The following is a 55,102-nucleotide window of genomic DNA, read 5'->3' on the forward strand; positions in this document are numbered from 1 at the left end:
TTCACCGACGTGCGGACCACCGTCGAGACGCTGTCGGCCTGTTACGCCAAGGCGAAGGCGACCGGCACGGTCGTGGTGACCAACAGCGAGGCGACCTTCACCGGCGACGGAACCAGCTCCCGCCAGGTCTTCAACGTCAGCCAGAACCTTGCGAGTTCGAGCGGTGGCCAGATCGGGCTGGTCTTCCGGAACATCCCGGTCGGCGCGACCGTCCTGGTCAACATGCTGTCGGACGAAGCGCTGATCAACACCTACACCGGCACCGGCGCCCCCGCGGACCCGACCACCGTCCTGCGGCCCAAGCTGATGTGGAACTTCCCGACCGCCGGCAAGGCGAAGATCACCGGGGGTTCGCAGTTCCAGGGTTCGATCATGGGAGGCAATCCGGACGGCGTCACGACCCTCTCCACGGCGGGCCAGAACGGCCGGGTCTACCTGGCCGGCGCCCTGATCCAGTCGGGCACCGGCGGGTACGAGCTGCACGCGTACGACTTCACGGGCGACCTGCCCGACTGCGGGGCGCCAACGCCAACGCCCACGCCAACGCCGACGCCCACGCCGACCCCGAAGCCCACCCCCACACCTGACCCGACTCACACCCACACCCACCCGCCGCGTCCCACCACCGCCTGGCCCACCCCGACCCACCCGGTCCTGCCGGACACCGGCCAGTCGGACGCGACCGGCTTCGCCGAAGGCGCGGCGGTAGTCCTCCTGCTGGGCGGCACGGCCGCCGTGGTCATCAGCCGCCGCGGCGGACGGCACGACTGACCCGTGACCTGAGCGGGTCCGTCCGTGGACCCGCTCAGGTCACCGCGCCGCGCCGCCCGAAGCGCTCCTCGCGCCACTCCCCGCTCGCCAGCACCTCGCGCAGCGCCTGCGCGGTGTCCCAGACGTCCGTGTACGAGAGGTACAGCGGCGTGAACCCGAAGCGCATCAGGTCCGGGGCCCGGAAGTCGCTGATCACGCCGCGCTCGATCATCGCCTGCACCACCGCGAACCCGTCGGCGTGCCGGATCGCCACCTGGCTGCCCCGGCACTCGGCCTGACGAGGCGTCACCAGGTCGAGCCCGTCCGTCTGCTGGATGAAGAGCTCGGACATCAGCAGGCTCTTGGCCCGCACCGCTGCCAGGTCGACGTGCTCCCAGATCTCCAACGAGGCGCGCAGCCCGGCGAGGGCGAGCAGCGAGGGGAAGCTGGTGAGGAACCGCCCGATGCCCTCGGCCGGTTGGTAGCCGGGCTGGAAGGCGAACGGCGCGGCGTGCCCGAACCATCCGGTCAACGGCTGGTCGGCGACGGCGTGGTGGCGCGGCGCCGCGTAGAGGAAGGCCGGCGCGCACGGCCCGCCGTTGAGGTACTTGTAGGTGCAGCCGACCGCGAAGTCCGCGTCGCAGGCGGTGAGTTCGATCGGCAGCGCGCCCACCGAGTGGCAGACGTCCCAGATCATCAGGGCGCCGGCCCGGTGCACCCGCTCGGTGATCTCCGCCATGTCGAGCAGCACGCCGGTGCGGTAGTCGACGTGCGAGAGGACCACGGCGGCCACGCTGTCGTCCAGGTGGGCGTCCAGGTCGTCCAGCGAGGGCAGCAGCACGCTGCGGCCGCCCTCGAAGAGGCCGGTGACGCCCTCGGCGATGTAGAGGTCGGTGGGGAACGAGGTCTCCTCGCCGAGCACCGTCCGCCGTCCCGGGCGCAGCCGCAGCGCGGCGGTGAGCACCTTGAAGAGGTTGACGGAGGTGGTGTCGCAGACCACCACCTCGCCGGGCCCGGCGCCGACCAGCGGCGCGATCCGGTCGCCGAGGGTGTACGGCAGGTCGGTCCAGCCCGCGGCGTTCCAACTGCGGATCAGGCCCTGGCCCCACTCGTCCTCGACGGTCCGGCGCACCACCTCGGGCGTGCGCACCGGCAGCGCGCCGAGCGAGTTGCCGTTCAGGTAGATCTCGCCCTCGGGGAGGGTGAACTCCTTGCGGAAGGCGGCCAGCGGGTCCACGGCGTCCAGCGCTGCACACTCTTCACGACTGACGGGGATGTTCACAGGGCTCCTCGCACGGACCACAGCTCGGGAAAGACGTCCTGCTCGGCGGCGGCCTTCAGCCAGGTCAGGCCGCTGGACCCGCCGGTGCCGGGCTTGGCGCCCATCGAGCGCTTGACCGAAGCGTAGTGCCGCTGGCGCCAGCGGGTGACCCGTTCGGCGGTGTCGAGCAGGGCCTCCGCCAGGGCTGCCAGGTCGGCCGTCGCCGGGTCGGTGTAGACCGTCCGCCAGGCTTCCTCGACCGCCGGGTCGGGCTGGTAGCGCGCGGTGCTCGGCGTGCCGTCCACCGCCAGGCCGCGCCGCGCGAGCAGCGCGAGCACGTCGTCGTACAGGCTCGGGGCGCGCAGTGCGCCGGCCAGCTCCTGGTGGGTGGCGGTGCTGCCCTGGTACATGGCCAGCAGCTTCTCGGCCTTGTTGCCGATCAGGAACTCCAGGTGGAGGAAGGCCGAGGACTGGAAGCCGGAGGCCTCGCCGAGCACCGGCCGGAAGGCGGTGAACTCCACCGGGGTGAGGGTGGCCAGTAGGTCCCAGGAGCTGTTCAGCACGTCCTGGACGTGGGTCCCGCGGCGCAGCGCGGCAAGCGCCTCGGTCAGGTCGTCCTCGCGCAGCGCGTGCTGCGCGCGGGTCCACTCGTGCCGCAGCAGGTCGAAGAGCAGCTCCATCACCTGTGTGGTGATGATGAACGACAGCTCGGCGTCGATCTTGCTGCGCGGCTGCTGGAGGGTGTGCAGGACGTCCAGGCGGGCGTACCGCTCGTACGGCGTGGCCCCGCTGTCCTCGCCCTCGGGCCCGAGGCCCTCCGGGGCGAACGCCAGCTTGGGCGTGCTGACGGTGTGCTGAGCCATTGCCTGTTCCTCCTGGTGGCCGATGCGGACTATTGTGCGGCGGGTCGTCCTTCCTCCTGAAGGGGCGACGCCTACCTGATCCGGGGCCCCGCCTTCCATTCAAAAGGTCTTTCCCCGATCCGGCCTGCCATGCGTGAACAGCGCATCATCAGCACGAGCCACCCGGAGCAGCCCAGCCATGGACGCCGTCGACCGCCGCCTGCTGGCCGAGCTCCAGCAGGACGCCCGGCTCTCCTACAACGAGCTGTCGCGCCGGGTCAGCCTCTCCTCGCCCGCCGTCGCCGAGCGGGTCCGCCGACTGGAGGCGGACGGCGTGATCAGCGGCTACCACGCCCACGTCGACCTGGCCCGCAGCGGTTTGCCGGTCACCGCCCTGGTGCAGGTGCAGTGCTACGGCCCGCGCTGCGTCCTGCGCGACCCCGAGGTGGCGGCCTGGCCCGAGGTGCTCCAGCTACACCGGGTCACCGGCGGCGCCTGCTGCGCGCTGATGGTCGCGGTGCCGACGATGGCCGAGTTCGAGGCGCTGATCGACCGGCTCGCCGACTATGGCCGGCCGGCCAGCTCGATGATCCTCTCCAGCCCCGTCCCCTGGCGCCCGGTGACGCCGCCCGACCACTGACGCCAGGTCAGTGGGCGCCGCCCGGCAGCGGCACGCCGAGCCCGGCCAGGCCGTTCAGGAAGAGCTCCACGCCGACGGCCGCCAGCAGCAGGCCGAGCAGCCGCGAGAGCACCTCCAGCGAGGTCTGGTGGGTGCGCCGCAGCAGCGGGGCGAGCACCAGGACGCAGACGGCGTTGATCACCACCACCGCGAGGTAGGCGGACGCGATCGTGGTGCGCCAGGCCCAGGTGTCCTTGGTGAGCGACTCGACCAGGACGGCCGTCATCGCCAGCGGGCTCGCCACGTACGGCAGCAGCAGTTCGCGCACGCCCTCGGCCAGCGGGTTGGCCAGCCGGTCGGTGTCGTCCTCGCTCGCCGAGCCCAGGTGCAGGCCCAGCACCAGGGCGATGGCGTAGATGAAGAAGATCACGCCGCCGGCCAGCTGCAGCGATTCGTCGCTGACGTGGAAGAACGAGGTCACCGCGTCGGCGCTGAAGGCCATCACCGTGCCGACCACCGCTGCCAGCGCCGAGCTGACCAGCGTCAACCGGTGCATCCGCGCGACGGTGCGCTCCCGGCTGAGCTGGGCGTACGCGAGCAGGACCTTGGGCGGGCCGACCACGGCGAAGAAGGTGACGAAGGCGCTGCTCAGGTTGAAGACGGACATCCCCCCAGCATGGGTGCGGGTGTCCGCCGCAGGCCGCAGCCGCACGGCGGGTCCCTCGGATGGCCTGTCCCGGTCGAGGACCGGGGGGCGGTCGGCTGGGATGGAAGGCGCACGGGGGTTCGGAGAGAAGAGGACATCATGGGCTGCGTCAACCGCAAGGACCTCGGACTGCTCGCCCTGCGCGCCGCCGTCGGCGGGGTGCTCTTCGCGCACGGTACGCAGAAGCTCTTCGGCTGGTTCGGCGGCGGTGGCCTGGAGGGCACCGCGCAGGGCATGGAGAAGATGGGGTTCAAACCGGGCGGGCAGAGCGCGCTGGCGGCCGGGCTCGGTGAGGCGGGCGGCGGCGCGCTGCTGATCGCGGGCCTGGCGACGCCGACCGCCGGGTCGATCGTGGCCGGGACGATGGCGGGGGCGATCGCGGTGCACTTCCCGCACGGCTTCTTCGCCACCAAGGGCGGTTACGAGTACCCGGCGCTGCTCGGCGCCTGCGGTCTGGCCCTCGGGATCGCCGGCGCGGGCTGCTACTCGCTGGACGCGGCGACCGGGAGCCGGCTGGACCGGCCGTGGATGGGAGTTGCCGCCTTCGCAGCCAGCGCGGCGGGCGCGGTCTCGGTGGTCTCCAAGCGCCAGCGGGTGGTCAAGGAGGCGGCCGCGGCGGCCTCCGCGACCATGGCGTCGGAGCCTGAATGACCATGGGATGACCGCTGGATGAATTCCGGCCCCTGACCGCTGGGCGTCTACAGATCTGTAGTACGTTCTCGCTGGCAGGGGCCTGAGGCTTGCGTCGACACACCTCGGTACGCTGTCCCCTCCGTAGCGACCCGTACCGCAAATCAAAGGTGTGCGATGTCCCTGACCTACCCGGAATCCATCGGCGTGGGCCTGCTGCAAGGCGTCACCGAGCTCTTCCCGGTCTCCAGCCTGGGACACAGCATCCTGATACCCGCGCTGATCGGCGGCGGGGTGCACCACGACCTGGACATGACGGTCGCCAAGTCGCCCTACCTCGCGGTGCTGGTGGGTCTGCACCTGGCGACCGCGCTCGCGCTGGTGGTGTTCTTCCGCAAGGACTGGGTCCGCGTGGTCAACGGGCTCTTCAGCTCCATACGCGAGCGCCGGATCGAGACGGTCAACCAGAAGCTCGCCTGGCTGCTGATCGTCGGCACCATCCCGGTCGGCATCGCCGGCCTGGTCGCGGAGAAGGCCCTGCAGGCCGCGCTCGGCAAGCCGGTCCCGGCCGCGATCTTCCTGGCACTGAACGGCTTCGTCCTGCTGGGCGCCGAGCGCCTGCGGCGCGGCGGCGGCGGACGCCGGCGGGCCGGCCAGCAGGTCGAGCACACCCCGGGCGTGGACCCGGCCGTCGAGTCCGACCGCCGGCTCGCCCAGCTGAGCCTGCGTCAGGGCATGTGGATCGGCTCCGCGCAGATCCTGGCCCTGCTGCCCGGCATCTCCCGCTCCGGCGTCACCATGAGCACCGGCATCCTGCGCGGGGTCAACCACGAGGACGCCGCGCGCTTCTCGTTCCTGCTGGCCACGCCCGTCATCCTGGCCGCCTCGCTGCTCAAGGCGCCGGAGCTGTTCGCCCCCGAGAACGCCGGCATCCGCGGCCCGCTGGCGGCCGGTTGCGTGGCGGCGTTCGTCGCCGGGTACGTGTCGGTCAAGTTCCTCACCAAGTACTTCGAGACCAAGAGCATGACGCCGTTCGCGATCTACTGCATGGTCGCCGGCATCGGCAGTGCGATCTACCTGAGCCTCTGAGCGGGCCCCCTTCGGCGCACGGATGCGCCGCCTGGCTAGCGAGGTCCCCCCACCTGACGAAGGGTGAAGGGGACCTCCGTCGCATTCCCAGGGAAGAGGCCGCCATGGTCCGCCAGTCGCCCCGCTCCGCCCGCCGAACCCTTGCTCCCGTCACGCTCATGATCGGGGTGACGGTGCTGGGAGCGGCCGGCTGCTCCTCCAGCACCACTGTCAAGGTGAGTTCGGCGGCCTCCTCGGCGGCAGCGGCCGCCCAGTCGCTGGCCTCGCAGGCCCAGTCCGCCGCCCAGTCGCTGGCCTCCGAGGCCGCCTCCGCCGGGCAGTCCATCGCCTCGCAGGGGGCCTCGGCGGCGGGCGGTCTCGGCTCCGCCGCCGCATCCGCCGCCTCCTCGGCGGCGGCCGCCGCCTCGTCCGCGCTCGCCAGCATCCAGGGCGGTCTGGACGCCACCGGCGACGTCACCCTCGGCGAGGTGAGCGCCGGCGCCGACGGCCGCAGCGACGTCACGGTCTTCGTCACCAACCACCAGACCTCGGCCAACCACTACACGGTCCAGGTCGACTTCAAGGACGCCTCCGGCAGCCTGCTCGACGCCACCGTCGTCACCGTCCCCTCCCTAGCCGCCGGCCAGACCGCCGACGTCACCGCCCGCAGCAACCGCACCCTCAGCGGCACGGTCAAGGCCTCGGTGGGCGCGGCCCTGCGGTATTGATCGGGATGACTCACTCGGTGGGGTGGTCCTGGCGGGATTCCCTCCCGCTACGCTGGGACTGTCGGTGAGGATCGCCCCATGGGAGGAACCATGACCGCTGTACCTGACTGGCTGATCCCGCCCGTGGGCGGCTTCACCGCCGACGATCTCGATCACCTGCCCGACCTCCCGCCGCACACGGAGTTGCTCGACGGGAGCCTGATCTTTATGAGCCCGCAGAAGTTCTTCCACTCGCTGGTCATGTACCTGCTTGAGCAGGGACTTCGGTCGACGGTGCCGGAGGATCTTCAGGTGGTCCGCGAGATGACCGTCACCCTCGGCCCCCGTGACCGGCCCGAGCCCGACATCTGCGTGGTTCGGGCGTCGGCCGTCAGCGAGGATGCCGAGGAGACCGGCTTCCAGGCGGCCGACGTACTGCTCGCCGTCGAGGTGGTCTCGCCGGAGTCCATCGAGCGTGACCGCGACACCAAACCCCGCAAGTACGCCCAGGCAGGCATCCCGCACTTCTGGCGGGTGGAGAAGGCGGAGGGGCGCCGCCCGGTCGTCTATGTCTTCGAGCTGGAACCGGCCACCAGCACCTACGTGGTGACCGGCATTCATCACGACCGGTTGAAGACCGGCGTCCCGTTCACGATCGACATCGACCTCACGGCCATCGACCAGCTCTGAGCTATTCCGCGCGGCGGGCCAGGTACAGGAAGTGCTCGGCCGCGTCGGTGACTTCGGGGGCGGTCCAGTCCAGGGCGGCTCCGGCGACGGTGACTTCGGTCATCGACTGGTTGGGGGCGGCGGTGTTCTGCCAGCGGTCCACGAACCAGACCCGCTGCTCCTCGGCGAGGGTCAGGGCGGCGTGGTTGAGCGCCTCGGCCGGGTGCGGCAGCCAGAGTTGGAAGCGGTGGGTGTGCGGCGGCAGCGGGTTGACGCGGGCGCCGGGGAGGGCGGCGAGGGCGCCGGCGACGACCCGGGCGTGGCGCACATAGCCGGGGACGCGCGGGAGTTCGGTGTCCAGCCCGATGAGCGCGGACAGCGCGGCCGGCCACTGCTGGTAGAGGTTGCCGCCGTAGCGGTGGCGCCAGGTGCGGGCGTACGCGGCCAGCTCGTTGGTGCCGGCCAGGGCGGCGCCGCTGATCCCGCCGAGGGTCTTGTAGAACGAGACGTACGTGCTGTCGGCGAGGCCGGCGATCTCGTCGAGCGGGCGGTCGAAGTGGACGGTGGTGTCCCAGATCCGCGCGCCGTCGAAGTGCACCCGGGCGCCGGCGGCGCGGGCCGCCGCGCTCAGCTCGACCAGTTCGTCCCAGCTGGGCAGCACGAACCCGGCGTCGCGCAGCGGCAGTTCGACCGTGAGGGTGCCGAACGGTTCGCCCAGTTCGGCCAGTTCGGCGGCCGAGGGCTGGCGGGCGGCGCTGCCGGGCCAGATCGCGCGCAGCCCGGTGAGCTGGCTGTAGGCGTACCGCTCGTGCCGCTCCAGGTGGCTGAGCGGGTGGAGCGCGACTGCGTCGCGGCCGGTCAGCTGGGCGCCGTAGCGCAGGGCGACCTGCTGGGCCATCGTGCCGGTGGGGAAGAAGACGCAGTTCTCGGTTCCGAGCAGGCCGGCCACCCGCTCCTCCAGCTGCCGCACCGGGCCGTTGCCGCCGTAGAAGTCGGGCGGCGCGTCGAGGCCGTCGGCGGTGCTGAGCGCGGCGAGGCGCTCGCGCATGGTCACCGGCCGTCCCTCGGAGAGGATCCGTTCGCAGGCCCGCAGGGCGGCGATTCGACGCTGCTGGGCTGGGGGTAGGTCGCTCATCGTTCGATTCTTGCACCGGGGACGGTCCGGAGACGCGCGATTTCAGGCAGGGCGCACCAGGCGGTTCTCGTAGGCGAAGACCACGGCCTGCACCCGGTCGCGCAGCCCCAGTTTGAGCAGGATCCGGCTGACGTGCGTCTTCACGGTGGCCTCGGCGAGGTAGAGCTCGGCGGCGACCTCGGAGTTGGACAGCCCGCGCGCGACCTGGACCAGCACGCTGCGCTCCCGCGCGGTCAGCGCCTCGATGGCCTGCTCGCCGCGGGCGAGGCCGCCGCCGTCGGTGGGCAGGTGGGAGGCGAAGGTGTCCAGCAGCAGCCGGGTGATCCGGGGCGCGACCACGGCGTCCCCGGCGGCCACGCTGCGGATCGCGCTCAGCAGCTCGTCCGGCTGGGCGTTCTTCAGCAGGAAGCCGGAGGCCCCGGCGCGCAGCCCGGCGAAGGCGTACTCGTCCAGGTCGAAGGTGGTCAGGATGAGCACCTTGGTGTCCGGGCAGTGCTCGACGATCCGCCGGGTGGCCTCGATGCCGTCCATGCCGGGCATCCGGACGTCCATCAGCACCACGTCGGGCCGCTGCGCGGCGGCCAGCCGGACGGCCTCGGCGCCGTCGCCGGCCTCGCCCGTCACCGCCATGTCCGACTGCGAGTCCAGCACGAGGGTGAAGGCCACCCGCAGCAGCGGTTGGTCGTCCACCAGCAGCACGCGGATGGTCATGACGGCGGTACCTCCTGGGGGTCCGGTCCGAGATCGAGGGTGACGGCCACCCGCCAGCCGCCGCCGGGCAGCGGTCCGGCGCTCAGCTCGCCACCGTACGCGGCCGCACGGTCGCGCATGCCGGCCAGGCCGTGGCCCACGTGGGCCGGGCCACCCGCGCTCGAACCGCCCGGGACCGCCCGGCCGTCGTCGCGGACCTCCACCTGGACGGCGTCGGCTGAACACCGCACCATGACGACCGCCCGCGCGCCCGGGGCGGTGTGCTTGAGCGTGTTGGTCAGCGACTCCTGCACCAGCCGGTACACGGTCAGCTGGGCGCCGGGCGAGATCCCGCCGACCTCGCCGTCCAGCCGCAGTTCGGTGGGCAGCCCGGCGGCCCTGACCTGCGCGGTCAGCGCCTCCAGCTGGCCGAGGCCGGGCTGCGGGTGGCGCAGCGCGTCGGGTTCGTCGGCGCGCAGCACGCCGAGGAAGCGCCGCATGTCGGTGAGCGCCTGGCGTCCCGTCTCGGCGGACTGCCGCATCGCGGCGGTGGCCCGGTCGGGGGCGTGCGGGTTGGCGTAGGCCGCGCCGTCGGCGAGCGCGACCATCACCGAGAGGTTGTGCGTGACGATGTCGTGCATCTCCCGGGCGATCCGCGAGCGCTCCTCGGCGACCGCGAGGGCGGCCTGCTGGTCGCGCTGGAGCTCCAGCTCGCGGGCGCGTTCGCGCAGCGCGACGAGCTGGGCCCGCCGGGCCCGGACGTTCAGGCCCAGCACGGCGGCGGCGGTGGTGGCGCCGGAGAGCATGAAGGCCGCCTTGCACCAGCTCTCCAAGGGGCTGTCGTAGGCGTTGTGCGGCAGCCAGCGGGTCACCGCCAGCACCACGCCCAGCTCGGCGATCCCGTAGGCCACCAGGGTCCGGCGGCGCGGGCAGTGCGCGGCGACCGTGTAGAGGGCCAGCAGTACGGCGATGTCGGCCGGCATCCCCGCGCTGGTCAGCCACTGCACGAAGGCGACGCCGGCGGTCACCCCGAAGACGGCGTACGGCGCCCGGCGGCGGAAGGTCAGCGGCAGCACCAGGGCGACCTGGAGCAGCCAGACTCCCGGGTGGTGGTGCAGGTGGCGGCCGTGCGTCGCGGCGGTGAGCACCAGGACGACCAGCGCGAAGCCGAAGTCCACCGTGGTGGGGTAGCGCTGGGTGAGCAGCCGTACGCGCAGGCCGGCCAGCCCCCGGACGACGCGGGGGAAGCGTCGTCCGAGGGCTGCCGGGAGCAGGTCGGCCGTGGTCATCGGGCCATTGTCCTATGCCGTCCTATGCCCGCGGACCGTCCAGATGCGCTCGCTCACGCATCGCGCCGCTTGAGCACCACGGCCGCGCCCACGTAGGCGGCGACCAGGTAGCAGGCGAGCACGATCAGCCCGGTGCCGGGGGAGAGCAGCGTCGGGTCCTGCTTGAGCGTCATGACGGCCGAGCCGGCGGCGCTGGGCAGGTACGGCGCGATGTGGTCGTGCCAGGTGGTGGGCAGGCCCTCGACCAGCAGCGGGACGATGAAGAGCACGCCCAGCAGGGTGGCGATGCCGCCCGCCGCGTTGCGGATCATGGTGCCCAGGGCGACCGAGAGCAGGCCGATCACCGTCAGGTACAGGGCGGTGCCGAAGACCACCCGGGAGACGCCGGGGGCCGAGAGCGTGGTCTGCACGTGGACGGTCGACAGGATCGACTGGCCGACGAGGAACGAGGTCAGCACGCAGACGCAGGACAGTACGGCCGCGACGACCCCGAACACGGCCGCCTTGCCCCAGAGCATCGGCAGCCGGCGCGGGACGGCGGACAGGCTGGCGCGGATCATGCCGGTGGAGTACTCGCCGGTGACGATCAGCACGCCGAGCACGCCGAGCGCCAGCTGCGCCAGGTTGTAGCCCTGCAGGCTCCACTCGGCGGGGCTGAAGTCCTGCAGGAAGTGCTGCGGGCCCTCGTGGCGCGGGTGCTGGATGCGGTCGACGGCGCCGTAGCAGGACGCGATCGCGATGCCGATGTCGGCGACGACGGCGGCGAGCAGCGTGAAGTAGGTCGAGCGCAGCGTGCGGAACTTGATCCACTCGGCGTTGACCACGTGGGCCATCGTGACCTTGCCGGTGCCGGCCCGGGTGGAGATGAGGACGGGAGCGGGGGTGGGGGAGGGGGCGATGCTGGTACTCATGCGGCGGGCTCCTTGACCAGCTTGGACGGGGTGACGACGGCTTCGTACTCGACGGCGTCCCTGGTGAGTTCCATGAACGCCTCCTCCAGCGAGGCCTGTTGCGGCGTCAGCTCGAAGAGCACCAGGCCGTGCTCGGCGGCCAGTCGGCCGATCCGCTCGCTCTGCGCGCCCTCGACCGTCAGCAGCTGAACGTCGGAGTCGTCGGTGCGCACCGTCACCTCGGGCAGGGCGCCGAGCAGTTCGGCGAGCCGGACCGAGTCGGGCGTGCGGACCAGCACGCCGCCCTGCGAGGCGCTGCGGGTGAAGTCGGCGACCGAGGTGTCCGCGATCAGCTTGCCGCGGCCGATCACGATCAGGTGCTCGGCGGTGAGGGCCATCTCGCTCATCAGGTGAGAGGAGACCAGGACCGTACGGCCTTCACTGGCCAGCGACTTGAGCAGGTTGCGGATCCACAGGATGCCCTCGGGGTCGAGGCCGTTGACCGGCTCGTCGAGGATCACGGTGGCCGGGTCGCCGAGCAGCGCCGAGGCGATGCCCAGGCGCTGGCCCATGCCGAGCGAGAAGCCGCCGGCCCGTCGGCGGGCCACCTCGCGCAGGCCGACCAGGTCGATGACCTCCTCCACCCGGCTGCGCGGGATGGCGTGCGTGGCGGCCAGCGCGAGCAGGTGGTTGTAGGCGCTGCGGCCGGTGTGGATGGCCCGGGCCTCCAGCATCGCGCCGACCTCGCGCAGCGGCGCGGCGTGCTCGGCGTACCGGCGGCCGTTGACGACGGCGTGGCCGGAGCTGGGCGTGTCCAGGCCCAGCAGCATCCGCATGGTGGTGGACTTGCCGGCCCCGTTGGGGCCGAGGAATCCGGTGACGATGCCGGGGCGGACGCTGAAGCTCAGGTCCTGGACGGCGGTTTTCGGGCCGTAGCGCTTGGTGAGGCCGACGGCTTCGATCATGGTGTGGTCCTCGGGCGGAGGTGGTGGGACTGTCGCCTCCACGCTAGGGAGCGGGCCCGGGCAGGCGGAAGCCGCAGGAGAGGGACCCGAGGGGTCCGCCGGATGGGCCGCAGGATGCAGCCCGCGTACATCTCAAGACGGACCCGGAAGGTTTACGCGCTGGTCAGCCGGGCTTCGGCAGGAGAGCGAACCTTAACGGCGGCTCAAGGCCCCGAAGTGGGTCTTGACGCGGGAGTTGGTCTAGTCCATTTTAATGCCCAGGTGCAGGGAGCCCCTGAGCCGGCGTCAGTGGTCTCGACCACTGACGCCGGTCCTGGTGCTCTCCGGCGTCCGTCACAGCAGGTCCTTGCATGCCCCACCCCTGTCATGCCCATGGCTGAGCGGCCCCACTAACCCGCCCGGCTTCCGACGGTCCCGACCGGCTTCCCACAGCCTGTTGGCCTCCCCATCGGGCGCGGCAGGCCCCCACAACCAGGAGTGACGCACCCCATGACTACTCGCATCGTCCCACCGGGACCGGTCGCCCAGGACCGCGCCAAGCCGCGCAGGTCCCGCAGCCTGGTCGCCCTCGCCCTGGGCGCCAGCGTCTCGCTGCTGCTCGGCGCCGGCCTCTCGCTGACCGCCGGCGGCACCGCCACCGCGCAGGCCGCGGCCGGCAACACCACCGGCGCGCCGGCCACCAGCGGTGGCCTCAAGGTCGCCTACTTCGACCAGTGGTCGGTGTACGCCAACGGCTACTACCCGAAGACCGTCCAGGACACCGGCGTGGCCGGCAAGCTGGACTACCTGATCTACGACTTCGCCAACATCGACCCGACCAGCGGGAAGTGTTTCGAGGCCACCAAGGCCGCCTCGCAGGACGACAGCAACCCGAACGCCGGTGACGGCGCGGCAGACGCCTTCGCCGACTACGAGAAGTCCTACGACGCCACCACCAGCGTCAGCGGCACGGCCGACGTCTGGAACCAGCCGATCGCGGGCAACTTCAACCAGCTCAAGGAGCTGAAGGCGAAGAACCCGAACCTCAAGGTCCTGCTGTCGATCGGCGGGTGGACCTACTCGAAGTACTTCTCCGACGTCGCCGCCACCGACGCCTCGCGCAAGGCCTTCGCCTCCTCCTGCATCGACATGTTCATCAAGGGCAACCTGCCGACGGACGCCGGCTACGGCGGCCCGGGCTCGGCCGCCGGCATCTTCGACGGCTTCGACATCGACTGGGAGTACCCGGGCGGCGGCGGCCACACCGGCAACCACGCCAGCCCCAACGACAAGCAGAACTACACCGCGCTGCTCGGTGAGCTCCGCTCGGAGCTGGACGCCCAGGGCAAGGCGGACGGGAAGACCTACGCGCTGAGCGCGGCGGTCGGCGCCGGCCAGGACAAGATCCAGAACGTCGAGACCAACAAGATCGGTCAGTACCTCACGTTCCTGGACGTCATGACCTATGACATGCACGGCGGTTGGGAGGGCACCGGCCCGGCCAACCACCAGGCGCCGCTGTACTCGGACCCGAACGACCCGAGCACCGCGATAGCACCCGGGACCGCCAAGTACTCGATCGACGAGGCCGTCAAGGCCTGGACGGTCGGCGACCCGCAGTACGGCATCGTGGGCGGTTTCCCCGCCAACAAGATCAACATGGGTGTGCCGTTCTACTACCGCGGCTGGACCGGCGTGCCGGCCGGCCCGAACCACGGCCTGTTCCAGCCCGCGAGCGGTCCCGCGGCGGGCGCCGCGATGTCCGGCAACGTCAACGGCATCCGGATGTACAAGGAGCTGGGCGGCGTCGTCGACAACCCGGCGGACACCTACTGGGACGACACCGCGAAGGCCGCGTACTTCTACGACGGCACCAACTTCTGGAGCGGTGAGGACACCCAGTCGATCCAGGCCAAGGCCGACTACCTGCACTGCAACGGCCTCGGCGGCTCGTTCGCCTTCTCGCTCTACGACCTGGGCACCCAGACCGGCCTGTTCGACACGATGGTGAACGCGACCAACGGCTCCGCGGCCAACTGCCCGGCCCCGCCGACCGCATCCCCGTCGCCGACGTCTTCGCCCACGTCCTCGCCGACGTCCTCGCCCACGTCTTCGCCCACGTCCTCGCCGACCGGTACCCCCACGAGCAGCCCGACCGGCTCGCCCACCTCCACCCCGCCGGCCAGCCCGACCTCCAGCCCGACCGTCTCGGCCGGCACCTGCACCGCCCCGAGCTGGTCCGCCACCGCGGTCTACGCCGCGGCCGGCACCCAGGTCTCCTGGAAGGGCCACACCTACACCAGCAAGTGGTGGACCACCAACGAGGACCCCTCGCTGAGCGGCCAGTGGGGCGCCTGGACCGACAACGGCCCCTGCTGATCCCGCACCAGGAATGAGGCCCTGACGGACCCTCACCGTGCCACGCCGCGGCCCGGACCGAACCCTCGGTCCGGGCCGCAGTGCTGTCCGCAGTAGATCTGTCAGGCCTGGCCGGGCTCGGTGGGCGCGATCATCCAGAAGATCCCGCCCTGCGGGTCCTGGATCGGCGCCATCCGCCCGACCGGCGTGTCGAAGGCCGCCGCCAGCAGCGTGGCGCCCGCCCGCACCGCGGCGTCCACCATGCTGTCGGTGTCGTCCACCGCGAAGTAGGTGGACCAGTGCGACGGCGTACCGGCCGGATGCCGCGCCAGGCCCTGCATGCCGCCGACCGTCCGCCCGTCGACGGTGAGCGAGAAGTAGCTGTCCATGCCCTCCATCGGGGCGACCCCGATGCCCAGCGCGGCCGGGTAGAAGGCGGCGGCGCCGGTCGGGTCGGCGGTGTTGAGCTCGTTCCAGATCACCGCGCCGGGCTCGTTGACGATCGCCGAGCCGATGAAGTCCACCGGCTGCCAGACGCCGAAGACCGCGCCGGCGGGGTCTGCGGCGATCATCATCCGACCGACCGTGCCGACGTCCATCACCGGGGTGAGCAGGGTGCCGCCGCCGGCCGCGATGCTCAGTGCGGAGGCGTCCGCGTCGGCGGAGCAGAGGTAGGTGGTCCACGCGGTGGGGGGCGGCGGCTGGTCGTTCATCGACATGGCCGTGCCGATCCCGGCCACCGGCTTGTCCTGGAGGGTGAGGACCGAGTAGCCGCCGAACTCGTCGGGCCCCCGCTCGCCCTGCCAGCCGAACAGGTCGCGGTAGAAGTCGATGGCGGCCTGCTGGTCGGGGGCCATCAGGTCGACCCAGCACGGGGTGCCGGGCGGGTATGCGGTGACCACGGACATGGTGTTCGCCTCCAGGGGCGCAGTGGTCCGGACAGGGGTTCGCCCCCCTCGTCCTTCACCCTTCCGCAGCCCCCGCGCGCCCGCCACCTGAACAAGGGCTCAGCGGTTGCTGTCCTCGATCCGGTGCAGCATCCGCCCGAGCATCGCCGAGAGCACCGCCCGCTCCTCGCCCACGACGTCCTGCAGCAGCTCCTCCTCGAAGACCGCCGCCATCCGCATCGACTCCAGCCACTTGTCGCGGCCGTTCGCCGTCAGCTCGATGATCACCCGGACCCGGTTGCTCTCGTCGCGCTCCCGGGTGACCAGGTCCTCCGCGACCATCCGGTCGATCCGGTGGGTCATCGCCGCCGGGGTGAGGCCGAGCCGCTTGGCCAGCTCGCCGGGGCCCAGCTGGTACGGGGTGCCCGCGACCACCAGGGCCTTGAGCACCTCCCACTCGGCGCTGGTGATTCCGAGCACATTCATCTGGCGGGTGTAGGCCACGTTCATCCGGCGGGCGACCCGCGACAGGGTGGACATGATGGTCTCCACCTGGGGGTCCACCGTGGGGAATTCCCGCTGGTAGATGGCCACCTGCTCATCGACGGACAGCTCTTGCGCGGTCGTCGGTGCGGGTTTGGGAGCGGTCATGCCGCCAAGTCTCCCACGCTTCGCTGCTCCGCTTAAGCCTTTGACACAACACTCTTACGCTTCGTATATTTTAGCTCTGAAATCTTGCAGCCTAAAACCTCGAAGGGGTGTCCACCCATGAAGCAGCAGCACACGTACGGAGCGGGTGGCCCCCTGCGCCGGGTCCAGGTCGGCAACGCGCTGAGCGCGTTCGGCAGCGGGTTCACGATGCCGTACATGTTCGTGTACGTGGACCAGGTGCGCGGGCTCGGTTCGCTCGCCGCCGGCATGGTCTTCACCGTCTTCGCGCTGGCCGCGCTCTTCGTGCTGCCCTTCGCGGGCCGCGGCATCGACCGGTACGGGCCGCGCCCGGTGCTGCTGGCCGGCGCCGCGCTGGCCGCCACCGGCGCGTTCAGCTTCGGGCACGCCACCGGTACGGCCGCGCTGCTGGTCTCCTCCTTCCTCTTCGGCGGCGGCGTCACCACCTGCCAGCCGGCGCTGGCCACGATGATCGTGCGCTGCTCCACCCCGAAGACCCGCTCGCACGCCTTCGCGCTGCAGTTCACCCTGGTCAACCTGGGTATGGGCTTTGGCGCGCTGGTCGGCGGGCAGATCGTCAACGTCTCCGACCCGGCCAGCCTGACCAGGCTCTTCACCATCGAGGCGCTGGCCTTCCTGGCGCTGGGCGCGGTCACCGGCACCGCCAGGATCGCCAAGGACCACGGCCTCACGGCCACCCCGGTGGCGCTCGCGGCTGCCTCCGACGCCCCAAGCGGGCTGCGCGCGCTGCGGGCCGACAAGGCGATGCTGCGGCTCTGCCTGCTCGCCGGTCTGATCTTCTTCACCTGCTACGGCCAGTTCGAGTCCGGTGTGGCGGCCTTCGCCACCGACACCGTGCGGACCGCGCCCGCCACCCTGGGCATGGCGCTCGGCGCCAACGCGCTGACCATCGTGGTGCTGCAGATGTTCATGGTCAGGATCACCGCCCGGCACCGCCGGACCACCGCGATGGCGGCCACCGGCGTGATCTGGCTCGGTGCCTGGGCGGCCGCGCTGCTCGCCGGCCTGATCCGCGGCGAGGCGATGGCCGCGACCGTCGCGATCGTCTCCATCTACGTGCTCTTCGGCATCGGCGAGTCGATGCTCGCCCCCACGCTGGGCCCGATCGTCGCCGACCTGGCGCCGACCCGGCTGCTGGGCACCTACAACTCCGCGTTCTCGCTGGTCAAGCAGCTGGCCATCGCGGTCGGCCCGGCGGTCGGCGTGCTGCTGATCGGCACCGGCCTGTGGCCGCTCTACCTGGCGGCGATGACCGGCTGCACGCTGCTGATCGTCGTGCTGGCGCTCGGCCTGCGGCGCCACCTCACGCCGGCTCAGGACAACGTCCGGGGCGCGGAGGCTGCGCCGGAGCCCGTCCTCGTGCCGGTCCGTGAGCTCCAGACGGCGGCATGAGAGGGTGACGGGGCTGGCCGCCGCGACATAGGGTCAGTCCTCTGGTCAGAGCGTCGACATCGGTGGGGTCATGGCAGAAACGGCAGTCACCGAGCGGCTCGAGGCTTCCCTGCCGGACGACGCACCGTCCGTCCTGGACGTGCTGGGCCGGCGGGCGTCCTGGCTGGTGCGGTACTCCGGCTGGCTCGGCCCGATCGCCGTCGCCGTCTTCGCGGGCGTGCTGCGGTTCTGGAACCTCGGGCTCCCCAACGCCTTCGTCTTCGACGAGACGTACTACCCCAAGGACGCCTGGTCGCTGCTCCAGCAGGGGTACGAGGGCACCTGGCCGGCCAACGCCAACGACCAGATCCTGGCGGTGCCGCAGGTCGTCCCGCTCTCCTCGGAGCCGGCCTTCGTCGCCCACCCGCCGCTCGGCAAGTGGGTGATCTCGCTGGGGGAGTGGGGCTTCGGCCTGCACCCCTTCGGCTGGCGGCTGATGGTCGCGGTGGTCGGCACCCTGTCGGTGCTGATGCTGGCGCGGATCGGCCGCCGGCTCTTCGGCTCCACGCTGATCGGCTGCACCGCGGCGCTGCTGATGTCGGTGGACGGCCTGCAGTTCGTGATGAGCCGGGTCGGGCTGCTCGACGGCATCCTGATGTTCTTCGTACTGGCCGCCTTCGGCTGCCTGCTGATCGACCGTGACCGGACCCGGGCGCGCCTGGCGGGCCTCAACGGGGACCGGGCTCGACTGGGCCTGCGGCCCTGGCGGCTGGCCGCCGGGCTGCTGCTCGGCGCCGCCTGCTCGGTCAAGTGGAACGGCGTCCAGATCCTGGCCGCCTTCGGCCTGCTGACGGTCCTGTGGGACCAGGCCGCCCGCCGCCGGGCCGGCGCCCGCCACCCGCTGCGCAGCATGCTGCGGCGCGACGCGGCGCCGGCCTTCGGCTCGCTGGTCCTGGTGGCCGCGGGGACGTACCTGGCGGCCTGGTCCGGCTGGTTCGCCACCAGTGGCGGCTACGACCGGCACTGGGCGGACGGCCGCTCGGGCCTGCTGCCCGCCGCGCTGCGCAGCTGGTGGCACTACCAGGCGGAGATGTACCACTTCAACACCACGCTCACCTCGCCGCACCAGTACCAGTCCAACCCCTGGAGCTGGCTGGTCCAGGGCCGTCCGGTCTCGATGTACGTGGAGAACTCCTCGGCGGGCCAGCACGGCTGCACCGCCGCCGACGGCTGCACGGCGCAGATCCTGGCGCTCGGCACCCCGCTGCTCTGGTGGACGGCCTGCTTCGCGCTGGTCTACCTGCTGTGGCGGTGGTTCTTCCGCCGGGACTGGCGCTCGGGCGCCGTGCTCTGCGCTGTGGCGGCGATCTACCTGCCCTGGTTCGGCTTCCAGCAGCGGACCATCTTCTCCTTCTACATGGTGGTGCTGGTCCCCTTCCTCTGCCTGGCGGTGGCCCAGATGCTCGGCGCGATGCTCGGGCCGCAGGGGGCCGGACCGCGCCGGCGCGCGATCGGCGCGACGGCGGCCGGGGCGATCGTGCTGGCCGTGATGATCTGCTTCGCCTACTTCCTGCCGCTCTACACCGGAGCGGTGGTCCCCACGACCGTCTGGCGAGACCACATGTGGTTCGTCAGCTGGATCTGACCGCGGTGCCGCTCGCCACTTCGGCGAACACCCAGCTGCTCCCGGTGACCCCGGTGCTCGGGGTCGCCATGGTGCTGCTGCTGGCCGCGGCCGTGGCGGTGGCCGGATGGGGGATGCTCGGGCAGGGCCGCGCGGTGCTGCGCGCCGGGGTGCGGGCGGTCATCCAGCTGGCGGCGGTCGCGTTCGTGATCACCTGGGTGGTGCACTCGCTCTGGTGGACGGCGCTCTTCGTGCTGCTGATGTTCTCGGTGGCGGTGCGGACGGCCGGGCGGCGGATGACGGACGCCCCGGGCTGGGCGTGGGCCTGGGCGGCGGTTCCGCTCGGCGCCGGTGTGCTGCCGGTGCTGGCGCTGCTGCTCGTCGCCCGGCTACTGCCCTTGCAGGGCCTGTCGATCGTCCCGGTGGCGGGCATCCTGATCGGCGGCGGGCTGACCGCCACCTCGCTGGCGGGCCGCCGGGCCCTGGACGAGCTGGCGCAGCGGCACGGCGAGGTGGAGGCCGCGATGGCGCTCGGCCTCGACGACCGTGACGCCCGGCTGGAGATCTGCCGGACGGCCGCCGCCACCTCGCTGGTGCCCGCGCTGGACCAGACCCGCACGGTGGGTCTGGTCACCCTCCCCGGCGCGTTCGTCGGCATGCTGCTCGGCGGCGCCTCTCCGGTGTCGGCGGGGGCCGTGCAGCTCTTCGTCCTGGTGGCGCTGCTGGCGGTCGAGGCGGTGGCGATCGTGGTGGTGCTGGAGCTGGTGGGGCGGGGTCTGGTACGTCGTCCGGTAGAGTGGGGGCGTTGAAGGGGAGTAGCCCTCCACCGGACCGTCGACATACTGGCGTCCCGCTCGCGCGGGAGGCCCGGCGCCCGGGGCACCCGCCAGGACCGGGGTGTCGGCGAGACCTTCGGCCGCAGTGCTGTGATCATGACCAGTGCTGTCGGGCCGGGGTCTCTTTTTCTGTGAGGCGGCGGCCGGGCAGCCCGACCGTAGGGACCGACCCCCGATGGATCTGACCGTATTCGCCGTCACCTTCGGCATCATCTTCCTGGCCGAGCTGCCGGACAAGACCGCGCTGGCCGCGCTGATGCTCGGCACCCGCTACCGGGCCGCGTACGTCTTCGCCGGCGTGGCGGCGGCGATGGCGGTGCAGGTCGGTCTCGCGCTGGCCGCCGGCAGCCTGCTGGCGCTGCTGCCGCACCGCTGGGTCGAGGGGGTCACCGGTGTGCTGTTCCTGGCCGGCGCGGCGATGCTGCTGCTCCACAAGGACGAGGAGGCGCACGAGGCCAAGGAGCCGTCGTCCAGCAGCTTCTGGAAGGTGGCCGGGACGAGCTTCCTGGTCGTGGCGGTGGCCGAGTTCGGCGACCTGACCCAGATCATGACCGCCAACCTGGCCGCCAAGTACGCCGAGCCGCTCTCGGTGGGCCTGGGCGCCTGGCTGGCGCTGTGCGCGGTGGGCGGCCTGGCGATCCTGGGCGGGCAGAAGTTGCTGAAGCACGTGCCGATGAAGGTGATCATCCGGGTCGCGGCCGCCGCGATGCTGGTGCTGGCGGGGATCAGCATCGTCGGGGCAGTCACGGGCTGACACGCTTCAGCAGGTGGTGCCGGACTCCAGGGCGGCGCGGGTCTGCGGGCCGTAGACGCCCCACTGGTCCTGCCAGAGGCCGTTGGCCTCCTGGAAGTTCGCCACCGCGCGTTGGGTGTTGTTGTCGTAGGTGCCGCTGTTCAGGTGCCGGCCGCAGTTGGCGGCCGACAGCTGCTGCTGCAACGTCACCACCTGGGGGCCCGAGTCCCCGGGACCCAGGTCCTGCGGCGAAGCCGTCGGGCTCGCAGGAGCGGAGGGGCTCGGCGGCGGACTGCTGACGGGGGCGCTGGTGGGCGGCGCGGGGGCGCTGGTGACCGCGATCGGGGTCTGGGTGGTCGGGTGGGCCGCGGGTCTGGAGTGCGAGGCGGACGGCGACGGCTTGGCCGAACTCGCGGGCGGGCTGCTGGGCGCGAGCGAGGGCGCCGCGCTGGTCGGCCCGGTGGTGGGGCTCGGCGGCAGGTCGGGGGCGCTGGTGGGCAGCGGGAGCTGCGCGTCGTGCTTGACGTCCGGCGGGGAGCCGAGTGCGAAGGCCAGCCCGACGCCGAGCGCCACCACGCCGGCGCCCGCCCCGGCCATCGCGAACCTGGTGCCGCGGCGCCGTCCCGCGCGGCGTGAGGAGGCCCGTCCGGGGGCAGCCTGCGGCGCGGTGGCGATCGGGAAGAGGCCGAGCTCGCGCGGTGCGGCCTGCTGCGCCGGTACGTACGCGGGCGGCATGGGCGGCATGGGCGGCATGGGCGGCGTCGCGGGGAGCACCGCGGTGGCGTGCGGGTCCTCGGGCCACTCGGTGGCCGCGCTGACCGCCGGGACGTACGGCCGGACCAGCGGCGGACCCTCCACCGGCGGCAGGAACGCCGTCTCGGTGACGTCCGCAAGGCAGCCGCAGCCGTAGCCGGTCAGTGCGGTGCCGCATGCGGGGCAGTGGCCTCCCTGCATGGGCCGTTCCTCCTCGGATCGCTGACAGCGGGTCGAACGCGCCCGATTATGCAGGACGACGCGGTGGTCGAACAGAGCCGTCCGCTGGTGCGGGGCTTACGGATGGCCCAGCCCCGAGCTGCAAAACGGGGCAAATCTGACACGATGGGTAATCGGACTGATGATCAGATTATCGATGTGTCGACTCAGTGGAGGACCCCGATGGCGGACCCGGCTGCCGAGCCCGAGCGCACCGACGCCCAGCCCGAACCGCTGCTCTCCCCCGAGGAGGGCGTCCACAACCTCTGGGTGCCGATCGGGGCGCTGCTGCTGGCCCTGCTGATCGCCGCGCTCGACCAGACCATCGTCTCCACCGCGCTGCCCACCATCGTCAGCGACCTGGGCGGCCTGGAACACCTCTCCTGGGTGGTCACCGCCTATCTGCTGGCCTCCACCGCGGCCACCCCGCTCTGGGGCAAGCTCGGCGACATGTACGGCCGCAAGCGGTTCTTCCAGGCCTCGATCGTGATCTTCCTGATCGGCTCGGTGCTCTGCGGAATCGCCCAGAACATGGGCGAGTTGATCGCCTTCCGGGCACTGCAGGGCCTGGGCGGCGGCGGCCTCATCGTGCTGACCCAGGCGATCGTGGGCGACCTGGTGCCGCCCCGGGACCGCGGCAAGTACCAGGGCCTCTTCGGCGCGGTCTTCGGCGCCACCAGTGTGCTCGGCCCGCTGCTCGGCGGGCTCTTCGTCGACAACCTGTCCTGGCGCTGGGTCTTCTACATCAACCTGCCGATCGGCATCGTCGCCCTGGCCGTCATCGCGGTGGTGCTGCACACCACCGAGACCAAGCGCGAGCACCGGATCGACTACCTGGGCACCGCGCTGATCGCCTCGGTGGCCACCTGCCTGGTCCTGATGACCTCGCTCGGCGGGGTGACCTGGCCGTGGGGCTCCTGGCAGGTGATCGGCCTGGGCGTGCTCGGCATCGTGCTGCTGGCGGCCTTCATCGCCGTCGAGCGGGTGGCCGAGGAGCCGGTGCTGCCGCCCAGGCTCTTCGCCTCGCGCACCTTCAGCCTGGTCGCGGTGATCTCCTTCGTGGTCGGCTTCGCGATGTTCGGCGCGCTGACCTTCCTGCCGACCTTCCTCCAGGTGGTGCACGGCGTCTCGCCGACGCTGTCCGGCATCCACATGCTGCCGATGGTGCTCGGCATGCTGCTCACCTCGATCGGCTCGGGCCAGATCGTCGCCCGCACCGGCCACTACCGGATCTTCCCGATCGCCGGGACGGCGGTGGTGACGGTGGGTCTGCTGCTGCTCTCCCGCCTCAACGAGAACAGCAGCACGCTGGAGACGAGCCTGTACTTCCTGGTCTTCGGCCTCGGGCTCGGCCTGGTGCTCCAGGTGCTGGTGCTGATCGTGCAGAACTCCGTCGGCTACCAGGACCTCGGCGTGGCCACCGCCGGGGCCACCTTCTTCCGCTCGATCGGCGCCTCCTTCGGCGTCTCGATCTTCGGCACCATCTTCACCAGCGGCCTCAACCACCGGCTGCACGACGCCCTGGTGGGCGTCCCGCTGCCGGCGGGCTTCAGCGCGGGCGCGATCACCTCCGACCCGCGGCTCGTGCACAGCCTCCCGCCGCAGGTCCAGCACAACGTCCTGCACGCCTACGCCGCGTCGATCACCCACGTCTTCCTCTACGCGGTGCCGGTGGCGGCGGTGGCCTTCGTCCTGGCGCTCTTCATCCGCGAGCAGCCACTGCGCGCCACCGTCACCGCGCCGGACCTCGGCGAGGCGATCGGGGTCAACCCGGTCGAGCGCTCCTCGGTGGACGAGATCGCCCGCGCGCTGACCGTCCTGAACAGCCGGGAGGCCAGGCGCGACCTCTACCGGCGGATCACCGCCGAGGCCGGCCTCGACCTCCAACCGGCCTCCAGCTGGCTGCTGTTGCAGATGCACCGGCAGGGACCGGTGGAACCCGCCGAGCTGGCCGAGCACAGGATCATCCCGCCGCAGGTGATCGAGGCGGCGGCCCGGGAGGTCGAGGGCCGGGGCCTGGCCCACCGCAACGGCCTGCCGCTGCGGCTCACCGAGTCCGGCGAGGCGGTGGCCGTGCGGCTGCTCGCCGCCCGCCGCTCGCAGCTCTCGCAGCTGTGCGGCGACTGGGACGAGAAGCAGTTCGCCGACCTCGCCGCGCTGCTCACCCGCCTCAGCAACAACCTCTGCGGCGACGTCAAGGACCGGCCCGACCGCACGCCGACCGAGCACGTCCCGCACAGCGAGGGGCGCTCGTTCTGAACGGTCTTAGCTGATGGTGCTGCTCGGCTCGCGCAGCTGCGCCTTGTAGTCCGCGCCGAGGGCGAGCACCTGGACGACGCGGACCCGGCGGGTGGCCGGCGTCACGGTCAGCCGGACCGTGCTGCCGGTGGCGAAGCCGCTCGGGATGCCGGGCAGCGCCCAGGCGGTCGTGCGGTCGCCGGTGCCGTCGTCGACGGCCAGGAAGTGCGGCCACTTCTCGCTCCGCCGCGACTCGATCCGCAGCACCTCGCCGGTGATCGTCAGGCCCGCCGCGCGGTCGAGGACGGCCATCGCGACGTACAGCCCGGCCACCGCCCCGAAGAGTCCGATCGCCACCCACTCGCCGAGCAGCGGGCCCGACCCGTCCAGCGCGCGCCGTCCCAGGTCGTCGCCGACGAGGGCGTTGGCGACCGCCCCCGCGAAGAAGGCGAGGCCCGCCGTCAGCCGGTTGAAGCGCCCGGCCACCGCGCTGCCGAGCATCGCCGTCACCATCCAGCCGAGCGTCAGCACCGCGTGGTCGGTGTCCAGGAGGCCGCCCGACACCCAGGAGGGCTGCCGGAGCGCGGCGAAGACCCCGAGGCCCACCGCCACGACGGCCGCGGCCAGAGCGCGCTGCAGCAGTCCGCGGTCCCTGGCGCCCAGGCCGGGCCACACCCGCGGGTAGCGGATCCGCACCTCGCGCCAGGTGCCGCCGTACCCGGACCAGACCCGGCGGGGGTTGCCGGTGCCGAAGTCGAGCAGCTGGTTGATCCGTACGGTGACGTCCAGCGCCGCGCCGTACGCCAGGTAGCGCTCCCACACCGTGACGGCGGCGGGCGGAAGTTGGGTGAAGGTCTCGTGCGCGTGCAGCCAGGACCGCACCCCGGCCCAGTGCGCGGCCCGGTCGAGGCCGGCCGGGGTGGCGCGCTCGCCGATCGCGGTGCTCAGCAGGAAGGTCAGCACGGTGAAGGTCACCGCGCCGGCCAGCAGCGCCCCCCGGACACCGTGCGTCCCGCCGATCGTCAGTACGGCCAGGCCGAACAGCACCGCCGGGGCGACCGCCGCCGCCATCAGCGCGGTGCCCAGGGCGCTGCCGAACCGGGCCCGCGACAGGCCGCGTTGGCGGGCCTCGGCGACGATCTCCTGGCGCAGCAGCCGGTTCCAGGTCGCCGCCTGCTTGGGTGCGCGGAAGGCGATGGCGCCGATCGGCGCGCCGTCGGACCCGGCCTGGGCGGTCACCCGGGCCAGCACCCGGTGCTCGTAGGGCCGCAGCATCGTCGGGGCGTCGCTGGTGAGGTGCACGGTGGTGTCGGCCGGGTGCTCGCCGGCTTGGCGCAGTTCGAGGTGCCCGCGCGCGGCCAGGTCGAGCAGGGTGGACTCCGCCGCGTGGTCGACGGAGCGCCAGCCGTTGGCGAGCAGGCTCACCACGGCGGGCGGCTCGGGGGAGTCGCCGAGCTCCTGGGTGGCCGGGCCCGCCTGGACCGTTCCGTTCCGGGTGGCCAGCAGGGCGGCGCCGAAGGCGAGCAGCCACAGGGCGAGGGCGGCCGCGCCGGCCGCGCCGAACTCCGCGCCGGCCGTCACCGGAACCGCACCTTGACTGCCTCGCGGGCCTCGGTCTCGGCCTCGAAGTACTCCTGCTTCGCGTGCTCGGACAGGCCGGCGACCAGGTTGCTCGGGAACGACTCCAGCGCGGTGTTGTAGGACTGCACGGCGGCGTTGTAGAACTGCCGCGCGTAGGCGATCTTGTCCTCGGTGCCGGACAGCTCCGCCTGGAGCTTGAGGAAGTTCTGGCTGGCCCGCAGCTCCGGGTACTGCTCGGCGGTGGCGAGCAGCTTGGCCAGCGTGGCGGTCAACTGGTTCTCCGCCTGGGCGCGTTCCGCAGCCCCGAGGTCGCGCGAGGCGGCGGCGCCGCGGGCGGCGGTGACGGCCTCGAAGGTGCCGCGCTCGTGGGCGGCGTACTCGGCGACGGTGTCGACGAGGTTGGGGATCAGGTCGTGCCGCCGCTTGAGCTGCACGTCGATCTGGGCCCAGGACGCGCGGGTCTGATTACGCAGCCTGATCAGCCGGTTGTATGAGCGGACGACCACCCAGAACAGTCCTAGGGCGAGTAGCGCTATGACTGCGATCACGATGACACCCACGGCGTCCATCCCCCGTACCACCTTGTGCAGAGTTCCAGCTCAAACGATCAGCCTCAAAGCAGATCATCGAGATAGTAAACCCTTCGTCAAGCTTTCAGCTCGAGGTTTATCGCCTGGTCGCCGGTGGTGGGGTTGGCTCGCCCTCTGCCCCGAAACCCCTGTGCGGTACCGTCGGCCGGTGATCGACCGACAGGACGGGCCGGGCCCGCAGGACTTGGACACTTCGGCGCGCACTGCCGCTTTCGCCGAGCACCGGCGGATGCTCTTCGGCATCGCCTACCGGATGCTCGGCAGCGTCGCCGACGCCGAGGACCTGGTGCAGGACACCTGGATCAGCTGGAGCCAGGCCACCGCGCAGGTCGCCAATCCGGGCGGCTACTTGGCCCGTACCGTCACCAACCTCTCGCTGAACCGGCTGCGTTCGGCCGCCGTCCAGCGCGAGTCGTACGTCGGGCCGTGGCTGCCCGAGCCGCTGGTGGCCGCCCCGGACGCGTCGGTCGACGCGGAGCTGGCCGAATCGGTGTCGCTGGCGATGCTGGTGGTGCTGGAGAGCCTCTCGCCGCTGGAGCGCGCGGTCTTCGTGCTGAAGGAGGTCTTCGCCTTCTCGTACAAGGAGATCGCCGAGGCCCTGGACCGCAGCGAGGCCGCCGTCCGGCAGGTCGGCAGCCGGGCGCGCGCGCATGTCCAGGCGCGCGACACCCGCTACGACGCGTCGGCCCAGACCCGGCGGAAGGTCACCGACGAGTTCCTGGCCGCCTGCCTGGGCGGCGACCTGAACCGGATGCTGGAACTGCTCGCCCCCGACGTCACCGCCTGGACCGACGGCGGCGGCAAGGTCCGCGCTGCGCTGCGCCCGGTCCACGGCGCGGACAACGTCGCCCGCTTCATCCTCGGCGTCATGGCCCGCTCGATCCCCGACTTCGGCGTGCAGGCGGTGTCGGTCAACGGCCGCCCCGGCCTCCTGGTGACCAGCGCCGGCCAGGCCGACACGGTCGCCTGCTTCGAGGTCGCGGACGGCCGGGTGGCGGCGATCCACCTCGTGCGCAACCCGGACAAGCTCACGCATGTGGACGCCGGGCGGCTCGGGCTCGGCTAGCGGGTGCCTCATTGATCGGTCCTCTCGGCGCCGATCTGTAAGAAATACTTGCTAGATTGCGCAACCGAGCAACCGTTGGCTGCTCTTCGGACGTCCAGCTACCAGAACGAGCTGCCCCGGGCACCCGCCCGGGCCGGCCGAGACCGCTGGGAGTACCGGCCGACCGGACGAAGGTGAGCAGATGGCAGACCAGCGGGTGGTCATACCCGACGAGGGTACGCAACGGCGGCGGCGCGGGCGCGCGCCGCAGCCGGCGGGAGGGCGTTCCGGCTCGCGGTCGCGCGGGGGCCGTGGCGGCCGTGGCGGCACTGTCGCCCTGCTGCTGCTCGGGCTGCCGCTGCTGGGAGCGTTCGTGGACGAGGCGATCGCCCCCGGACTGGGTGTGGTGTTCGCCATCTGTGCCGTCCTCGGCCCGGTCGCCGCTGCGGCGCTGAGCAGCCGGGCCGGGTGGTGGTGGGTGCTGACGGCGCCCGGCCCGGTGGTGCTGGCCTCGACGGCCGTCGCCGAACTGTTCGGGAACTCCGCCAAGTACCAGGGATCCAAGGCCCTGGCCACCGGCGCCGCGGGCTGGGCCATCAACGGGTTCCCGGTGATGCTCGCGGCCGTGGGTGCTGCCCTGGTCGTCGTCCTGGTCCGGATCGCACGAGACAGGAGGAACCGCCGTGGGTGAGCGTGTGGGTAAGAGCGTCGGTAAGCGCGTCGGTAAGCGCAAGGGCGGGCGCCGTACCTCGCCGCTGGTCGTCGCCGGGCGCACCATCGCCGTCGGGGTCTCGCTGGCCGTGATCGGCACCAGCGGCGTCACCTGGTACACGTACAAGTCGCTGACCACCGGCCTGACCACGTCCAACGCGCTGGCCCAGGTCCAGAAGGGCGCGCCGCCGCACCTGGACAACTCGGTCAACCTGCTGCTGATCGGCCTGGACAGCCGCAAGGACATGAACGGCAACGACCTGCCGCCGCAGTTCGTCCAGGACGATCTGCAGGCCGGCGGCAGCAGCGACATCGGCGGCTACAACACCAACACCCTGATCGTGCTGCACATACCCGCCAACGGTGGCAAGGTCACCGCGCTGTCCATCCCGCGCGACGACTACGTCCAGACGTCCGGCGCTGACGGGAAGATGCACAAGATCAAGGAGGCGTACGGCATCGCCAAGGCCTCCGCCGAGAGCAAACTCGCGGGGAAGGGCCTGTCCAAGGCCCAACTGGAGCAGCAGAGTCGCGACGTGGGGCGTGCTGCGACGCTGGCGACCGTGCAGAACTTCCTCGGCATCCCGATCGACCACTTCGCCGAGGTGAACCTGCTCGGCTTCTACGACATCGCGCAGGCCGTCGGCCCGGTCCAGGTCTGCCTGAACCACGCCACCAGCGACCCGAACGAGACCGGCCAGGGCTCCGGCTTCAAGGGCGCCGCCGGCATCAACACCCTCAACGCCACCCAGTCGCTTGCCTTCGTCCGCCAGCGCCACAACCTGCCGAACGGCGACCTCGACCGCACCCACCGCCAGCAGGCCTTCATCTCCTCGGTCGAGTACAAGCTCAAGAACGAGGGCATCTTCAACGACCTCGGCAAGATGCAGGACCTGTTCAACGTGGTGAAGAAGGACGTGGTGATCGACAGCCAGCTGAACATCCTGGACTTCGCCCAGCAGGCCACCAACCTCACCGGCGGGAACGTGGAGTTCAACACGCTGCCGATCTCGGGCTTCAAGACCATCGGCGGCGAGGACGTCAACACGGTCGACCCGGCGCTGATCAAGCGGGAGGTCCAGCAACTCTTCGGCCACGACCCGGCACCGGCACCGGCCGATCCCTCCTCCTCCTCTCCCTCCGCCTCCTCGCCTTCCGTCCCCTCGTCTTCTTCCTCCTCCTCCGAAACCGTCGACGTCTACAACGGCTCGTCGGTCACCGGAGCAGCCGCCGACGAGTCCAAGTCGCTGGTGGCCATGGGCTACAAGGCCGGCCGAATCGACAAGGCCACCACCCACCCGAAGTCGACCGCTGTCACCTACGGCACCGGCGCCAAGGACGGCGCCCAGGCCATCGCCGCCAAGTACGGCACCACCGCCGAGGCATCCTCCCAAGTCCCCGCCGGCCACATCGAGATCACCCTCGGCACCACCTACACCACCCCGGCCGGAACCGCCCCCGCCCCGGCCGCCGCCGCTTCCAGCACCGCCGACCCGTCCGCCGCCCTCCCGATGCAGGGCCCGCCGGTCAAGATGGGCGGCATCCCCTGCGTCAACTGACCCCAGGGACAACCTGATTGCTCCGGGTGTCCCCACCGTGTGGGACGCCCAGAGCGGCCAGTCCTGGCTCAGGACGTGGTGTCGAGTGGGCGGAGGAAGCGGCGCTCGTAGCGCTTGATGCAGCCGGTGCGGCGGGCGAGTTCGAATGCTTCCTGGCACTCGGGGTCGGTGGCGCTGTCCGTGCGGTACTGCTCGTACGTGGCGAAGCTGGGGAAGGAGAAGAGGGCGTACGCGATATCGCTGTCACCCTCGCTCGGGAGGAAGTATCCGTGGTGCGTCCCGCCGAAACGGTTGACGAGGCCGACCCAGCGGCGGCCGTACTCCTCGAAGTCGTCGAGCTTGTCGGCGTCGATCTCGTACTTCAGATGAATGGTGATCATGCCGACATGATCCCGGAAGATCGATCGGTGCCGCCAACAATTCTGCAGAGTCGGCCTGCTCGACTTCTCAGTGAGTTCCTCGACGGTGGCGCGGTGCCGGAGTATGTCTGTCTGCTCAGTCCAAGGCCATGGCGTATACGCCATCGCTGAGATGACTGAAGCCCCGCCGGGCCCATGCCTTCCGCAGCGCGGCGACGGCTTCGTCATCTGGGCGGCGCACCTCGGGATCATCGGATGCGTAGCTGCATGGCTCGTCCGGGCCGTGCGTGTGGATCGGGGCCGGGTAGCAGACGGCGACCGTCTTCGGGACTGCCAGCCTGCGCAGTGCAGTGACCGCCAGGAACATCCCGATGCCCGTCCCGCGCCACTTGTCGGCCACCTCTACGGACTCCAGCAGCAGCAACAGTGCCGGATCCATCTCGCGAACGGCAGGAGCGAGCTCACCGTTCTCGGTGAAGACGACACACGGGATGCGATCGAGGAGGCCAGGGTCCGTGTCGAGCGCGCGATAGGGGTTCGGGCTGACACCGGGGACGACTCGGGTGATCACGGCGGTGCCTACCTGCTCAGTGGGCAGGTAGAAGGTGACCGTCCACCGGTCAGCTTTCCGTGCCCAGTTCACATCGGCGTAATGCCGAGTCTCGTACGAGATGGCGAACTTGTCAGCGCTGGTCATCAGCTCTCCCTGGCAGCGGGGTAGGCCCCCCGCAACGTACACGAGGGGCCTACCGCTGGGGGCTACTTGGACGGCGGGGCGGGCGGCGTGGGCTCCGGCGCGGGGTCGCCTCGGTGCTTCGGCGGGGCCTTGTGGTCGCCCTTGTGCTTCATCTCAGTGCTGGTCACAGGTCCTCCTACTACTCGGCGGGCTGGTCCTCGCTGGGGGCAGGCTGCTCGATCGGCACGTTCACGAGACCGCCCGCCGACAGAACTGCGACTCGCGGTGCTCGTCGCGTCGGATTCGGATGTCCAGCTGCGCCGATCGGTCGAACTTCCCTGCCGCCACGCTGGCTTGAGCGTCGAACTCAGCGCACCGGGTGCAATCCTGCGTCGTCTCGGATTTCCTCATGGGTTTGACTACGGGCATCACATGCTCCCATCGCACTGGGTTTCCTCGATGAAGACCAGGCTAGGGTTGATTTGTGGCACCAGACAGAGCTATTCCTGTAATTGACTAGGATCATGTGCGATAGCCGCTGGACCAGCCATCCAGCCGGTCGCGGGCCTCCTGCCCAAAGGCGGCGCCCTGCTCAAACAAAGAGAAGATATCAAGATGCTGCCGCACATCCCGAGGATCTTGGAAGACCATGCGGCCGGTGAACATCTCGGCAGTCACCAGCCTCTCGTCGTAGACAGTGAAGGTATTCATGGGCCCTCGCGACAAGGGGGTGCCATTCATGATTACCCCGAGCCGGATGTTCTGGCGGCGAGACAAAAAATCCAGCCGGTCAATCTGCGCTGCCATGACGGCCGGCGGAACGAGAGCCCACCTAATGGCCTGCTCGGTCAGAAGAAAGGTGAACTGCTTGCTGCTGTCGGAGAGGATCGCCTGACGCTCAATCTTCCGCGCTGCCGTCTTGCCTGGATCTCCTGGCGTGTGAGCCAGGCTGGCCGTCACGTACTCCGGAGTGGCCAGGAGCCCGGTAATCATCGACGGCAGGAAGTAGCGGAGCCGACTTGCGCCCGCTTCAAGTGCTGCCAGTTCAGCCTGGCGCTTCTCTGTCCCACGGCGCCACGACGAACGCTTATCCTGCCACTCGGTGGAGGCGAGCCTGGCGAGAGTCAGTACCTCCTGAATCTCATCCGAGCTCGCCTTGAGCGCGCGGAGGATACATTCAACGTCCGTAAGGCTCGGCTCGATCCTTCCGGTTTCTATCTTGGAAACCTTGCTCTGCGACATATTGCACAACCGGGCCAGCCTTACGCCAGTAAGGCCAGCCCGGTCGCGCATGTTTTTGAGACTCTTTGCTAGGTCCTGCTTCGAGGTGGCTAGCTGGTCAGGATTCAGTGTCACCCGTGTTCTTTCAAGTACTGGGCAAACGGCACAGCATGAGCAAGGCTGATCTGGCGCAACTCCACGTACTCGGTCATTTCGGGATCCTCAACAAGCTCTGGCGGGTAAGTCCCGGCTTCGCAGCCACAGTTGACTCCCTTCAAAGCCGGGCGTCTCCCAGCTTCCCGCCGACGGTACGGGTACCCGCGACGGCCGTCTATGCCGCAACGCGGATATTCCCGTTCTGGCATAGCCGAGCCGTGCTGGCGCGGGCGCGGCACCTGACGAGGCGTCAATGCAACGGGGTGACAGCTTGCGAATATGGTCTCAAGCGTGCTCACCATCCTGTCGTATGTAGGAGACTGCTGGCACGTGGTTCAGGTTGGGAGCCCAGGTAGGGCCCCTTTTGATGAGAGGTGTCACGTGCCTAGCGTTGTCAAGATCAACGTGCTGACTGTTCCTGCTGAGCAGCGGGAGGTGCTGGAGACGCGGTTCGCTTCGCGGGCTGGGGCGGTGGAGGGGTCGGACGGGTTCGAGTGGTTCGAGCTGCTGCGGCCGGTGGAGGGGACGGACCAGTACCTCGTGTACACGCGGTGGGCGTCGGAGGAAGCGTTCCAGGCGTGGATGTCGGGGCCGATGCAGGCGGCGCACCGACCGAGTGGGGATGCCCAGGCGCGGCCGGCGGCTTCGGGGTCGACGTTGTGGTCGTTCGAGGTGGTGCAGTCCACGGGTCCGAAGGGCTGAGGCACGCGGGGTTATCCGGCCGGCGGGGGTGGTCCTCGTCGGCCGGGTTGCGCGGTGACGGGGTGGTGAAAGGGTGGTGGAAAGGAGTCCAGGAAGGGTGGCGAGGTGCCATGGCTGAGCATCCGCATGCTGCACTGATCCGCAGGGGTTACGAGGCGTTTTCACGGGGTGACATGGAGACCCTCAGGGGGATGATGACGAGCGACTGCACGCACCATGTCCCCGGCAGTCACCCGCTCTCCGGTGACCACAAGGGCGTGGACGCGGTTCTCGGTCACTACGGGCGGCTCGCGCTGGAGACGAACGGGACGTTCCGGGTCGAGCTGCGGCACGTGTTCGTCGACGGCCGGGGTCATGTGATGTCGGTGCACGGCTTCACGGCTGAGCGGGGTGGCAAGAAGATCGACGCGGCGGGCGGGATCGTGTTCCGCATCGTCGGGGACAAGATCACCGATCTTGACGAGTGCGTGGAGGATCTGGCGGTGTCGGACGACTTCTGGGCCTGAACTCCGGGTCCGCAAGAACAAGTGGTCTCAGGGACCCGGAGTCGGATGGGTCAGTGCCGGCGGGTGGCTGCGCCTCGTCGGCTTCGCTTGAGGAGGATGAGGATCGAGCCTCCCAGCACAAGCGCCACCGCTGCGACGGCCATCAGGTCGACTGCTTCGCCTGCACCGGTCTGGGCGAGTGCTTCTTGCTTCGACTCCTTCGGGTACTGGCCGAGGCCACCCTGCTGTTGAGTGCCCTGAGCACTGCCGTGGTTGCCCTGCTCTTTCCCATGGTCACCTTGTTCATGACCGCCTTGACCATGACCGCCGTTTTCTCCCGGATATTGGGAAGGTCCAGCGGGTCCCGCGGGACCGGGCGGACCGGCGGGGCCAGGCGCGCCTGTCGGGCCGGGGGCACCGGGGGCGCCGGGCGAACCGGGAGCACCGGGTGAGCCGTTGGCTCCGGGCAGGCCGTTCGCACCAGGTGAGCCGTTGGCTCCGGGCAGGCCGTTCGCGCCGGGTGAGCCGTTGGCTCCGGGCAGGCCGTTAGCACCAGGTGAGCCGTTGGCTCCGGGTGAACCGTTGGCTCCGGGCAGGCCGTTAGCACCAGGTGAACCGTTCGCTCCGGGTGAGCCGTTGGCTCCGGGTGAACCGTTGGCTCCGGGCAGGCCGTTAGCACCAGGTGAACCGTTCGCTCCGGGTGAGCCGTTGGCTCCGGGCAGGCCGTTAGCACCGGGCGATCCGTTGGCTCCGGGCAGGCCGTTGGCGCCGGGTGAACCGTTCGCTCCGGGCAGGCCAGGCGCGCCTGTCGGGCCGGGAGCACCGGGAGCACCGGGAGCACCATTTGCTCCGGGCGATCCGTTCGCTCCGGGCAGGCCGTTGGCGCCGGGTGAACCGTTCGCGCCGGGTAGGCCGGGAGCACCGGGGGCACCATTTGCTCCGGGCTGGCCAGGCGCGCCTGTCGGGCCGGGAGCACCGGGAGCACCGGGAGCACCGTTGGCTCCGGGCGCTCCGTTGGGGCCGGGAGCGCCAGGTGAACCGGGGGCGCCGGGTGCGCCATTGGCGCCGGGAGCGCCGGGAGCGCCAGGTGAACCGGCGGCGCCAGGTGCGCCATTGGCGCCGGGAGCGCCGGGAGCGCCAGGTGAACCGGCGGCGCCAGGTGCGCCATTAGGACCGGGAGCACCGGCGGCACCGGGAGCACCGGGAGCTCCAGGCGCGCCAGGCGAACCAGCAGGGCCGGGGGAACCTGTCGGTCCCGCAGGCCCGCTCGGGCCGGCAGGTCCGCTGGGTCCGCTCGGTCCAGGCGGTCCGGGTGGCCCGACGGTGCAGGCCGCCCTCGTGATGACGTTGTCGTCCAGCGTGACCGCGCCGTTGCGCGCCAGGGCCCGGCCCTCGATCGCTGCGGCGTGGTTCACCGAGATGGACGTCAGGGCCAGGATGTTGCCCTTGAAGAAGGAGTTGACGTCGATCGTGGCCGAGCTGCCCACCTGCCAGAACACGTTGCAGGGCTGCGCGCCGTTGACGAGGCTGACGACACTCGACGGAGCCGTGATCAGGGTCGAGCCGATCTGGAAGATGAATACGGCGTTGGGATCACCCAGGGCATCGAGGGTGAGCGTCCCGGTGAGGTTCTGTGACGACGTGGCCTTGTAGACACCGGGCGTCAGCGTCAGTCCGCCGAGATCGCCGGGGGAGGTCAGCAGGGCCGAGGGTGCCCGACCGGCCGCGTCGTTGTACGCGATGACCAGGTCGGACTGGGCCTGAAGAGCCTCGGCGTCGGCCACGTGCTGGAATCCGTTGACGATTCCGGGTGGAAAGCCGGTGACCGAGGAGCCCGGACTGAGCCCCAGGTCGCCGTTGATGACGCTGGGGCCCGTGTTGGTGACCGTCGAACCGGCCAGGACGGCGTAGCTGGTGTCGGTTCCCAGCGTCACCGGCGCGTCTGCGGCATGCGCGGGGCTCTGGACCAGGGTGGCCGTCGCCAGTAACGCCAGTCCGGGTAGGAGGACGAAGGCCTCCGTGAGTCGAGAGCGTCTACGTCCTCGTCCTGGGGGAGCGGGGGGAGTGGCATTGACTGCCATAGGACAAGACCTTTCTTGTCGCCGTTGAGCCCGGCCATCCGGTAAGGGGTTTCCGGGCGCCGATGGTGAGTTCTGGTCAGACCACAAGCTGCCGTACCGTCACCAACCCAATTCAGTGTGCGATCACAATTTAAGGAGCAAAGAATAATAAAGGTGCAAAAGAGTGACGCACTGGAGCGAACGGGGGTATTTCACGCACTCTGACGTGTCGTTGCTCCGCCGGCCGCGGTGGGCATGCAGGACCGTTTCTCCCCTTGGGCTCCTCCACGCCGGTGAGATGACGCATCGCCAGGCCGTCCGAATCGTTGGTCAGGGCATGAAGGACTTAACGCATCCGCAGGGTGATCGGCCGGCGGCGACGGGGGGCGCTGGTGCCGGCACCGTGGCCGACCGCTGCCGCGCCTCAGGTGGGCTACTCAAGGTCACGCTCGGCGAGCTGCGTGAGGAGCTCGGCTACCGGAGGCTCGGCAGGTACGTCCTGGACGAGGTGGCCGAGAGCCTGACCGAGGCGGGTCTCGGCTGGTTCCCGTCCTGGCGACTGTCGCCCAGGGAGAACGACGAGCCGCGCAAGGAGCAGGAGCTGTGGGTGTTCGTCCGGGACGCCGGCCTGCGGTGCCAGGTCATCGACGCCATCCAGGATCCCGACGACTCCGACGTGTCCGCAGTGCTGAACGGTCTGCTCGCCGACCGGCCCCAGGACCTGTCCCCGGAGCGCAAGCTCAGCCTCATCCGCGAAATCCTCGGCCTCTGACCTGTGCTCGGGACTGCCTCTCCGCAGAATCGTTTCACAGCCCGGCGGTTGGGCCGAAGCCAGGCAAGGGCTGATGGTTCGTCTGCGTCTGAATCAGTGAAATGAGACCGCCCTCCTCAAGTGGCCTGCCTCCTCTGCCGATTGTCATATGACAGGTGAGCGAGGCGGCGTGCGCTGTGCAGCCGCTCCGCTCGTACTCCCATCGACAGGAGATTCTCTTGCGCGCGAAGCACGTACTGACCGGCGCTCTCGCCATAGCCCTGGTGGCCATCGGAGGCCCGGCGAGCGCCGCGGGTTCGGGGGACACCACCGTGACGTTCACCGTGACGGTCGGCGCCATCTCGATCACGGTTCCCACCTCGGCCGGTCTCCCGGCCGGGGTCCCCGGCGGCACGACCAGCGGGCAGCTCGGGTCGGTGACGGTCACTGACAACCGTGCCCTGCTCAACGCGTTCTGGACCTCGACGGTGTCCTCGACGGACTACACCACCGGTGCGGGAACAGCCGCGGAGACGATCACGAAGAGCAACGTGTCGTACTGGTCAGGACCTGCCACCGCGACAACCGGCAACGGAACCTTCACTCCGGGCCAGGCCACATCCACCCAGAAGCAGCCGCTGACCACGGCCATCACGGCCTTCAGCATGACGGGCGGAAACGGCAACAACTCTGCGAGTTGGAATCCGACACTGGTGGTCGCGGTACCCGCCTCAGCCGTAGGAGGTCTCTATACGGGGACGGTGACACATTCGGTCGCATAGTCCGGCACTTCGCCTGGCACTGCTGACTCTGCTGCTGGTCGCGCTGTGCATCAGCGCGGCCAGCGCGGTCGGCGCGACGACCGGGACGGGCCGATCCGCAAGCGCGGAGCCGAGCCCGGACGGCAGCGTCGGCATCCGCCTGCTCGAAGCCCCGCTCAATCGGCACGACGATCCTCGTGCGCTCACCTCCATCGTCGACCACCTCGCCCCCGGTGCGGTGATCAACCGACGGCTGGAGATCTCCAGCACGTCCTCCGCCCCCCAGCACGTCGACCTCTACCCCGCTGCGGCGGCCATCGAGCACGACGCCTTCGTGTTCGCCCCCGATCGCACCGCGAACGAGCTGACCGACTGGATCGCCCTCGACCACAGCAGTCTCGACCTTCCCCCGCACGGCAAGGCAGAAGTACGGGCAACGGTCAGCGTGCGGCCTGCGGCTTCCTCCGGAGAGCGGTACGGCGTCATCTGGGCCCAGGTCAGCTCCCGGCCTGACGCTTCGCACAGCGTGACCACCGTCAACCGCGTCGGGGTACGTCTGTACGTCGACGTCGGGCCCGGCGGTGAGCCGCCGTCCGACTTCCAGATCGGGGAGCTGTCGGCCGCCCGTACGGCCGACGGGCAACCCGAGATCCTGGCCCAGGTCCACAACACCGGCCAACGGGCCCTGGAGCTGGGCGGAACGCTGTCGCTGTCGGACGGGCCCGGTGCCATGAACGCCGGACCGTTCCAGGTCACCCGCGGCACCACACTGGCACCGGGAGACACCGCGCCGGTCACCGTGCTGCTGGACCGCAGGCTCCCCGACGGCCCCTGGACGGCGCATCTGACGCTGGTCAGCGGCCTCGTGCAGCGGACCGCAACCGCCACCCTCACCTTCCCGGCCGACGCCGGCAGCAGCAACAACGGAGTCCTGCCGCAGACGGGTTGGTTCGCCTCGGGCTCGATCGTCGCAGTCGTGGCGGTTGTAGGCGTGGGCCTGCTGTTCATCGCCGCGCGACGCCGACTCGGAGCGCGATGAGGAGAACTCCGGCGGCGCTGTCCTGTGCGATCGCGCTCGTGCTGCCCACGGCTTGGCCGGCCTGGCCGGCAACCCGGCCCGAGCCGCGGTTGCTCGGTCTGTCGATCACCGTGCCGACGTCGGCGAGCCTCGGCAGCGCGGCGCCGGGCGGAGTGATCACCGGGCACCTCGGCGCGGTGACGGTGGACGACACCGGCGTGGTGGCCGCATGGACCACCACCGTCACCGCGACGAACTTCACCACGGGCGCCGGCGCCCCCGCCCAGACCATCGGGAAGGGAAGCGTCTCCTACTGGTCGGGGCCGGCCACCGCGAAGACCGGCCTCGGCACCGCCACCCCGGGGCAGGCCACCGCGGCGCAGGCGCAGAGCCTGAGCGCCTCCCGCACGGCCTTCAGCCTGGCGAACGGCACCCTGGTCACCTCCGTGACCTGGAACCCGACGCTGATCGTCGCGGTACCCGCCTCCGCTGTGGGAGGCGGCTACACCGGGACCGTGACGCACTCGGTCGCGTAGCCGCTCACCGGTCGTGCTCCGGGGGGACGAAGGCGACCGGGGCGGCGAAGGCGGCCCTGCGGGTGGCTCGGCGCAGCGCGCGCAGGACGGGGGTGCCGAGGGTGAGGCAGAGGACGGCGGTGAGGGCGGCGCGGGGGAGGTCCCAGCCGAGTGAGGTGGTCAGGCAGTAGACGACGAAGCGCGGCAGGTTGGCGCTGAGCGGGTCGCCCGGGACGAAGGCCACCGAGCTGGCCTGGCCGGCGATGTAGGGCCAGCCCTGGAGGTTGGTGATCGTGCCGTAGAGGATGGCGGTGACCGCGCCGTACCCGGCGAGCAGCAGCAGTTCGGCCCGTCCGCGCAGGGTGGCGGGGCCGGGGAGCAGGCCGGCGCCGAGGCAGACCCAGCCCATGGCGAGCATCTGGAACGGCAGCCAGGGGCCGACCCCGCCGGTCAGCAGGGCGGACGCGAACATCGAGACCGAGCCCAGGACGAAGCCGAAGCCCGGTCCGAGGACCCGCCCGGCGAGCACCATCAGGAAGAACATCGGCTCCAGGCCGGCCGTCCCGGCTCCCAGCGGGCGCAGCGCGGCGCCGGCGGCGGAGAGCACGCCGAGCAGGGCGACCGCCTTCGGGTCCAGGCCGGACTCGGAGATCTGCGCGACCACCACGGCGAGCAGCAGCGGCAGCAGCAGCGCGAAGAGCCAGGGCGCGTCGGCGGAGTGGCCGACCGCGGCGGAGGAGGTGTCGGCGAGCAGCGGCCAGCCGAAGGCGGCTGTGCCGATCAGCGAGGTCAGGACGAGGACGGCGATCGAGCGGCGGCCGAGCGGGACGGGACGGGAGAGGTTCACGGCGCGGACCCCGAAGCGGCCAGCGCGGCGGCGACCTGGCGGACGGTCAGCCACGGCTCGGGTTGCAGCACCTTGGCGACCTGCGGCGCGAACGCGGGCGAGCCCAGCACCACGTCCGCCGACGGCCCGTCGGCCACGATCTCGCCGTCCGCCAGGACGACCGTGCGGTGGGCGAGTTCGGCGGCGAGTTCGACGTCGTGGGTGGCCAGCAGGATCGCGTGCGCGTCGGCGGCGAGCCCGCCGAGGATCTCCACCAGCCGTGCCTTGGCCGCGTAGTCCAGGCCGCGGGTGGGCTCGTCGAGCAGCAGCAGGGCCGGGCGGGCGGTCAGCACGACGGCGAGCGCCAGGCTGAGCCGCTGGCCCTCGGAGAGGTCGCGCGGGTGGGTGTGGTCGGCGATGCCGGGGAGCAGCCGTTCGACCAGCGCGCGGCAGGTGCCGGCGGTGGCGCCCGCGTCCTGGTCGGCGGCGGTGCACTCGGCCGCGACGCTCTCGCCGTAGAGCAGGTCGCGCGGGTCCTGCGGGACCAGGGCGACCTGGCGGATCAGCTCCTTCGGGCGGGCCTTGTGCGGGGTGAGCGCGCCGACCCGCACGGTGCCGGCGGCGGGGGTGTGCAGGCCGGCCAGGGCGCCGAGCAGGGTGGACTTGCCCGCGCCGTTGCGTCCCATCAGCGCGGTGACCTCGCCGGGGCGCAGCACCAGGTCGACGCCGCGCAGCGCGGGGACCGGCCCGCGCCGCACGGTCAGCCGGGCGGTCTCGGCGATCGGCGCGGCGGTGGCGGCGGGCGGCGGGGTGGTGGGGGCGGGTCGCAGGCCGGCCAGCCGGGCGCGCAGCGGCGCGGCCCGGCGGCGTGCGTCGCGGACGGTGAGCGGCAGCGGCGACCAGCCGGCCACCCGGCCCAGGCCCACCACGGGCGGGAAGACCGGCGCGTGTGCCAGCACCTCGGCGGGGTCGCCGAGCACCGGCGGCTGCCCGCCGCCGGGCAGCAGCAGCACCTGGTCGGCGTACTGGACGACCCGCTCCAGCCGGTGTTCGGCCATCAGTACGGTGGTGCCCAGGTCGTGGACCAGCCGTTGCAGGACGGCGAGCACCTCCTCGGCCGCGCCGGGGTCAAGTGCGGAGGTGGGCTCGTCCAGTACCAGCACCTTGGGGTGGACGGTGAGCACCGAGCCGATCGCGACCCGCTGCTGCTGTCCGCCGGAGAGTGTGCCGAGAGCCCGGTCGCGCAGCTCGGCCAGGCCCAGCAGGTCGAGCGTCTCCTCCACCCGGCGGCGCATCACCTCGGGCGCGAGGCCCAGCGACTCCATGCCGTACGCGAGTTCGTCCTCGACCGTGTCAGTGACGAAGTGGGCGCGCGGGTCCTGGCCCACGGTGCCCACCACGTCGGCGAGTTCGCGCGGACGGTGGGTGCGGGTGTCGCGTCCGGCGACGGTCACCCGGCCGTGCAGGACGCCGCCGGTGAAGTGCGGGACGAGGCCGCTGACCGTTCCCAGCAGGGTGGACTTGCCGGCGCCGGACGGGCCGACCAGCAGGCAGAGTTCGCCCTCGGGGACGGTCAGGTCCACGCCGGTGAGGGCCGGTTCGGCGGCGTCGGTGTAGTGGACCGAGACCTGCTCGAAGGTGATCACGACTGATCGGACTTTCTGGCGGGGGTCGGAGAGGGGGCGGCGAAGGCGGGCAGCAGTCCGAGCAGGACGGCGGCCGCGGCGGCCAGCGGCAGCGCGGGCGCGGTCGGCGGCACCACCGAGGGCGCGAAGGCCGCCGGGTCGCGCCCGGAGAGCCAGATCGTCGCGGCGGCGACCGCCAGGCCCGAGCCGGCCACCAGCCACTCGGCGCGCGCCCAGGGGTCGGGACGGTAGCGGGTTCTGACGGTCCGTCGGCTGCCGAGCAGGAGTCCGCCGCCGGCCGCGCCGAGTCCGAGCAGCAGGACGGGCAGCACCCAGCCGCCGCTGCCCGCGGTGAGCAGCCCGTAGACGGCGGCGCAGATGCCGAGCAGTCCGCCGAGGGTGAGTGCGGCGGTGGTCCGGGCGACCGAGCGCGGGACGGGCGCGGTGCGGCCGAAGCCGCGGGTGTCCATAGCGGCGGCCAGCGCCACCGACCGTTCCAGCGCGCTCTCCAGGACCGGGAGGCCCACGCTGAGCACCGAGCGCAGGCCGCGGTCCGCCCGTCCGCGCAACCGGCGTGCGGCGCGCAGCCGTTGGACGTCAGCGACCAGGTTCGGCGCGAACGAGGTGGCCACCACCGCGGCCACCCCGACCTCGTAGAGCGCGGCGGGCAGCACGCGCAGCAGCCGGGCCGGCGAGGCGAGCGCGTTCGCCGCGCCGACGCAGATCAGCAGGGTGGCCAGCCGCAGCCCGTCGTACGTGGCGAAGAGCACCGCCTCCAGCGTCACCCGGCCGCCGACCCGCACGCCCTGCGCCCAGCTGGGGAGCGGTAGTTGGGGCAGCGTGAAGAGCAGGTGCGAGCCGGGGACGGGCGAGCCGAGCAGGATCGCGAAGAGCACCCGGACGGCGAGCACGGCCAGCCCGATCCGCACGAAGGCGCCGTAGGAGCGCGACCAGGGGGCGTCCGTGCGACGGGTGGTGACCACATAGCCGGCCACCGCGACGACGAGCAGGAGCAGCAGCGGGTTGCTGGTCCTGGAGGCCGCGGCGGCCAGCCCGATGGCCCACAACCACCAGGCTCCCGGGTGGAGTTGACGCGGACCGACGGCGGAGCGGGTACCACGCGACCGGGTCACCGGGATCACCGGGCAGCCCTCAGTCCTGCGCCCGGCGCCGACGGGCCTGCCACCAGGCGCCCGCGCCGAGCAGCACGACGAGCACGCCGCCGGCGATCGCGCCGAGGTTCGGACCGGCGCTCTTCGGCGCAGCGGCCGGGGTCGCGGCGCCCGCCGCCTCACCGCAGCCACTGGACGGGTAGCCCGCGATGGCGCAGAGGAACCCGCCGGAGCCGTAGCGCAGCGGCGGTGCGACGGCGGCCAGCGCCTCGGCGGAGCTGGCGCTGGGGTCCAGCACCGCACAGCCGGTACGAGGTGCCGACGCCGGGGCCGCCTCGGAGGTCCCGTCGGCCGGGGTGCCGTAGTCCAGTACCAGCGCGACCCGCTTCTTGCCGCTCTGTGCCGGGGTGTTGGCGCAGAGCGAGGCGAAGTCGGGGGTGGCACTGGGGCGTTCGGCGCTCTTGGCGCCGTCCGGGCTGAGCGTGAAGCGCCAGCCGTCCACCGAGCCGTCGGCCGGCACATAGGTGGTGGCGCCTGTCGTCTGGTAAGCCCAACTGCCGCTGCCCGCACGCCAGAAGGACCAGTAGCGATAGCTGGTGGCGCTCGCGGGGGAGGCCGCGAGCAGGCCGAGCAGGACGGCGGCGAGCAGGCCCGCCGCCGTCCGTCGCAGTGCTGCGGTCACTTGCCGGTCCGCTGGCCGCGCTTGCGGTTCATGCTGATGAAGAACCCGGCGCCGATGCCGCCGATCAGGCCGAAGCCGATGATGATGGCCGGGGAGCCGGCCTGCTTCTTGGCGCCGGTGGTCTTGGGCGCGGGGCCGGCCGCGGTGAGCTGGGCGACCAGGTCGGTGCCGCCGAAGGCGTGCAGGTTGTGGCCGGTGGCCTCGGCGGCCAGCAGCAGCGTCGCGGTGGCCGAGGCGTCGGTGCCGGACGGGCCCTTGGCCCAGGTGCCGGCCGTGTCGGCCAGCCAGGCGACGGCGTCGGCCGCCGGCTCGGGGTGGCCGGCCCGGACCAGGCTGATCGCGGCCCAGGCGGTGGCGTTGTAGTCCGGCGTCGGGGTGGCGCCGGGAGTGGTGAGCATCAGGTGCTTGCCGCCGGAGGCCAACTGGGCGGTGAGGTAGGCCGAGGCGGCCTCGCCGGGCGCGACGTACGCGCCGTCCGAGGTGCAGCTCAGCGCCTGCGGCGCGCGCCCGGTCGGGCTGCCCGCGGCCACCGGCAGCGAGCCGCCCGCGGCGGCCAGCGCGGCCTGGGCGGTGGCCAGCGCGTTGGCGGCGAGGGCGCCCTTGGTGTCCGGCTGGTAGGCGAAGGCGCCGTGCTGGTCGGCGGGGGTGTTGCAGCCGAGCTGGAAGGACGCCAGGCCCTGCAGCCCGTCCTTGCCGGCCTTGGCCACCGTCGACGGGTCGGTCTTCGCGGCCCGCAGCGCGCTGACGACCAGGCCGGTGGAGTTCGCGTCACCGGGGGTGCCGGGGTTGTAGGACCAGCTGCCGTCCGCGTTCTGGTTGGCCTTGATCCACTGCACGCCCTTGTCCACGGCGTCCTGGTGCCCGCCGAGGGTGGCCAGCGCCTGGACCGCGACCGAGGTCGCGTTGCTGTCCTCGGTCGACACGGTGCAGGCCGCGGCGGTGTTGGCGCGGAAGGAGGGCCAGCCGCCGTCCGCGCACTGCTGGCCGGTCAGCCAGGCGACCGCCGAGTCGGCGGGGGTGATCTTGGCGGCGGCCAGCGCGGTGAGCGCCAGCGACTGGCGCCAGACGCCGTCGTAGGTCGGGTCGCTCTTGCCGTAGAGCGCGGCGGGAGCGGCGACAGGTGAGGGAGAGGGCGACGGCGAGGCGGAGTCGGCGAGTGCGGGCCCGGCGGCCAGGCCCGCCAGCAGACCGGCGGTCAGGAGGGCGGCGCCGGTGCGGGCGGGGGAGAGCATGAGAGGGCTGGGCCTTTCGAGCGGAGGACGGCCCTAAGACTGTACCTGCCCCCTCCGAGCGCCCACCCAGACCAGGAGCAGCAGGCTCGCCACGGCGGCCAGCGCGCACCAGGTCGACACGAACGCCAGCCGCCACACCAGCGCGCAGACCCCCGCGCCCACGCCCACCACCGCGCCGAGCAGCCGCAGCAGCCGGTCGCCGCTGACCAGCAGCGAGCCCACCGTGGCCAGCAGGTAGCCGGCCAGCAGCAGCGTCGCGTACGGCACGCCGACCCCGTACGCCAGGGTGTGGCCGTGCGCCCGCGCCGTGACGGGGTGCGCCGCCACCGCCGCCGCGAGCGGGACGCCGACCACGGCCCCCAGCACCGCGAACGGCGACACCCGGGCCCGCCCGGTCGCGCACCACACCCCCGCCGGGACGAGCACCGGCAGCAGCGGCAGCGCGATCGCCGCCCAGGCGGTGCGCGCCCAGCGGGTCGGCCCGCCGCCGCCCGCCGCGTCCGCTCCCAGCCAGACCAGCGCCTCCAGCAACTGGTGCAGGCCCAGCACGAGCGGCAGCGCCGCCAGCGGCAGGTCCCGGAGCCGCCGGACCCGGGCCAGGCAGGCCAGCCCGAGGCCGCTGACGGCGGTGCCCGCCACCAGGTCGGCCTGGGCGCTCCAGCACATCGCGGGCCGGCTCAGCCGTCGTCGCGTCCGGCGTACTGGAAGACGAAGCCGGCGACGGCCCCGGCCACCAGCGCGAAGCCGACCACGACCAGCCAGAGTGCGAACACCACGCCCAGCGCCAGCACGGTGAGACCCACCGCGGCGGCGGCCGGCCAGCTGCTGCGCGGCGGAAAGAAGCCCAGCGGCCCGGTGGTGTCGGCGATCTGGGCCGTGCCGGTGTCCTGTGGGCGGAGCCCGGAGCGTCGGTACTGCACGTGGTAGAAGAACCCGACCAGCGAGGACATCAGGAAGCCGACGGTCAGCGCGGTGGTCCCGGCCGGCTCGTGGGAGAAGATCCAGTAGATCAGCGCGGTGACGCCCAGGAACAGCGCGAGACCGGTGAACAGGCGCGCCTCCAGCTTCACAGGGCGCCGTCCCGGAACTCGGGGTGGTGCAGGTCGAAGGCCGGTGATTCGGAGCGGATCCGCGGCAGGGCGGTGAAGTTGTGCTTGGGCGGCGGGCAGGAGGTGGCCCACTCCAGCGACCGCCCGTACCCCCAGGGGTCGTCCTCGGTCACCCGCGGGGCGTGCCGCGCGGTCCACCAGACGTTGTAGAGGAAGACCAGCGTCGAGGCGCCCAGCACGAACGAGCCGATCGAGGAGATGGTGTTGAGCGTGGTGAAGCCGTCGGAGGGCAGGTAGTCGGCGTAGCGGCGCGGCATGCCGATCGCGCCGAGCCAGTGCTGCACGAGGAAGGTGGTCTGGAAGCCGACGAAGAGCAGCCCGAAGTGGATCCGGCCCAGCCGCTCGTCCAGCATCCGCCCGGTGATCTTGGGCCACCAGTAGTAGAAGCCGCCGAAGGTCGCGAAGACCACCGTGCCGAACAGCACGTAGTGCATGTGGGCCACCACGAAGTAGCTGTCCGTCACGTGGAAGTCGATCGGCGGTGCGGCGAGCAGCACGCCGGTCAGGCCGCCGAAGAGGAAGGTCACCAGGAAGCCGATCGACCAGAGCATCGGCGTCTCGAAGGAGAGCGAGCCCTGCCACATGGTGCCGATCCAGTTGAAGAACTTCACCCCGGTCGGCACCGCGATCAGGAACGACAGCAGCGAGAAGAACGGCAGCAGCACCTGGCCGGTGGCGAACATGTGGTGGGCCCAGACCGTCATCGACAGCGCGGTGATCGCGATGGTCGCGCCGATCAGGCTGGCGTAGCCGAAGATCGGCTTGCGGCTGAAGACCGGCAGGATCTCGCTGACGATGCCGAAGAACGGCAGCGCGACGATGTAGACCTCCGGGTGCCCGAAGAACCAGAACAGGTGCTGCCAGAGCAGCGCGCCGCCGCTGGCCGCGTCGAAGACGTGCGCGCCGAACTTGCGGTCCGCCTCCAGCGCGAGCAGCGCCGCGGTCAGCACCGGGAAGGCCATCAGCACCATGATCGAGGTGAAGAGCACGTTCCAGGTGAAGATCGGCATCCGGAACAGCGTCATCCCGGGGGCCCGCAGGCAGGTGATGGTGGTGATGAAGTTGACCGCGCCCAGGATCGTGCCGACGCCGGCCACCACCAGGCCCATCGTCCACAGGTCGGAGCCCGAACCGGGCGAGAAGACCGGGCCGTTGAGCGGCGCGTAGGCGAACCAGCCGAACGAGGCGGCGCCCTGGGCGGTCAGGAAGCCGCTCAGCACCATCAGGGCGCCCAGCAGGAACGCCCAGTAGGTGAAGGCGTTCAGGCGCGGGAACGCGACGTCGGGCGCGCCGATCTGCAGCGGCATGATCGCGTTGGCGAAGCCGACGAAGGTGGGGGTCGCGAAGAGCAGCAGCATGATCGTGCCGTGCAGGGTGAACAGCTGGTTGTACTGCTCGTTCGTGAAGAACTGGAGCCCCGGGCGCATGAGTTCGGCCCGCATCAGCATCGCCAGGATGCCGCCGATCAGGAAGAACCCGAACGAGGTCGCCAGGTAGAGGTTGCCGATCATCTTGTGGTCGGTCGAGGTCACCCAGCGCAGCACCGCGCGGCCCCGGCGGACCCGGACCCCGCCGTCGACCGGTTCGGTGGCGACAGCCGTCATACGTCCTCCTCCTGCTGGTGGCCCGGGGGTGCGACGGCGGCGGCGATCGCGCGGCGCTGCTGCTCGGTGGCGGGCAGCTCCACCTGGTCCTGGTGGAACCACCGGCTGAGCGCGATGCGCACCCGGACCAGCAGGCGCAGCAGCCGCGGCCCTTGCACTGGCGGTGCGTCGAGAGGCGCGGGGACGTCGCGAGCGAGCAGGACGTAGCGCTGGTCGGCGGTCAGCGCCCGGTGCCGCTCGGTGTAGCCGCCCTCCACCGACTGGGCGACGTCGCCGCTCTCGTCGCCCGCCAGCAGCCGCTCGCGGTCGTGCGCCTGCAGGGCCAGGCAGATCCGCTTGGTCAGCAGGAAGCAGAGCGGCGGCAGGACGAAGAACAGGACGCGGAAGGTCCAGACGAAGGCGTTCACCGAGAGGCCGAAGGAGTAGACGATCACGTCGTCGCCGCCGGCCACCAGCAGCACCCCGTACAGGGCGATGCCGGCCACCCCGAGGCCGGTCCGGGTGGGCTGGTTGCGCGGGCGGTCGCACAGGTGGTGCTCGCCCCGGCCGCGGGTGATCCAGCGCTCGGCGAAGGGATACAGGTAGAGCCCCGTGAAGATCACCCCGGGCAGCAGCACCGCCGGGACGAACGCGCCCCAGGAGACGCTGTGCCCCAGAACGCGCGTTTCGGAGGCGGGCATCAGGCGCAGCGAGCCCTCCAGGAAGCCCATGTACCAGTCGGGTTGGGAGCCGGTCGAGGCCTGGTCGGCACGGTAGGGGCCGAACAGCCAGATCGGGTTGATCTGGGCGAGCGCGCCGAGCGTCGCCAGGACGGCCGCCACCGCGAAGAGCAGCCCGACCGTGCGGGCCAGGAACTGCGGGAAGAACGGCACCCCGACCACGTTGCGGTTGGTCCGCCCGCGCCCGCCCCAGTGGGTGTGCTTGAGGGTGAAGACCAGCTGGAGGTGCGCGCCGACCAGGGCCACCAGCAGGCCCGGGATCAGCAGGATGTGCAGCGAGTAGAGCCGCGGGATGATGTCGGTGCCCGGGTAGGCGCCGCCGAAGACGAAGAAGGTCAGGTAGCTGCCCACCAGCGGGATCGAGAGCATCACGCCCTCGGCGATCCGCAGGCCCTCGCCGGAGATCAGGTCGTCCGGCAGCGAGTAGCCCGAGAAGCCCTCCAGCAGCGCGAGCACGAAGAGCGTGACGCCCAGCAGCCAGTTCAGCTCGCGCGGGCGCCGGAAGGCACCGGTGAAGAAGACCCGCAGCAGGTGCACGCTGAGCGAGGCGGTGAACACCACCGCTGCCCAGTGGTGGATCTGACGGATCAGCAGGCCGCCGCGCACGTCGAAGGTGATGCCGAGCGCGGACGCGTACGCCTCGGTCATCCGCACGCCGCTGAGCGGCTGGTAGGAGCCCTGGTAGACGATCTCGCCCATGCTCGGCCGGAAGAACGCGGTCAGGTAGACCCCGGTCAGCAGCAGGATGACCAGGCTGTAGAGGGCCAGTTCGCCGAGCAGGAACGACCAGTGGTCGGGGAAGACCTTGCGGACCAGGCCCTTCGCGACGTCCAGGAGGGGCAGGCGCTGGTCCAGCGCGGTCGCGGCGGATTCGAGCCTCGGCGTGTCCCGCGCCCAGGCGAACGCCGTCCGCCGCTCGGGCGGGCTCTGCTTCGTCACACGCCGGGACGCTAGCGGGGTGGGCCAACCGGCGGCGGCGGGCTCGCCGCGCTGTCCCCGGGACGGAGCACAAAGCTCAGGGCGAGAGCAGCCGGGCGGCGGTGCTCAGGTCGGCCCGGACCTCGTCCAGCGAGGCGCGACCGGACAGCCAGGCGACCAGCGCCGAGTGCCAGGTGTGCTCGATCACCCGGACCGCCGCGCGCTGCCCCTCGTCGGGGCCGTCGGTCCGGCCGATCGCGTGCAGGATGATCGCCGAGGTGAGCTTGCTGACCTCGTCCACCTCCACGCTGACCGAGCGGTCCGCGAAGGACAGCGCCCGCACCATCGCCTCGGCCAGCTGCGGTTGGCGCTGGAGGGCGTGGAACGCCCCGGTGAGCGCGTCGGCCACCCGGACCGCCGGGTCCTCGCCGGTCGGCGGGTGCCGGCGGACCTGGTCCAGCAGGCGGCCCAGCTGATCCTGCATCACCGCGACCAGCAGGTGGACCTTGGACGGGAAGTACCGGTAGAGCGTCCCCAGCGCGACCGAGGCGGCCTCGGCCACCTCGCGCATCTGCACGGCCTCGTACCCGCCCCGGCAGGCCAGCACGGTGGCGGCGGCCAGGATCCGGCGGCGCCGTTCGGCCTGACGGGGTGTCAGCGTGAGGTGAGCGGGCGGACTGGCGGTGGTACTCAAGGGGACCCCTGACGGCGCACGGCGGCGGCATGGCGGCAGCACGGCCGCAGCGTGTCGCGAATCACCAGCCCTGCCTCCGACGCGGAAGCTACGGGCCGGTATCTTCGAGATCTCTCATTGTTCACATGTCCAATGACGAATTCCACACCACCATGAAACTTGATCTACTTTTCCGCTGAGGCCGGCCGGCCCGGGGGAAGTGGGCAGAAGGGGCCGACCATGACGGGGCAGCCACCCTCCACTGCCGCCCGGCGGCCGCTGCGGATCGCGCTGCTCACCTACCGGGGCGACCCGTTCTGCGGCGGGCAGGGCGTGTACGTCCGCCACCTGTCGCGCGAGCTGGCCCGGCTCGGCCACCACGTGGACGTCATCGGCGCCCAGCCGTTCCCGGTGCTGGACGAGGTCGAGGGCCCGGGCTCGGTCCGCCTGGTCGAGCTGCCCAGCCTGGACCTGTACCGCGCGGACGACCCGTTCCGCACCCCGCGGGCGGCCGAGTTCCGCGGTCCGGTGGACCTGCTGGAGGTCGCCACCATGTGGACCGGCGGGTTCCCCGAGCCGCTGACCTTCTCGCTGCGCGCCCGCCACTACCTGGCGCTGCACAAGGGCCGCTACGACGTCGTGCACGACAACCAGACGCTCGGCTACGGCCTGCTGGGCCTGGCCCGGCACGGGTTCCCGCTGGTCACCACGATCCACCACCCGGTCACCGTGGACCGCCGCCTGGAGCTGGAGGCGGCCACCACCCGGCTGAAGCGGCTCTCGCTGCGCCGCTGGTACGCCTTCACCCGCATGCAGCGCCGGGTGACCGCGCGCCTGGAGCACATCATCACCGTCTCCGGCAGCTCGAAGGCCGAGATCACCGCGCAGCTGGGCGCCGCGCCCGGCGCCGTCTCGGTGGTGCCGATCGGCGCGGACACCCGGCTCTGGTCGCCGTCCGAGGCGGTCGCGGTCGTGCCCGGGCGGATCGTGGCGACCTCCAGCGCGGACGTGCCGCTCAAGGGCCTGGTCCACCTGGTCGAGGCGCTCGCCAAGGTGCGCACCGAGCGGGACGCCCATCTGGTGGTGGTCTGCAAGAAGCAGGGCACCGGCCCGGTCGCGGACGCCGTGCGGCGGTTCGGCCTGGAGCCGTACATCGACTTCCGGACCGGGCTGACCGACCAGGAGCTGGTGGACCTCTACCGCTCCGCCGAGGTGGCCTGCGTCCCCTCGCTCTACGAGGGCTTCTCGCTGCCGGCCGCCGAGGCGATGGCCACCGGCACGCCGCTGGTCGCCACCACCGGCGGGGCGATCCCCGAGGTGGCGGGACCCGACGGCGAGACCTGCCTGGCGGTGCCGCCGGGGGACGCCGGCGCGCTGGCCCAGGCGCTCGGGCGGCTGCTGGACGGCCCGGAGCTGCGCGCGCGCCTCGGTGCGGCCGGGCGCGAGCGGGTGCTGGCCCGGTTCACCTGGGAGCGCGCCGCCGAACTGACCGTCGACCGCTACCGCGCGGCCATCGCCACCGGCGCCGGGCAGCGCGCCCGGTCCGGCGCCGGCTGGCGCTACGTCGCCTGAGCCGTCCGATCTGTCCTGACCCTCCGTCACCCTCCAGGAGACCCGCAGTGCTGACCGTCGACTTCTCCCGCTTCCCGATCGCCCCCGGCGACCGGGTGCTCGACCTGGGCTGCGGCGGGGGCCGGCACGCGTTCGAGTGCTACCGCCGCGGCGCCAACGTGGTGGCCCTGGACCAGAACGGCGAGGAGATCGCCGAGGTCAAGAAGTGGTTCGACGCGATGGCCGCCGCCGGTGAGGCCCCGGCCGGCTCCTCCGCCGTCGCGATGGAGGGCAACGCGCTGGCGCTGCCGTTCGAGGACGAGAGCTTCGACAAGATCATCATCTCCGAGGTGATGGAGCACATCCCCGACGACAAGGGCGTGCTCGCCGAGATGGCCCGGGTGCTCAAGCCCGGCGGGCTGCTCGCGGTGACCGTGCCGCGCTGGCTGCCGGAGAAGATCTGCTGGGCGCTCTCCGACGAGTACCACGCCAACGAGGGCGGGCACATCCGGATCTACCGCGGCGACGAGCTGCTGGAGAAGCTGGGCTCGGCCGGCCTCACCCCGTACGGCACCCACCACGCGCACGCGCTGCACTCGCCGTACTGGTGGATCAAGTGCGCGGTGGGCGTGAACAACGACAAGGCGCTCCCGGTGAAGGCCTACCACCAGCTGCTGGTCTGGGACATCGTCGGGACGCCGGTGATCAGCAAGCTCACCCGGGCCGCCGAGGCCGCGCTCAACCCGGTGATCGGCAAGAGCTTCGTCGCGTACGCCAGCAAGCCCAACCGGCCCGGCGCATGATCCCCCCGGGGGAGGTCTCCGAGGCGCTGCTCCTGCCGGGCGTGCTGGACGCCGCCCAGGCCGCCGCCACGGTGCGCAGCATCCTGGCCGAGCAGCGGGCGGACGGCGCGATCCCGTGGTTCACCGGCGGCCACCTGGACCCGTGGGACCACACCGAGGCCGCGATGGCGCTGGACTCGGCCGGCGAGCACGCCGCCGCCGAGCGGGCCTACCGCTGGCTGGCGGAGCACCAGAACCGGGACGGCTCCTGGTACGCCGGCTACTTCGGCGACGGCGCCGAGGGGGTCTCGAACGCAGCCGTGGAGACCAACTTCTGCGCCTATCCGGCGGTCGGCCTCTGGCACCACCACCTGAGCACCGGCGACGACGCCTTCCTCGACGAGATGTGGCCCACCGTCCGGCGCGCGCTCGACTTCACCGTCGGGATGCAGCTGGCGGGCGGCCAGATAGCGTGGCGGCTCGACGAGGACGGCGTGGCGGTCCAGGAGGCGCTGCTCACCGGCTCCTCCAGCATCCTGCACGCGCTGCGCTGCGGCCTGGCGATCGCCGAGTACCGCGAGGAGCCGCAGCCGGACTGGGAGTTGGCGGCCGGCCGGCTTCGGCACGCGGTGGCCCGGCACCCCGAGCGGTTCCTCGACAAGGACCGCTACTCGATGGACTGGTACTACCCCGTGCTCGGCAGCGCGCTGCGCGGCCCGCAGGCGCAGGCCCGGATCGCCGAGGGCTGGGACCGCTTCGTCGTCCCCGGCCTCGGCGTGCGCTGCGTCAGCGACCGGCCCTGGGTGACCGGCGGGGAGAGCGCCGAACTGGCGCTCGCCCTCTGGGCGGTCGGCCAGTCGGACCGCGCCCTGGAGATCCTGCGCTCGATCGGGCACCTGCGGCACGAGGACGGCTCGTACTGGACGGGGTACGTCTTCGAGGACGACGCGATCTGGCCCGAGGAACGCACCACCTGGACGTCCGGAGCGCTGCTGCTCGCGGTGGCGGCGCTCGGCGGCGACCCGGCGACGGTGGCCGTCTTCGGCGCCGACCAGCTGCCGGCCGGGCTGGACGTCGAGGGCTGTTGCTGAGACGCGGACCTGCGAAGGGCCCGGCGGGAGCTTCCCGCCGGGCCCTTCGCATGAGTGGTGTCAGCCGCGCTGGATGCCGGAGACGTCGCTCAGCACACCCTGGGTGCCGTCCTGCAGCTGGGCGACCAGTGCGGTGCCGCGCTGCTCGACGGCCAGGTACCAGGTGCCGGGCACCAGATCGCCGACGACGGGGCCGGGGGCGCCGTCCTTCGGGGTGAGCCGGCGGGGCTCCGGGACGGCGAACCAGAACGGCGCGAATTCGGCGGCCGGCGCGGGCGCGGCGGCAGCCGGGGTGGGCGCCGGGGCCGGAGCGGCCTCCTGGACCTGCTGGGGCTGCGGGGCCTGCTGCCCGAAGGCGGGGGCCTGCTGGGCCTGCTGCGCCTGCGCCGGCTGGCCGAAAGCGGGCTCAGGCTGGCCGAACGGGGACGGCTGGGCGCCCTGCTGGCCGAAGCCGGCGTCCTGCGGCTGGCCGGCGCCCGGCGCCGGGAACCCGTAGCCGCCCTGCTGGGGCTGGGGCTGGCCGCCGAAGCTCTGGCCGGCGCCCGGGTAGCCGTAGCCGCCCTGCTGGGGCTGGGGCTGGCCGCCGAAGCTCTGGCCGGGGTAGCCCCCGCCGACCGCGCCGGGGTAGGACTGCTGCGCCGGAACGGCGGGCTTGTCGCTGACCAGCGGTCCCTGCAGGGCGGGCACCAGCGGTCCGGCCAGGGCGGCACCGGTGATCACGAGAAGCGAGAGGACGCCGAGGTAGGCACCGACCGAGTGGTTGGAACCCGCGCCGAGCGACCAGAGCGAGGTCCAGAGCGCGACCACCGCGAACGAGCTGCCCCACTGGTCCAGCCGCAGGCCCAGGATCTGACGGGTCTTCGCCGCCTCGCCCTGGAACTTCTGAAGGAGGATCAGCGCCGCTGCGGCGACGCCCAGCAGGTAGATCGAGGGCAGCACCGGCAGGAGGTTGGTGGCCCACGCGCTCGACGAGCAGGCGGCGGCCGAGCAGTCCACGGACCAGTAGGGCAGGAAGGATGAAACCAGAAGCAGGAAGGCCGCACCTGCGATGGCGGCGTCTCCCCTGGTGAGAGCGCGCAGATTCACTAACATTCCCCTCGCTGGTGTGTCGTGGACGGCGTGACGGGGTGAGATTGTACTGAGCGCACGCACATCCGGTCGGACCAAGAGCCTAGGGCCATCGTGTCAAGCGGTGCACGGCGGGCTCCTGGAACCGGACGGCGGGCGTGCCTGCCGGTCGCCTCGGCGGCGGTCATCCGGATGCCGTGGTCAGGTAGGCCGTGAAGCCGTCGGCGATGCCCTGGGCGGCCTTCTGGCGCCACTGAGGGTCCGTCATCCGCCCGGCGTCACCGGCGTTGCGCATGTTGCCGCACTCGATGAAGACCTTCGGCACGGTGGAGAGGTTCAGACCACCCAGGTCACTGCGGGTGTCCAGGCCCTGCTGCGCGATGTAGTCGGCGTACGGCTCGCCGGTCGCGGCCTGGAAGCTCTGGCGCACCGCCAGGCCGAGCCGGTGCGAGGGCTCGACGATCGGGCCGGTGTCGGCGGCCCCGGCCTTCACCAGTGCGGGCATGATCACGTGGAAGCCGCTGCCGGTGGCCGGGCCGCCGTCGCCGTGGATCGAGATGGCGGCGTCCGCGTGGGCGGCGTTGCCGATCGCGGCGCGCTCGGTGACGCACGGGCCCCACGGGCGGTCGCCGTCCTGGGTCAGCACCACCTTGGCGCCCAGGCCCTGCAGGATGTCGCGCACCCGGTGCGAGACGTCCAGGGTGTACGCCGCCTCGGAGTAGCCGGCGTCGGTCTCGGTGCCGGTGGTGTCGCACTCCTTCTGACCGTTGCCGACGTCCACCTGCTGGTTGATCTCGGTGGGGTGGTCGACGTTGCCGGGGTTGTGGCCCGGGTCGATGACGATGGTCCGGCCGGCCAGCGGCTCGGCCGAGGACTTGGGCGTCGGCGACGGCGTCGGTGTCGGCGTCGGTGTCGCGGTGGGGGAGCCCGCCGGTGAGGAGGCGACGGGCGGTGGTGCGACGGACGGTGCGCCGGCCGGGGCGCCGGCGGCCGTGCCGCAGCCGGCCAGGCCGGTCAGCAGCAGCGGGACGGCGAGCAGTGACCGAAGGTGGCGGTGCGAGTGGTTCATGGGGATGTCAGATCCTGTCCCAAGTCCGTGCGGCCAGGCCGTACGTGCCCGCCAGCGCGTTCCACTTGGCGACGAAGTCCTGCTTGGACTGCGTGGCCTGCGGGTTGAGGTCGTCGGCGTGCTGCTTGTCGGGTGTGCTGGGGGCGGTCTTGGCGGTGCCGCAGCCCTGGGCGCTGACCGTGCGCGCCCAGGCGGCGTAGGAGTGGTCGATGTCCTCGGACTGCTGCCAGGCGGTCCGCAGGCTCTGCGCGGCATCGCTGCCGCCCGGCAGGTCGCTGAAGTTGAGCTTGCCGAGTTCGGTGAGGAGCTGGTCGCGCTGGGTGGCGCCGGTGTCCAGGACCTGTGCCGCGCTGTCGATGTCGGCCTTGGCCGGGCAGCTGGCGACCATCGCCACCGCGTTGCCGATCGGCGCCTTGGCGGCCTCGCCGCGGGTCAGCAGGCCGTCCAGCGCCTGGGCCTGGCTCAGCGCGTTCGGCCCGGCGGTGGCGCCGAGGCTCGGTCCCGCGCCCACGCCGGCGCTCGTACTCGGTGCGGCGCTCGCGCTCGCGCCGGGGGTGGCGGCAGGGGTGGACGGGGTGTCGACGGGGTGCTGCGAGGCGGTGGCGGGCGGCGCGGCGTTCACCTGGGCCTTGCCGGCGCCGCCGCCGTTCGAGAGCGCCAGCGCGCCGCCGACGACGGCGAGCAGCAGCAGGACGCCGGCGGCGAGCAGCAGCGGGTTGCGCCTGGTCGGCGCGGGGGTCGGCGCGGGGGTCGGGGCGGGAGCCGGGGCCGGCTCGTAGGAGTACGAGGACGGCGGCTGCCCGGCGGCGAGCGGCGGGTAGGGCGGGGGCAGCGGTGGCGGTGGCGGGTAGCCGTGCCCGGCGCCGGCGGGCGGTGCGGGTGGCGGTGACCCGACGGCCGGGGCGTCCAGGAAGGACTGCAGATACGGGCGCGCCGTCAGCG

54 protein-coding genes (2 of these 54 cut by a window edge) are annotated in these 55,102 nt (G+C 71.8%); 24 read left to right on the forward strand and 30 right to left on the reverse strand.

What is annotated here, in order from left to right:
• Positions 1–771, forward strand: the 3' portion of a protein-coding gene (locus P3T37_RS06185; RefSeq protein WP_280722387.1) for a choice-of-anchor A family protein. The gene continues 570 nt to the left of window position 1, outside the view; only the last 771 of its 1,341 coding nucleotides appear in the window; the start codon falls outside the window, past its left edge; the stop codon is at positions 769–771.
• A gap of 34 nt (positions 772–805) precedes the next feature.
• Here P3T37_RS06185 and kynU read toward each other — a convergent pair whose 3' ends face one another.
• Together kynU and P3T37_RS06195 are read right to left on the reverse strand one after the other, a co-directional pair.
• A complete protein-coding gene (gene kynU / locus P3T37_RS06190) occupies positions 806–2,032 on the reverse strand; it encodes a kynureninase (protein WP_348533218.1) in 1,227 nt (408 codons plus the stop codon).
• Positions 2,029–2,874 (reverse strand): tryptophan 2,3-dioxygenase family protein, encoded by an 846-nt coding sequence (locus P3T37_RS06195; protein ID WP_280722388.1) that lies wholly within the window; start codon positions 2,872–2,874, stop codon positions 2,029–2,031. The genes kynU and P3T37_RS06195 overlap by 4 nt, the downstream gene beginning before the upstream one ends.
• 178 nt (positions 2,875–3,052) lie before the next feature.
• On the opposite strand from P3T37_RS06195, the gene P3T37_RS06200 reads away from it, so the two are divergent.
• A complete protein-coding gene (locus tag P3T37_RS06200) occupies positions 3,053–3,493 on the forward strand; it encodes an Lrp/AsnC family transcriptional regulator (RefSeq protein WP_280722389.1) in 441 nt (146 codons plus the stop codon).
• 7 nt (positions 3,494–3,500) lie between these two features.
• Here P3T37_RS06200 and P3T37_RS06205 read toward each other — a convergent pair whose 3' ends face one another.
• Entirely contained in the window at positions 3,501–4,139 is a 639-nt protein-coding gene (locus tag P3T37_RS06205) for a MarC family protein (protein ID WP_280722390.1), read from the reverse strand.
• A gap of 138 nt (positions 4,140–4,277) precedes the next feature.
• Between P3T37_RS06205 and P3T37_RS06210 the strand changes: the two genes are divergently transcribed.
• The 4 genes from P3T37_RS06210 to P3T37_RS06225 all read left to right on the forward strand — a co-directional run bounded on the left by P3T37_RS06210 (position 4,278) and on the right by P3T37_RS06225 (position 7,273).
• Positions 4,278–4,829, forward strand: coding sequence for a DoxX family protein (locus P3T37_RS06210; protein WP_280722391.1), 552 nt, complete (start codon positions 4,278–4,280; stop codon positions 4,827–4,829).
• Positions 4,830–4,985: 156 nt separating this feature from the next.
• On the forward strand, positions 4,986–5,897 hold the full coding sequence (locus P3T37_RS06215; protein ID WP_280722392.1) for an undecaprenyl-diphosphate phosphatase: 912 nt from the start codon (positions 4,986–4,988) through the stop codon (positions 5,895–5,897).
• A gap of 158 nt (positions 5,898–6,055) precedes the next feature.
• Positions 6,056–6,604: a hypothetical protein gene (locus P3T37_RS06220; protein WP_280722393.1), complete on the forward strand. Its 549-nt coding sequence runs from the start codon at positions 6,056–6,058 to the stop codon at positions 6,602–6,604.
• 90 nt (positions 6,605–6,694) lie between these two features.
• Positions 6,695–7,273 (forward strand): Uma2 family endonuclease, encoded by a 579-nt coding sequence (locus P3T37_RS06225; RefSeq protein WP_280722394.1) that lies wholly within the window; start codon positions 6,695–6,697, stop codon positions 7,271–7,273.
• Position 7,274: 1 nt separating this feature from the next.
• Here P3T37_RS06225 and P3T37_RS06230 read toward each other — a convergent pair whose 3' ends face one another.
• The 5 genes from P3T37_RS06230 to P3T37_RS06250 are packed head-to-tail and all read right to left on the reverse strand — an operon-like array spanning position 7,275 to position 12,221.
• Positions 7,275–8,387 carry a beta-eliminating lyase-related protein gene (locus tag P3T37_RS06230; protein WP_280722395.1) on the reverse strand — a complete coding sequence of 371 codons (1,113 nt, stop codon included), beginning with the start codon at positions 8,385–8,387 and terminating at the stop codon, positions 7,275–7,277.
• 42 nt (positions 8,388–8,429) lie between these two features.
• Positions 8,430–9,098, reverse strand: a complete 669-nt coding sequence (locus tag P3T37_RS06235; protein WP_280722396.1) for a response regulator transcription factor — start codon at positions 9,096–9,098, stop codon at positions 8,430–8,432.
• The gene (locus P3T37_RS06240) at positions 9,095–10,366 is read right to left on the reverse strand and encodes a histidine kinase (protein ID WP_280722397.1); all 1,272 of its coding nucleotides are present in this window, start codon (positions 10,364–10,366) and stop codon (positions 9,095–9,097) included. The genes P3T37_RS06235 and P3T37_RS06240 overlap by 4 nt, the downstream gene beginning before the upstream one ends.
• 53 nt (positions 10,367–10,419) lie before the next feature.
• Complete coding sequence (locus tag P3T37_RS06245; protein WP_280722398.1) at positions 10,420–11,277, reverse strand: ABC transporter permease; 858 nt, start codon at positions 11,275–11,277, stop codon at positions 10,420–10,422.
• Positions 11,274–12,221, reverse strand: a complete 948-nt coding sequence (locus tag P3T37_RS06250; protein ID WP_280722399.1) for an ATP-binding cassette domain-containing protein — start codon at positions 12,219–12,221, stop codon at positions 11,274–11,276. The genes P3T37_RS06245 and P3T37_RS06250 overlap by 4 nt, the downstream gene beginning before the upstream one ends.
• A gap of 489 nt (positions 12,222–12,710) precedes the next feature.
• On the opposite strand from P3T37_RS06250, the gene P3T37_RS06255 reads away from it, so the two are divergent.
• On the forward strand, positions 12,711–14,579 hold the full coding sequence (locus P3T37_RS06255) for a glycosyl hydrolase family 18 protein (protein WP_280722400.1): 1,869 nt from the start codon (positions 12,711–12,713) through the stop codon (positions 14,577–14,579).
• 101 nt (positions 14,580–14,680) lie between these two features.
• On the opposite strand, the gene P3T37_RS06260 is transcribed toward P3T37_RS06255, so the two are convergent.
• Both P3T37_RS06260 and P3T37_RS06265 read right to left on the reverse strand, forming a co-directional pair.
• Positions 14,681–15,466 (reverse strand): VOC family protein, encoded by a 786-nt coding sequence (locus P3T37_RS06260; RefSeq protein WP_280722401.1) that lies wholly within the window; start codon positions 15,464–15,466, stop codon positions 14,681–14,683.
• 99 nt (positions 15,467–15,565) lie between these two features.
• Positions 15,566–16,096: a MarR family transcriptional regulator gene (locus P3T37_RS06265; RefSeq protein WP_280722402.1), complete on the reverse strand. Its 531-nt coding sequence runs from the start codon at positions 16,094–16,096 to the stop codon at positions 15,566–15,568.
• A 117-nt stretch (positions 16,097–16,213) separates the two neighbouring features.
• Here P3T37_RS06265 and P3T37_RS06270 point away from each other — a divergent pair, with 117 nt between their 5' ends.
• The 4 genes from P3T37_RS06270 to P3T37_RS06285 all read left to right on the forward strand — a co-directional run bounded on the left by P3T37_RS06270 (position 16,214) and on the right by P3T37_RS06285 (position 20,720).
• The gene (locus tag P3T37_RS06270) at positions 16,214–17,527 is read left to right on the forward strand and encodes an MFS transporter (protein ID WP_280722403.1); all 1,314 of its coding nucleotides are present in this window, start codon (positions 16,214–16,216) and stop codon (positions 17,525–17,527) included.
• 70 nt (positions 17,528–17,597) lie between these two features.
• On the forward strand, positions 17,598–19,151 hold the full coding sequence (locus P3T37_RS06275; protein WP_280722404.1) for a phospholipid carrier-dependent glycosyltransferase: 1,554 nt from the start codon (positions 17,598–17,600) through the stop codon (positions 19,149–19,151).
• A gap of 68 nt (positions 19,152–19,219) precedes the next feature.
• Complete coding sequence (locus tag P3T37_RS06280; protein WP_280722487.1) at positions 19,220–19,939, forward strand: ABC transporter permease; 720 nt, start codon at positions 19,220–19,222, stop codon at positions 19,937–19,939.
• Between the two features lie 202 nt (positions 19,940–20,141).
• Positions 20,142–20,720, forward strand: a complete 579-nt coding sequence (locus P3T37_RS06285; protein ID WP_280722405.1) for a TMEM165/GDT1 family protein — start codon at positions 20,142–20,144, stop codon at positions 20,718–20,720.
• 6 nt (positions 20,721–20,726) lie between these two features.
• Here P3T37_RS06285 and P3T37_RS06290 read toward each other — a convergent pair whose 3' ends face one another.
• The gene (locus P3T37_RS06290) at positions 20,727–21,653 is read right to left on the reverse strand and encodes a peptidoglycan-binding domain-containing protein (protein WP_280722406.1); all 927 of its coding nucleotides are present in this window, start codon (positions 21,651–21,653) and stop codon (positions 20,727–20,729) included.
• A gap of 201 nt (positions 21,654–21,854) precedes the next feature.
• Between P3T37_RS06290 and P3T37_RS06295 the strand changes: the two genes are divergently transcribed.
• Positions 21,855–23,930, forward strand: coding sequence for an MFS transporter (locus tag P3T37_RS06295; protein WP_280722407.1), 2,076 nt, complete (start codon positions 21,855–21,857; stop codon positions 23,928–23,930).
• 6 nt (positions 23,931–23,936) lie between these two features.
• Here the strand turns inward: P3T37_RS06295 and P3T37_RS06300 are convergent, their stop codons facing one another.
• Complete coding sequence (locus P3T37_RS06300; protein ID WP_280722408.1) at positions 23,937–25,490, reverse strand: DUF2207 domain-containing protein; 1,554 nt, start codon at positions 25,488–25,490, stop codon at positions 23,937–23,939.
• On the reverse strand, positions 25,487–26,059 hold the full coding sequence (locus P3T37_RS06305; RefSeq protein ID WP_280722409.1) for a LemA family protein: 573 nt from the start codon (positions 26,057–26,059) through the stop codon (positions 25,487–25,489). Before P3T37_RS06305 ends, P3T37_RS06300 begins: the two co-directional genes overlap by 4 nt.
• Positions 26,060–26,231: 172 nt before the next feature.
• Here P3T37_RS06305 and P3T37_RS06310 point away from each other — a divergent pair, with 172 nt between their 5' ends.
• The 3 genes from P3T37_RS06310 (at position 26,232) to P3T37_RS06320 (ending at position 29,395) form a co-directional block, all read left to right on the forward strand.
• Positions 26,232–27,146: an RNA polymerase sigma-70 factor gene (locus P3T37_RS06310; protein WP_280722488.1), complete on the forward strand. Its 915-nt coding sequence runs from the start codon at positions 26,232–26,234 to the stop codon at positions 27,144–27,146.
• Positions 27,147–27,327: 181 nt separating this feature from the next.
• Positions 27,328–27,816 carry a DUF6542 domain-containing protein gene (locus P3T37_RS06315; protein ID WP_280722410.1) on the forward strand — a complete coding sequence of 163 codons (489 nt, stop codon included), beginning with the start codon at positions 27,328–27,330 and terminating at the stop codon, positions 27,814–27,816.
• The gene (locus P3T37_RS06320) at positions 27,809–29,395 is read left to right on the forward strand and encodes an LCP family protein (RefSeq protein WP_280722411.1); all 1,587 of its coding nucleotides are present in this window, start codon (positions 27,809–27,811) and stop codon (positions 29,393–29,395) included. The genes P3T37_RS06315 and P3T37_RS06320 overlap by 8 nt, the downstream gene beginning before the upstream one ends.
• Before the next feature lie 68 nt (positions 29,396–29,463).
• On the opposite strand, the gene P3T37_RS06325 is transcribed toward P3T37_RS06320, so the two are convergent.
• The 3 genes from P3T37_RS06325 to P3T37_RS06335 all read right to left on the reverse strand — a co-directional run bounded on the left by P3T37_RS06325 (position 29,464) and on the right by P3T37_RS06335 (position 31,786).
• Entirely contained in the window at positions 29,464–29,775 is a 312-nt protein-coding gene (locus P3T37_RS06325; protein WP_280722412.1) for an NIPSNAP family protein, read from the reverse strand.
• A gap of 115 nt (positions 29,776–29,890) precedes the next feature.
• Positions 29,891–30,451, reverse strand: coding sequence for a hypothetical protein (locus P3T37_RS06330; RefSeq protein ID WP_280722413.1), 561 nt, complete (start codon positions 30,449–30,451; stop codon positions 29,891–29,893).
• Positions 30,452–30,952: 501 nt separating this feature from the next.
• Complete coding sequence (locus tag P3T37_RS06335; protein WP_280722414.1) at positions 30,953–31,786, reverse strand: helix-turn-helix transcriptional regulator; 834 nt, start codon at positions 31,784–31,786, stop codon at positions 30,953–30,955.
• Positions 31,787–32,188: 402 nt separating this feature from the next.
• Between P3T37_RS06335 and P3T37_RS06340 the strand changes: the two genes are divergently transcribed.
• Positions 32,189–32,509 (forward strand): antibiotic biosynthesis monooxygenase, encoded by a 321-nt coding sequence (locus tag P3T37_RS06340; protein ID WP_280722489.1) that lies wholly within the window; start codon positions 32,189–32,191, stop codon positions 32,507–32,509.
• A 110-nt stretch (positions 32,510–32,619) separates the two neighbouring features.
• Complete coding sequence (locus P3T37_RS06345) at positions 32,620–33,015, forward strand: nuclear transport factor 2 family protein (protein WP_280722415.1); 396 nt, start codon at positions 32,620–32,622, stop codon at positions 33,013–33,015.
• 50 nt (positions 33,016–33,065) lie between these two features.
• Here the strand turns inward: P3T37_RS06345 and P3T37_RS06350 are convergent, their stop codons facing one another.
• Positions 33,066–35,075, reverse strand: coding sequence for an ice-binding family protein (locus P3T37_RS06350; protein ID WP_280722416.1), 2,010 nt, complete (start codon positions 35,073–35,075; stop codon positions 33,066–33,068).
• A gap of 382 nt (positions 35,076–35,457) precedes the next feature.
• On the opposite strand from P3T37_RS06350, the gene P3T37_RS06355 reads away from it, so the two are divergent.
• The 4 genes from P3T37_RS06355 (at position 35,458) to P3T37_RS06370 (ending at position 38,120) form a co-directional block, all read left to right on the forward strand.
• Entirely contained in the window at positions 35,458–35,826 is a 369-nt protein-coding gene (locus P3T37_RS06355) for a hypothetical protein (protein ID WP_280722417.1), read from the forward strand.
• A 155-nt stretch (positions 35,827–35,981) separates the two neighbouring features.
• On the forward strand, positions 35,982–36,587 hold the full coding sequence (locus tag P3T37_RS06360) for a hypothetical protein (RefSeq protein ID WP_280722418.1): 606 nt from the start codon (positions 35,982–35,984) through the stop codon (positions 36,585–36,587).
• A gap of 217 nt (positions 36,588–36,804) precedes the next feature.
• Positions 36,805–37,605, forward strand: coding sequence for a peptidase (locus P3T37_RS06365; RefSeq protein ID WP_280722419.1), 801 nt, complete (start codon positions 36,805–36,807; stop codon positions 37,603–37,605).
• Positions 37,602–38,120 (forward strand): hypothetical protein, encoded by a 519-nt coding sequence (locus tag P3T37_RS06370; protein ID WP_280722420.1) that lies wholly within the window; start codon positions 37,602–37,604, stop codon positions 38,118–38,120. Before P3T37_RS06365 ends, P3T37_RS06370 begins: the two co-directional genes overlap by 4 nt.
• A gap of 4 nt (positions 38,121–38,124) precedes the next feature.
• On the opposite strand, the gene P3T37_RS06375 is transcribed toward P3T37_RS06370, so the two are convergent.
• The 10 genes from P3T37_RS06375 to P3T37_RS06420 form a co-directional block, all read right to left on the reverse strand.
• Positions 38,125–38,946, reverse strand: a complete 822-nt coding sequence (locus P3T37_RS06375; RefSeq protein ID WP_280722421.1) for an ECF transporter S component — start codon at positions 38,944–38,946, stop codon at positions 38,125–38,127.
• Positions 38,943–40,571 (reverse strand): ABC transporter ATP-binding protein, encoded by a 1,629-nt coding sequence (locus P3T37_RS06380; RefSeq protein ID WP_280722422.1) that lies wholly within the window; start codon positions 40,569–40,571, stop codon positions 38,943–38,945. Before P3T37_RS06380 ends, P3T37_RS06375 begins: the two co-directional genes overlap by 4 nt.
• The gene (locus P3T37_RS06385; protein WP_280722423.1) at positions 40,568–41,692 is read right to left on the reverse strand and encodes a CbiQ family ECF transporter T component; all 1,125 of its coding nucleotides are present in this window, start codon (positions 41,690–41,692) and stop codon (positions 40,568–40,570) included. The genes P3T37_RS06380 and P3T37_RS06385 overlap by 4 nt, the downstream gene beginning before the upstream one ends.
• 10 nt (positions 41,693–41,702) lie before the next feature.
• Complete coding sequence (locus P3T37_RS06390) at positions 41,703–42,344, reverse strand: SCO2322 family protein (protein ID WP_280722424.1); 642 nt, start codon at positions 42,342–42,344, stop codon at positions 41,703–41,705.
• A complete protein-coding gene (locus tag P3T37_RS06395; protein ID WP_280722425.1) occupies positions 42,341–43,576 on the reverse strand; it encodes a prenyltransferase/squalene oxidase repeat-containing protein in 1,236 nt (411 codons plus the stop codon). The genes P3T37_RS06390 and P3T37_RS06395 overlap by 4 nt, the downstream gene beginning before the upstream one ends.
• Positions 43,577–43,609: 33 nt before the next feature.
• On the reverse strand, positions 43,610–44,242 hold the full coding sequence (locus P3T37_RS06400; protein ID WP_280722426.1) for a DUF6629 family protein: 633 nt from the start codon (positions 44,240–44,242) through the stop codon (positions 43,610–43,612).
• Positions 44,243–44,253: 11 nt separating this feature from the next.
• Positions 44,254–44,646 (reverse strand): cytochrome c oxidase subunit 4, encoded by a 393-nt coding sequence (locus tag P3T37_RS06405; protein WP_280722427.1) that lies wholly within the window; start codon positions 44,644–44,646, stop codon positions 44,254–44,256.
• Positions 44,643–46,289, reverse strand: coding sequence for a cytochrome c oxidase subunit I (gene ctaD / locus P3T37_RS06410; protein ID WP_280722428.1), 1,647 nt, complete (start codon positions 46,287–46,289; stop codon positions 44,643–44,645). The genes P3T37_RS06405 and ctaD overlap by 4 nt, the downstream gene beginning before the upstream one ends.
• Positions 46,286–47,863 carry a ubiquinol-cytochrome c reductase cytochrome b subunit gene (locus P3T37_RS06415; protein ID WP_280722490.1) on the reverse strand — a complete coding sequence of 526 codons (1,578 nt, stop codon included), beginning with the start codon at positions 47,861–47,863 and terminating at the stop codon, positions 46,286–46,288. Before P3T37_RS06415 ends, ctaD begins: the two co-directional genes overlap by 4 nt.
• Before the next feature lie 160 nt (positions 47,864–48,023).
• Entirely contained in the window at positions 48,024–48,620 is a 597-nt protein-coding gene (locus P3T37_RS06420) for a TetR family transcriptional regulator (protein ID WP_280722429.1), read from the reverse strand.
• Positions 48,621–48,839: 219 nt separating this feature from the next.
• Between P3T37_RS06420 and P3T37_RS06425 the strand changes: the two genes are divergently transcribed.
• Genes P3T37_RS06425 through P3T37_RS06435 form a run of 3 tightly spaced genes read left to right on the forward strand, consistent with a single transcriptional unit; the run spans position 48,840 to position 52,023 of the window.
• A complete protein-coding gene (locus P3T37_RS06425) occupies positions 48,840–50,171 on the forward strand; it encodes a glycosyltransferase family 4 protein (protein WP_280722430.1) in 1,332 nt (443 codons plus the stop codon).
• Between the two features lie 8 nt (positions 50,172–50,179).
• Positions 50,180–50,953, forward strand: coding sequence for a class I SAM-dependent methyltransferase (locus tag P3T37_RS06430; RefSeq protein ID WP_280722491.1), 774 nt, complete (start codon positions 50,180–50,182; stop codon positions 50,951–50,953).
• Entirely contained in the window at positions 50,950–52,023 is a 1,074-nt protein-coding gene (locus P3T37_RS06435; protein ID WP_280722431.1) for a prenyltransferase, read from the forward strand. Before P3T37_RS06430 ends, P3T37_RS06435 begins: the two co-directional genes overlap by 4 nt.
• Before the next feature lie 60 nt (positions 52,024–52,083).
• Here the strand turns inward: P3T37_RS06435 and P3T37_RS06440 are convergent, their stop codons facing one another.
• The 3 genes from P3T37_RS06440 to P3T37_RS06450 form a co-directional block, all read right to left on the reverse strand.
• Positions 52,084–53,109: a hypothetical protein gene (locus tag P3T37_RS06440; protein WP_280722432.1), complete on the reverse strand. Its 1,026-nt coding sequence runs from the start codon at positions 53,107–53,109 to the stop codon at positions 52,084–52,086.
• Positions 53,110–53,275: 166 nt separating this feature from the next.
• A complete protein-coding gene (locus P3T37_RS06445; RefSeq protein ID WP_280722433.1) occupies positions 53,276–54,160 on the reverse strand; it encodes an N-acetylmuramoyl-L-alanine amidase in 885 nt (294 codons plus the stop codon).
• 7 nt (positions 54,161–54,167) lie between these two features.
• On the reverse strand, positions 54,168–55,102 hold the 3' portion of the coding sequence (locus P3T37_RS06450; RefSeq protein ID WP_280722434.1) for a hypothetical protein. The gene runs 157 nt beyond the window's last position; only the last 935 of its 1,092 coding nucleotides appear in the window; the start codon falls outside the window, past its right edge — the gene reads right to left on this strand; the stop codon is at positions 54,168–54,170.

It is taken from the genome of Kitasatospora sp. MAA4 (genome assembly GCF_029893355.1).
In the GTDB taxonomy this organism is placed as follows: domain Bacteria; phylum Actinomycetota; class Actinomycetes; order Streptomycetales; family Streptomycetaceae; genus Kitasatospora.

Bases quoted from the DNA above. Each gene is read 5' to 3' on its own strand.
- P3T37_RS06230 (WP_280722395.1), bottom strand. From the start codon at position 8,387: ATGAGCGACCTACCCCCAGCCCAGCAGCGTCGAATCGCCGCCCTGCGG.
- P3T37_RS06255 (WP_280722400.1), top strand. From the start codon at position 12,711: ATGACTACTCGCATCGTCCCACCGGGACCGGTCGCCCAGGACCGCGCC.
- P3T37_RS06270 (WP_280722403.1), top strand. From the start codon at position 16,214: ATGAAGCAGCAGCACACGTACGGAGCGGGTGGCCCCCTGCGCCGGGTC.
- P3T37_RS06280 (WP_280722487.1), top strand. From the start codon at position 19,220: ATGGTGCTGCTGCTGGCCGCGGCCGTGGCGGTGGCCGGATGGGGGATG.
- P3T37_RS06195 (WP_280722388.1), bottom strand. From the start codon at position 2,874: ATGGCTCAGCACACCGTCAGCACGCCCAAGCTGGCGTTCGCCCCGGAG.
- P3T37_RS06305 (WP_280722409.1), bottom strand. From the start codon at position 26,059: ATGGACGCCGTGGGTGTCATCGTGATCGCAGTCATAGCGCTACTCGCC.
- P3T37_RS06400 (WP_280722426.1), bottom strand. From the start codon at position 44,242: ATGTGCTGGAGCGCCCAGGCCGACCTGGTGGCGGGCACCGCCGTCAGC.
- P3T37_RS06325 (WP_280722412.1), bottom strand. From the start codon at position 29,775: ATGATCACCATTCATCTGAAGTACGAGATCGACGCCGACAAGCTCGAC.
- P3T37_RS06315 (WP_280722410.1), top strand. From the start codon at position 27,328: ATGGCAGACCAGCGGGTGGTCATACCCGACGAGGGTACGCAACGGCGG.
- P3T37_RS06250 (WP_280722399.1), bottom strand. From the start codon at position 12,221: ATGATCGAAGCCGTCGGCCTCACCAAGCGCTACGGCCCGAAAACCGCC.
- P3T37_RS06435 (WP_280722431.1), top strand. From the start codon at position 50,950: ATGATCCCCCCGGGGGAGGTCTCCGAGGCGCTGCTCCTGCCGGGCGTG.
- P3T37_RS06295 (WP_280722407.1), top strand. From the start codon at position 21,855: ATGGCGGACCCGGCTGCCGAGCCCGAGCGCACCGACGCCCAGCCCGAA.
- P3T37_RS06260 (WP_280722401.1), bottom strand. From the start codon at position 15,466: ATGTCCGTGGTCACCGCATACCCGCCCGGCACCCCGTGCTGGGTCGAC.
- P3T37_RS06330 (WP_280722413.1), bottom strand. From the start codon at position 30,451: ATGACCAGCGCTGACAAGTTCGCCATCTCGTACGAGACTCGGCATTAC.
- P3T37_RS06350 (WP_280722416.1), bottom strand. From the start codon at position 35,075: ATGGCAGTCAATGCCACTCCCCCCGCTCCCCCAGGACGAGGACGTAGA.
- P3T37_RS06240 (WP_280722397.1), bottom strand. From the start codon at position 10,366: ATGACCACGGCCGACCTGCTCCCGGCAGCCCTCGGACGACGCTTCCCC.
- P3T37_RS06445 (WP_280722433.1), bottom strand. From the start codon at position 54,160: ATGAACCACTCGCACCGCCACCTTCGGTCACTGCTCGCCGTCCCGCTG.
- P3T37_RS06395 (WP_280722425.1), bottom strand. From the start codon at position 43,576: ATGCTCTCCCCCGCCCGCACCGGCGCCGCCCTCCTGACCGCCGGTCTG.
- P3T37_RS06235 (WP_280722396.1), bottom strand. From the start codon at position 9,098: ATGACCATCCGCGTGCTGCTGGTGGACGACCAACCGCTGCTGCGGGTG.
- P3T37_RS06345 (WP_280722415.1), top strand. From the start codon at position 32,620: ATGGCTGAGCATCCGCATGCTGCACTGATCCGCAGGGGTTACGAGGCG.
- P3T37_RS06200 (WP_280722389.1), top strand. From the start codon at position 3,053: ATGGACGCCGTCGACCGCCGCCTGCTGGCCGAGCTCCAGCAGGACGCC.
- P3T37_RS06370 (WP_280722420.1), top strand. From the start codon at position 37,602: ATGAGGAGAACTCCGGCGGCGCTGTCCTGTGCGATCGCGCTCGTGCTG.
- P3T37_RS06265 (WP_280722402.1), bottom strand. From the start codon at position 16,096: ATGACCGCTCCCAAACCCGCACCGACGACCGCGCAAGAGCTGTCCGTC.
- P3T37_RS06290 (WP_280722406.1), bottom strand. From the start codon at position 21,653: ATGCAGGGAGGCCACTGCCCCGCATGCGGCACCGCACTGACCGGCTAC.
- P3T37_RS06285 (WP_280722405.1), top strand. From the start codon at position 20,142: ATGGATCTGACCGTATTCGCCGTCACCTTCGGCATCATCTTCCTGGCC.
- P3T37_RS06275 (WP_280722404.1), top strand. From the start codon at position 17,598: ATGGCAGAAACGGCAGTCACCGAGCGGCTCGAGGCTTCCCTGCCGGAC.
- P3T37_RS06220 (WP_280722393.1), top strand. From the start codon at position 6,056: ATGATCGGGGTGACGGTGCTGGGAGCGGCCGGCTGCTCCTCCAGCACC.
- P3T37_RS06215 (WP_280722392.1), top strand. From the start codon at position 4,986: ATGTCCCTGACCTACCCGGAATCCATCGGCGTGGGCCTGCTGCAAGGC.
- P3T37_RS06205 (WP_280722390.1), bottom strand. From the start codon at position 4,139: ATGTCCGTCTTCAACCTGAGCAGCGCCTTCGTCACCTTCTTCGCCGTG.
- ctaD (WP_280722428.1), bottom strand. From the start codon at position 46,289: ATGACGGCTGTCGCCACCGAACCGGTCGACGGCGGGGTCCGGGTCCGC.
- P3T37_RS06245 (WP_280722398.1), bottom strand. From the start codon at position 11,277: ATGAGTACCAGCATCGCCCCCTCCCCCACCCCCGCTCCCGTCCTCATC.
- P3T37_RS06225 (WP_280722394.1), top strand. From the start codon at position 6,695: ATGACCGCTGTACCTGACTGGCTGATCCCGCCCGTGGGCGGCTTCACC.
- P3T37_RS06210 (WP_280722391.1), top strand. From the start codon at position 4,278: ATGGGCTGCGTCAACCGCAAGGACCTCGGACTGCTCGCCCTGCGCGCC.
- P3T37_RS06425 (WP_280722430.1), top strand. From the start codon at position 48,840: ATGACGGGGCAGCCACCCTCCACTGCCGCCCGGCGGCCGCTGCGGATC.